55 protein-coding genes, 1 tRNA gene and 3 pseudogenes (2 of these 59 running past the window's edge) are annotated in these 56281 nt (G+C 69.8%); 19 read left to right on the top strand and 40 right to left on the bottom strand.

Annotation, left to right across the window (positions count from 1 at the left end):
* Positions 1–191, top strand: partial view of a DNA repair helicase XPB gene (locus KOI35_RS29365; protein WP_215791870.1) — the 3' portion only. The gene continues 1471 nt to the left of window position 1, outside the view; only the last 191 of its 1662 coding nucleotides appear in the window; the start codon falls outside the window, past its left edge; the stop codon is at positions 189–191.
* Positions 192–249: 58 nt separating this feature from the next.
* Positions 250–870, top strand: coding sequence for a maleylpyruvate isomerase family mycothiol-dependent enzyme (locus KOI35_RS29370; RefSeq protein ID WP_215791871.1), 621 nt, complete (start codon positions 250–252; stop codon positions 868–870).
* On the opposite strand, the gene KOI35_RS29375 is transcribed toward KOI35_RS29370, so the two are convergent.
* From KOI35_RS29375 to ligD (KOI35_RS29390), 4 genes are read right to left on the bottom strand one after another with little or no spacing between them, the layout of a single operon-like run.
* Positions 865–1281 carry an HAAS signaling domain-containing protein gene (locus KOI35_RS29375; RefSeq protein ID WP_215791872.1) on the bottom strand — a complete coding sequence of 139 codons (417 nt, stop codon included), beginning with the start codon at positions 1279–1281 and terminating at the stop codon, positions 865–867. The two genes, KOI35_RS29370 and KOI35_RS29375, sit on opposite strands and share 6 nt — an antisense overlap.
* Entirely contained in the window at positions 1278–1622 is a 345-nt protein-coding gene (locus tag KOI35_RS29380; RefSeq protein WP_215791873.1) for a PadR family transcriptional regulator, read from the bottom strand. Before KOI35_RS29380 ends, KOI35_RS29375 begins: the two co-directional genes overlap by 4 nt.
* Positions 1623–1655: 33 nt before the next feature.
* The gene (gene ligD, locus KOI35_RS29385; protein ID WP_215791874.1) at positions 1656–2564 is read right to left on the bottom strand and encodes a non-homologous end-joining DNA ligase; all 909 of its coding nucleotides are present in this window, start codon (positions 2562–2564) and stop codon (positions 1656–1658) included.
* Complete coding sequence (gene ligD / locus KOI35_RS29390; RefSeq protein WP_215792043.1) at positions 2554–3504, bottom strand: non-homologous end-joining DNA ligase; 951 nt, start codon at positions 3502–3504, stop codon at positions 2554–2556. Before ligD (KOI35_RS29390) ends, ligD (KOI35_RS29385) begins: the two co-directional genes overlap by 11 nt.
* Before the next feature lie 63 nt (positions 3505–3567).
* On the opposite strand from ligD (KOI35_RS29390), the gene ku reads away from it, so the two are divergent.
* From ku to KOI35_RS29405, 3 genes are read left to right on the top strand one after another with little or no spacing between them, the layout of a single operon-like run.
* Positions 3568–4464, top strand: coding sequence for a non-homologous end joining protein Ku (ku, locus tag KOI35_RS29395; RefSeq protein ID WP_215791875.1), 897 nt, complete (start codon positions 3568–3570; stop codon positions 4462–4464).
* A 13-nt stretch (positions 4465–4477) separates the two neighbouring features.
* Complete coding sequence (locus KOI35_RS29400) at positions 4478–4966, top strand: NUDIX domain-containing protein (RefSeq protein ID WP_215791876.1); 489 nt, start codon at positions 4478–4480, stop codon at positions 4964–4966.
* A gap of 9 nt (positions 4967–4975) precedes the next feature.
* The gene (locus tag KOI35_RS29405) at positions 4976–6253 is read left to right on the top strand and encodes an MFS transporter (RefSeq protein ID WP_215791877.1); all 1278 of its coding nucleotides are present in this window, start codon (positions 4976–4978) and stop codon (positions 6251–6253) included.
* Here the strand turns inward: KOI35_RS29405 and KOI35_RS29410 are convergent.
* From KOI35_RS29410 to KOI35_RS29430, 5 genes and pseudogenes are all read right to left on the bottom strand, one after another.
* Positions 6225–6482, bottom strand: coding sequence for a hypothetical protein (locus tag KOI35_RS29410; RefSeq protein ID WP_215791878.1), 258 nt, complete (start codon positions 6480–6482; stop codon positions 6225–6227). The genes KOI35_RS29405 and KOI35_RS29410 overlap by 29 nt on opposite strands.
* Before the next feature lie 154 nt (positions 6483–6636).
* Positions 6637–6744 (bottom strand): annotated as a pseudogene (locus KOI35_RS49360) (transposase); the annotation flags it as partial.
* A gap of 14 nt (positions 6745–6758) precedes the next feature.
* Positions 6759–7160 (bottom strand): annotated as a pseudogene (locus tag KOI35_RS48515) (transposase); the annotation flags it as partial.
* A 21-nt stretch (positions 7161–7181) separates the two neighbouring features.
* A complete protein-coding gene (locus KOI35_RS29425; RefSeq protein WP_215791880.1) occupies positions 7182–8414 on the bottom strand; it encodes an MFS transporter in 1233 nt (410 codons plus the stop codon).
* Positions 8411–8995: a TetR/AcrR family transcriptional regulator gene (locus tag KOI35_RS29430; protein ID WP_215791881.1), complete on the bottom strand. Its 585-nt coding sequence runs from the start codon at positions 8993–8995 to the stop codon at positions 8411–8413. Before KOI35_RS29430 ends, KOI35_RS29425 begins: the two co-directional genes overlap by 4 nt.
* 42 nt (positions 8996–9037) lie before the next feature.
* Here KOI35_RS29430 and KOI35_RS29435 point away from each other — a divergent pair, with 42 nt between their 5' ends.
* Positions 9038–10144: a geranylgeranyl reductase family protein gene (locus KOI35_RS29435; RefSeq protein ID WP_308121206.1), complete on the top strand. Its 1107-nt coding sequence runs from the start codon at positions 9038–9040 to the stop codon at positions 10142–10144.
* On the opposite strand, the gene KOI35_RS29440 is transcribed toward KOI35_RS29435, so the two are convergent.
* The 6 genes from KOI35_RS29440 to KOI35_RS29465 form a co-directional block, all read right to left on the bottom strand.
* Entirely contained in the window at positions 10124–10645 is a 522-nt protein-coding gene (locus KOI35_RS29440; protein WP_215791882.1) for a DUF6226 family protein, read from the bottom strand. The two genes, KOI35_RS29435 and KOI35_RS29440, sit on opposite strands and share 21 nt — an antisense overlap.
* Positions 10646–10705: 60 nt before the next feature.
* Positions 10706–10903 carry a DUF397 domain-containing protein gene (locus KOI35_RS29445; RefSeq protein ID WP_215791883.1) on the bottom strand — a complete coding sequence of 66 codons (198 nt, stop codon included), beginning with the start codon at positions 10901–10903 and terminating at the stop codon, positions 10706–10708.
* A 264-nt stretch (positions 10904–11167) separates the two neighbouring features.
* Positions 11168–11362, bottom strand: coding sequence for a DUF397 domain-containing protein (locus KOI35_RS29450; protein WP_215791884.1), 195 nt, complete (start codon positions 11360–11362; stop codon positions 11168–11170).
* Between the two features lie 57 nt (positions 11363–11419).
* Positions 11420–12334 carry a helix-turn-helix domain-containing protein gene (locus KOI35_RS29455; RefSeq protein WP_215791885.1) on the bottom strand — a complete coding sequence of 305 codons (915 nt, stop codon included), beginning with the start codon at positions 12332–12334 and terminating at the stop codon, positions 11420–11422.
* A 146-nt stretch (positions 12335–12480) separates the two neighbouring features.
* Positions 12481–12933, bottom strand: coding sequence for a DUF6232 family protein (locus tag KOI35_RS29460; protein WP_215791886.1), 453 nt, complete (start codon positions 12931–12933; stop codon positions 12481–12483).
* A 256-nt stretch (positions 12934–13189) separates the two neighbouring features.
* Positions 13190–14062: a helix-turn-helix domain-containing protein gene (locus KOI35_RS29465; protein ID WP_215791887.1), complete on the bottom strand. Its 873-nt coding sequence runs from the start codon at positions 14060–14062 to the stop codon at positions 13190–13192.
* Between the two features lie 627 nt (positions 14063–14689).
* Between KOI35_RS29465 and KOI35_RS29470 the strand changes: the two genes are divergently transcribed.
* Positions 14690–15148, top strand: coding sequence for a DUF2231 domain-containing protein (locus KOI35_RS29470; protein WP_215791888.1), 459 nt, complete (start codon positions 14690–14692; stop codon positions 15146–15148).
* Positions 15149–15209: 61 nt separating this feature from the next.
* Here the strand turns inward: KOI35_RS29470 and KOI35_RS29475 are convergent.
* Positions 15210–15283, bottom strand: a tRNA-Thr gene (locus tag KOI35_RS29475).
* A 162-nt stretch (positions 15284–15445) separates the two neighbouring features.
* Between KOI35_RS29475 and KOI35_RS29480 the strand changes: the two genes are divergently transcribed.
* Both KOI35_RS29480 and KOI35_RS29485 read left to right on the top strand, forming a co-directional pair.
* Entirely contained in the window at positions 15446–17107 is a 1662-nt protein-coding gene (locus tag KOI35_RS29480) for a metallophosphoesterase (protein WP_246614007.1), read from the top strand.
* A gap of 189 nt (positions 17108–17296) precedes the next feature.
* Positions 17297–18835 (top strand): recombinase family protein, encoded by a 1539-nt coding sequence (locus tag KOI35_RS29485; RefSeq protein ID WP_281420304.1) that lies wholly within the window; start codon positions 17297–17299, stop codon positions 18833–18835.
* On the opposite strand, the gene KOI35_RS29490 is transcribed toward KOI35_RS29485, so the two are convergent.
* Positions 18798–19640, bottom strand: coding sequence for a PSP1 domain-containing protein (locus KOI35_RS29490; protein ID WP_215791891.1), 843 nt, complete (start codon positions 19638–19640; stop codon positions 18798–18800). The genes KOI35_RS29485 and KOI35_RS29490 overlap by 38 nt on opposite strands.
* Before the next feature lie 158 nt (positions 19641–19798).
* On the opposite strand from KOI35_RS29490, the gene KOI35_RS29495 reads away from it, so the two are divergent.
* Positions 19799–21352 carry an LPXTG cell wall anchor domain-containing protein gene (locus KOI35_RS29495; protein WP_215791892.1) on the top strand — a complete coding sequence of 518 codons (1554 nt, stop codon included), beginning with the start codon at positions 19799–19801 and terminating at the stop codon, positions 21350–21352.
* A gap of 508 nt (positions 21353–21860) precedes the next feature.
* Here the strand turns inward: KOI35_RS29495 and KOI35_RS29500 are convergent.
* The 3 genes from KOI35_RS29500 to KOI35_RS29510 are packed head-to-tail and all read right to left on the bottom strand — an operon-like array spanning position 21861 to position 23228.
* Complete coding sequence (locus tag KOI35_RS29500) at positions 21861–22472, bottom strand: hypothetical protein (RefSeq protein ID WP_215791893.1); 612 nt, start codon at positions 22470–22472, stop codon at positions 21861–21863.
* Positions 22472–22900, bottom strand: a complete 429-nt coding sequence (locus KOI35_RS29505; protein ID WP_215791894.1) for a hypothetical protein — start codon at positions 22898–22900, stop codon at positions 22472–22474. Before KOI35_RS29505 ends, KOI35_RS29500 begins: the two co-directional genes overlap by 1 nt.
* Position 22901: 1 nt before the next feature.
* The gene (locus tag KOI35_RS29510) at positions 22902–23228 is read right to left on the bottom strand and encodes a YbaB/EbfC family nucleoid-associated protein (RefSeq protein ID WP_215791895.1); all 327 of its coding nucleotides are present in this window, start codon (positions 23226–23228) and stop codon (positions 22902–22904) included.
* 165 nt (positions 23229–23393) lie between these two features.
* On the opposite strand from KOI35_RS29510, the gene KOI35_RS29515 reads away from it, so the two are divergent.
* A complete protein-coding gene (locus tag KOI35_RS29515; protein ID WP_215791896.1) occupies positions 23394–24587 on the top strand; it encodes a DNA polymerase III subunit delta' in 1194 nt (397 codons plus the stop codon).
* A gap of 1175 nt (positions 24588–25762) precedes the next feature.
* On the opposite strand, the gene tmk is transcribed toward KOI35_RS29515, so the two are convergent.
* Positions 25763–28339 (bottom strand): dTMP kinase, encoded by a 2577-nt coding sequence (gene tmk, locus KOI35_RS29520; RefSeq protein ID WP_438870634.1) that lies wholly within the window; start codon positions 28337–28339, stop codon positions 25763–25765.
* A 201-nt stretch (positions 28340–28540) separates the two neighbouring features.
* Between tmk and KOI35_RS29525 the strand changes: the two genes are divergently transcribed.
* On the top strand, positions 28541–29746 hold the full coding sequence (locus KOI35_RS29525) for an amino acid deaminase/aldolase (RefSeq protein ID WP_215791897.1): 1206 nt from the start codon (positions 28541–28543) through the stop codon (positions 29744–29746).
* 16 nt (positions 29747–29762) lie between these two features.
* On the opposite strand, the gene KOI35_RS29530 is transcribed toward KOI35_RS29525, so the two are convergent.
* The gene (locus KOI35_RS29530; protein ID WP_215791898.1) at positions 29763–30392 is read right to left on the bottom strand and encodes a TetR/AcrR family transcriptional regulator; all 630 of its coding nucleotides are present in this window, start codon (positions 30390–30392) and stop codon (positions 29763–29765) included.
* A gap of 114 nt (positions 30393–30506) precedes the next feature.
* Between KOI35_RS29530 and KOI35_RS29535 the strand changes: the two genes are divergently transcribed.
* Positions 30507–31808 (top strand): D-arabinono-1,4-lactone oxidase, encoded by a 1302-nt coding sequence (locus KOI35_RS29535; RefSeq protein WP_215791899.1) that lies wholly within the window; start codon positions 30507–30509, stop codon positions 31806–31808.
* Here KOI35_RS29535 and topA read toward each other — a convergent pair whose 3' ends face one another.
* The 6 genes and pseudogenes from topA to KOI35_RS29565 form a co-directional block, all read right to left on the bottom strand.
* Positions 31809–34673, bottom strand: coding sequence for a type I DNA topoisomerase (gene topA / locus KOI35_RS29540; protein WP_215791900.1), 2865 nt, complete (start codon positions 34671–34673; stop codon positions 31809–31811).
* Between the two features lie 837 nt (positions 34674–35510).
* Positions 35511–35807 (bottom strand): annotated as a pseudogene (locus KOI35_RS47730) (hypothetical protein); the annotation flags it as partial.
* Between the two features lies 1 nt (position 35808).
* On the bottom strand, positions 35809–36339 hold the full coding sequence (locus KOI35_RS29550; RefSeq protein ID WP_215791902.1) for a hypothetical protein: 531 nt from the start codon (positions 36337–36339) through the stop codon (positions 35809–35811).
* A gap of 93 nt (positions 36340–36432) precedes the next feature.
* Positions 36433–38766, bottom strand: coding sequence for a sodium-translocating pyrophosphatase (locus KOI35_RS29555; RefSeq protein WP_215791903.1), 2334 nt, complete (start codon positions 38764–38766; stop codon positions 36433–36435).
* A gap of 275 nt (positions 38767–39041) precedes the next feature.
* Positions 39042–39482, bottom strand: a complete 441-nt coding sequence (locus KOI35_RS29560; protein WP_215791904.1) for an ATP-binding protein — start codon at positions 39480–39482, stop codon at positions 39042–39044.
* Entirely contained in the window at positions 39479–39835 is a 357-nt protein-coding gene (locus KOI35_RS29565) for an STAS domain-containing protein (protein ID WP_215791905.1), read from the bottom strand. The genes KOI35_RS29560 and KOI35_RS29565 overlap by 4 nt, the downstream gene beginning before the upstream one ends.
* A 132-nt stretch (positions 39836–39967) precedes the next feature.
* On the opposite strand from KOI35_RS29565, the gene KOI35_RS29570 reads away from it, so the two are divergent.
* Entirely contained in the window at positions 39968–42298 is a 2331-nt protein-coding gene (locus KOI35_RS29570) for a DEAD/DEAH box helicase (protein ID WP_215791906.1), read from the top strand.
* Here KOI35_RS29570 and KOI35_RS29575 read toward each other — a convergent pair.
* The 8 genes from KOI35_RS29575 to ssd form a co-directional block, all read right to left on the bottom strand.
* Positions 42280–42633: an Rv3654c family TadE-like protein gene (locus KOI35_RS29575; protein ID WP_215791907.1), complete on the bottom strand. Its 354-nt coding sequence runs from the start codon at positions 42631–42633 to the stop codon at positions 42280–42282. The genes KOI35_RS29570 and KOI35_RS29575 overlap by 19 nt on opposite strands.
* 86 nt (positions 42634–42719) lie before the next feature.
* A complete protein-coding gene (locus KOI35_RS29580) occupies positions 42720–43067 on the bottom strand; it encodes a TadE family type IV pilus minor pilin (protein WP_215791908.1) in 348 nt (115 codons plus the stop codon).
* The gene (locus KOI35_RS29585; RefSeq protein WP_246614012.1) at positions 43064–43192 is read right to left on the bottom strand and encodes a DUF4244 domain-containing protein; all 129 of its coding nucleotides are present in this window, start codon (positions 43190–43192) and stop codon (positions 43064–43066) included. Before KOI35_RS29585 ends, KOI35_RS29580 begins: the two co-directional genes overlap by 4 nt.
* Positions 43193–43300: 108 nt before the next feature.
* Positions 43301–43924 (bottom strand): type II secretion system F family protein, encoded by a 624-nt coding sequence (locus KOI35_RS29590; protein ID WP_438870635.1) that lies wholly within the window; start codon positions 43922–43924, stop codon positions 43301–43303.
* 86 nt (positions 43925–44010) lie between these two features.
* The gene (locus KOI35_RS29595; RefSeq protein WP_215791911.1) at positions 44011–44280 is read right to left on the bottom strand and encodes a hypothetical protein; all 270 of its coding nucleotides are present in this window, start codon (positions 44278–44280) and stop codon (positions 44011–44013) included.
* Positions 44277–44453, bottom strand: a complete 177-nt coding sequence (locus KOI35_RS47735) for a hypothetical protein (protein WP_246613922.1) — start codon at positions 44451–44453, stop codon at positions 44277–44279. The genes KOI35_RS29595 and KOI35_RS47735 overlap by 4 nt, the downstream gene beginning before the upstream one ends.
* A 528-nt stretch (positions 44454–44981) precedes the next feature.
* Complete coding sequence (locus KOI35_RS29605; protein ID WP_438870628.1) at positions 44982–46205, bottom strand: TadA family conjugal transfer-associated ATPase; 1224 nt, start codon at positions 46203–46205, stop codon at positions 44982–44984.
* Positions 46202–47269: a septum site-determining protein Ssd gene (ssd, locus tag KOI35_RS29610; RefSeq protein ID WP_215791912.1), complete on the bottom strand. Its 1068-nt coding sequence runs from the start codon at positions 47267–47269 to the stop codon at positions 46202–46204. The genes KOI35_RS29605 and ssd overlap by 4 nt, the downstream gene beginning before the upstream one ends.
* Before the next feature lie 203 nt (positions 47270–47472).
* Between ssd and KOI35_RS29615 the strand changes: the two genes are divergently transcribed.
* Positions 47473–47829, top strand: a complete 357-nt coding sequence (locus tag KOI35_RS29615; RefSeq protein ID WP_215791913.1) for an STAS domain-containing protein — start codon at positions 47473–47475, stop codon at positions 47827–47829.
* 306 nt (positions 47830–48135) lie between these two features.
* The gene (locus KOI35_RS29620) at positions 48136–48936 is read left to right on the top strand and encodes an HAD family hydrolase (protein ID WP_215791914.1); all 801 of its coding nucleotides are present in this window, start codon (positions 48136–48138) and stop codon (positions 48934–48936) included.
* Positions 48937–49806: 870 nt separating this feature from the next.
* On the opposite strand, the gene KOI35_RS49070 is transcribed toward KOI35_RS29620, so the two are convergent.
* Positions 49807–50280, bottom strand: a complete 474-nt coding sequence (locus KOI35_RS49070) for a PH domain-containing protein (protein ID WP_215791915.1) — start codon at positions 50278–50280, stop codon at positions 49807–49809.
* Between the two features lie 68 nt (positions 50281–50348).
* Positions 50349–51080 carry a Fic family protein gene (locus KOI35_RS29630; protein WP_308121207.1) on the bottom strand — a complete coding sequence of 244 codons (732 nt, stop codon included), beginning with the start codon at positions 51078–51080 and terminating at the stop codon, positions 50349–50351.
* A gap of 213 nt (positions 51081–51293) precedes the next feature.
* On the opposite strand from KOI35_RS29630, the gene acs reads away from it, so the two are divergent.
* The 3 genes from acs to KOI35_RS29645 all read left to right on the top strand — a co-directional run bounded on the left by acs (position 51294) and on the right by KOI35_RS29645 (position 54916).
* Entirely contained in the window at positions 51294–53294 is a 2001-nt protein-coding gene (acs, locus tag KOI35_RS29635; protein ID WP_215791917.1) for an acetate--CoA ligase, read from the top strand.
* 110 nt (positions 53295–53404) lie between these two features.
* Positions 53405–53899 carry a hypothetical protein gene (locus KOI35_RS29640; protein ID WP_215791918.1) on the top strand — a complete coding sequence of 165 codons (495 nt, stop codon included), beginning with the start codon at positions 53405–53407 and terminating at the stop codon, positions 53897–53899.
* Positions 53900–53992: 93 nt separating this feature from the next.
* Positions 53993–54916: an alpha/beta fold hydrolase gene (locus KOI35_RS29645; protein ID WP_215791919.1), complete on the top strand. Its 924-nt coding sequence runs from the start codon at positions 53993–53995 to the stop codon at positions 54914–54916.
* 161 nt (positions 54917–55077) lie between these two features.
* Here the strand turns inward: KOI35_RS29645 and KOI35_RS29650 are convergent, their stop codons facing one another.
* Both KOI35_RS29650 and KOI35_RS47745 read right to left on the bottom strand, forming a co-directional pair.
* Positions 55078–55443 (bottom strand): UCP033725 family protein, encoded by a 366-nt coding sequence (locus KOI35_RS29650; RefSeq protein ID WP_215791920.1) that lies wholly within the window; start codon positions 55441–55443, stop codon positions 55078–55080.
* Positions 55440–56281 carry the end of an SseB family protein gene (locus KOI35_RS47745; protein ID WP_308121208.1) on the bottom strand. 2677 nt of this gene lie beyond the right edge of the window, so only the last 842 of its 3519 coding nucleotides appear in the window; the start codon falls outside the window, past its right edge; the stop codon is at positions 55440–55442. The genes KOI35_RS29650 and KOI35_RS47745 overlap by 4 nt, the downstream gene beginning before the upstream one ends.

Raw genomic sequence — 56281 nt, forward strand, 5'->3', positions numbered from 1 at the left:
AGCGCCTCGGCCGGGTGCTGCGGCCCAAGGCCGACGGGCGGCAGGCGCACTTCTACACGGTCGTCTCGCGCGACACGATCGACACCGAATACGCCGCGCACCGCCAGCGTTTCCTCGCCGAGCAGGGCTACGCCTACACGATCGTCGACGCCGACGACATCCTCGGCCCGGCGCTCCCCCAGATCGACTGACGAGCTTCCATACGTACGGCCGTGGTGCTCTTGAACACCGCGGCCGTACGTTCCGGTCGTGTGGGACGTCATCATCGCCGAGCGGACCGCCCTGGCTGACCTGCTCGCATCGCTGAAACCCGAGGAGTGGCAGCACCCTTCGCTGTGCGCCGACTGGACGGTTCACGACGTCGCCGCGCACATGACCCTGCAGCAGGTGAACCTGGCCGGCCTGTTCGGCATCCTGCGGCAGTGGCAGGGCAGCATCGACAGCACCAACCATCACGTGGCCAAGCGTCTCGCCGCGACCACGCCACCCGAGCGGATCGTCGCCGAGATCAGGGACACCGCCCAGCGGCGCCGGAAGTCGACCGGCGTCTCGCAGCTCGAAGCCCTGACCGATCTGCTCGTCCACACTCAGGACATCGCCCGCCCGCTGGGCCGACGGCATCCGATGCCACCGGAGGCGGCCGCGGTGGCCGCCACCCGGGTGCTGACGATGCGCTGGCCACCCCCGTTACCGGCGACCCGCAAGGTCGCGGGGTTCCGGTTGGTGGCCACCGACACCGGCTGGTCGCACGGCACCGGGCCCGAGGTGCGCGGGCCGATGGAGGCGCTGCTGCTGGTGTGCACCGGCCGGACGATCGCCGTCGCCGAGTTGAGCGGCGACGGCGCCCCGGAACTCCGGCGTCGCCTATGACGTGGGCTGGGGTTCGGGCACCGGCGCGGTGACCGCCGGCCCGGGCGCCGGCACCTCCGAGGAGTCGACGCGCGCGAAGAACAGTGCGAACGCGCAGAAAGCGAACACGACCAGCAGCGCGCCGGCCCCGACGAGCCACGGCCAGAGCCGCCGGCGGGGCGGCGCGGGGTGCCGGAACACGGTGCCGGCCTCTTCGTGCGCGGCCGCGGCCACCACCTCGGGGCTGCCGAGACGCTCGAGGATCTCGATCAGCTCGCCCTCACCGGAGACGTGCCGCTCGGCCCGCTCGGCCGCGATGTGCGCCTCGAGGTCGGCCAGCAGTTCCCGGCGCTGCAGCACCGGGATGCCGGCCAACCGCTGGTCGAGCTCGCGCAGGTACTCGGCGACGACGTCGTTCTGTTGGGTCTTCATACGGCCTCACCGGTTCCCACGAGTCGGTCGACGGTGTGTCGGAACGACACCCATTCGGTGCGGAAGTGGTCGAGCGCGGACCGCCCGTCCAGGGTCAGGCCGTAGTAGCGCCGCGGTGGTCCGCTCGGCGACTCGACCCATTTGCTCTCCAGCCAACCCGACCGGCGCAAACGCGAGAGCAGCGGATAGATCGTGCCCTCGCCGGCGGCCAGATTGGGCTCCTCGCCCAGCCGTCGGACGATCTCGTTGCCGTACCTGTCCTCGGTCTCGACCAAGGCCAGGACACAGAACTCCAACGTGCCGCGGCGCAGACTCGTCGACAACTGCGAGACATCTGCCATGCGCGACACAGTACCTTGCGACGCAAGGTAGGTCTAGGCAGGCACCTCGGGCCCTCGCTCGAGAAGGTCTTCCAGCAGGTCACCGTGCTCCTCGACCCGCTCGAGCACGTCGGCCGCGCGATAGTGCCGGGGCGGCTCGGCCCCGGTCGCCACCGCCTCCACCTCGTCCCAGGTCAGGGGCGTCGAGGCGGTCGGCACCTCCTGGGCCCGCAGTGAATACGGGGTCACGGTCGTCTTCGCGGCGGCGTTCTGACTCCAGTCGATGAAGACCTTTCCCGGCCGTACGGCCTTGGCCATCTTCGCGGTGATCGAGCCGGGCACCATCGACGCCAGTTCCTCCGCGACCTTTTTCGCGTACGCGGACACGACCTCGGAATTCTGGGTGCCGGCGATCGGGCAGCACAGTTGCATGCCCTTCTTCCCGGACGTCTTGGGATAGGCGGCCACACCATCCTCGGCCAGCCGATCGCGCATCAGCACGGCCACCGCGCTGCACTCGGTGAGCCCGGCCGGCGCCCCCGGATCGAGGTCGACGACGAGCAGGTCGGGGTCCTCGCCGATCCGCCACTGCGGGGTGTGCAGCTCGAGGGCGGCCAGGTTGGCCAGCCAGACCAGGGTCGGGAGGTCGTCGACGACCACGAAGTCGATCGTCTCGCGGCTCATGGTCGAACCGGGCACCGGCAGCGTCTCCAGCCGCACCCAGGACGGCGTACCCCCGGGCTTGTTCTTCTCGAAGAAGTGCGCCCCGTCGACACCGTTCGGATAGCGGATGCGGGTGACCGCGCGACCGGCCAGATGCGGGAGCATGACCGGCGCGATCCGCGTGTAGTAGTCGATGACCTCGCCCTTGGTGAAACCGGCGGCCGGGTACATCAGTTTGTCGAGGTTGGACAGCTCGAGGTCGCGCCCGTCGATCGAGACCGGGAACCGGTTACCGGCCATCCTCGTCCTCCTCCACGCACTCCGCGGCGCTCTTGTCCTCACGCAACCGCAGGAACCGGGGGAAGCGCAACCGTCCGTCGGGGGTCCGGTTGCCGTAGCGCACCTCGACGACCAGTTCCGGACGTACCCAGTGGGCTCCCCGGGAATCCTCGCGCGGCACCGCCCCGGCCACGAACGGCGAGTCGCGCTGGGCCAGCGGTTCGAGGGCGGCCAGCAGCTCCTTCTCGGCCTGCGCACCGATGCCACCGCCGACCCGGCCCCGGAAGACCAGCCCGTCCGGCGTCGGCATCCCGACCAGCAGACCACCGAGTTTGCGGACACCGGCCCGCCAACCGCCGATCACGTAGTCGCCCGTACGGTCAAACTTGATCTTGATCCAGTCGGGTGAGCGCGATCCGGGCAGATAGACCGAGCTGTCCCGTTTCGCAACAACGCCCTCGAGGCTGTTCTCCCGGGCCGCCTCGGCGGTCGCCGGACCGTCACCGAACGACGGCGGCACCATCCAGCGCGGCCCGGCCAGACCCAGCTCCTCGAGCTTCTCGCGACGGGCCAGATAGGGCAGGCCGGTGAAGTCCTCGCCGTCGTAGAAGAGCAGGTCGAAGATCATGTACGTGACCGGCAGCGTCACCGCCAGCCGGGCCGCCCGTTGCCGCTCGCGCACGTGCATGCGCTCGGCCAGCGCGGTGAACGACGGACGCCCGGCCTCGTTGAGCACCACCATCTCGCCGTCGAGCAGTGTGCCCTCGGGTAACTGCAGGTCAGCGACCTCCGGGTACGCGGCGGTGACGACCGCACCGGAACGCGCGAACAGGTCGGGTGGACCACCGGTGAAGAGCGCGAGAACCCGGACCCCGTCCCACTTGAACTCGTAGCTCCACCCCGGCCCGGCCGGCAGCGCGCCCGAGGTCGCAAGCATGGGAGACAGCGGCGCGCCGGGCACTCGATCACCATAGGCGGGGACGAACACCTTACGCAGGCGTCTCAGTGATGCCATCCTGGGACTATGCGTGCGATCTGGAAGGGCGCGGTCTCGTTCGGCCTGGTGTCGATCGCCGTCAAGCTCTACTCCGCGACCGAGGAGAAAGACATCCGGTTCCATCAGGTGCACCGCACCGACGGCGGCCGGATCAAATATCAGCGCACCTGCTCGGTCGACGGCGAGGTCGTGAGCTACGACGACATCGCCAAGGGCTACGACATCGGCGGCGGCGAGATGGTCATCCTGACCGACGAGGACTTCGCCGACCTGCCGCTCACCACGTCCCGCGCGATCGACGTGCTGGAGTTCGTGCCGGCCGACGACATCGATCCGATCCTGTTCGCCAAGGCCTACTACCTCGAACCTGAGGGTCAGGCGGCCAAGCCGTACGTGCTGCTCCGCGACGCCCTGCAGGACGCCGACCGGGTCGCCATCGTCAAGATCGCGATCCGGCAGCGGGAACAGCTGGCCACCCTGCGCGTGCACGAGGACGTGCTGGTGCTCAACACGATGCTCTGGCCCGACGAGGTGCGGACCCCCGACTTCGGCTTCCTCGACGAAGACATCGAGACCCGGCCGGCCGAGCTCGCGATGGCCAGCTCGCTGATCGACTCGATGGCGGGCAGCTTCAAGGCCGACGAGTTCACCGACAACTATCGGGCCGCGCTGCAGGAGGTCATCGACGCCAAGGTCGAGGGCCGCGAGATCGTGCAGCCGGAGGAGGCCGAGGAGGCTCCCGCAGCGGCGGTCGACCTGATGGCGGCGTTGAAGGCGTCGGTCGAGCGGGCCAAGAAGGCGCGCGGCGAAGAAGCCCCCGCGGCCAAGCCCGCGCCTGCGAAGAAGGCCACCGCCGCGCGGAAGAAAGCCACGCCCGCCAAGAAGGCCGCGCCCGCCAAGAAGGCGGCTAAGAAGTCGGCGTGACTAGAGTTGCCCCGTGGGATTGACGTGGGCTGAGTCTTATCTGGGCAAGGTGCGGGCGAGCGTCGGGGACACCGACACGATCCTGTTCGTCGGGGCGCGGGGCGTGATCCTCGACGATCAGAACCGTCTGCTGCTGATCCAACGCTCCGACAACCATCGCTGGGCCATCCCGGCCGGCGCGATGGAGCTGGGCGAGAGCATGGAAGACTGCGCGATCCGCGAGACGTGGGAAGAGACCGGCCTGCGGGCCACGTCGCTGACGCCGTTCGCGTTCCACACCGCGTACACCTACACGAACGACTACGGCCACTCGTACCAGCAGATCCTGATGTCGTTCCGGATCCACACCTGGGAGGGCGAGCTGCTGCGTGAGACCGACGAGTCGATCGACGCCGGTTTCTTCCCGCTCGACGCCCTACCCGGCCCGAAGTCCTTCGTGATCGACGAGGTCCTGGCCGACCTGGCGCAATTTGAGTCGACCGGACGCCTCGTCATGAAGTAGATCTGTCGCGTGGACCTCACACCCCTGCGGACGTCGCGCGACTACCGACTCGTCTTCGTCGGCGGCTCGATCAGCGGGTTCGGGTCCTTCATCACCTACGTCACCATCCCGTTCCAGGTCGCCGCGATCACCGACGACCCCCTGATGGTGGGCCTGCTCGGCGTCTGCGAGCTGGTCCCGTTGCTGGTCATGGCCTTCGTCGGGGGTGCCCTGGCCGACTACCTCGACCGTCGCCTGCTGGTGCGAGGTGGCGAGTTCGCCCTGGCCGCGCTCACGGGCGTACTGCTGCTCAACGCCCTTTCCGACGAACCGCACCTCTGGCTGCTCTATCTGGTCGCGGCGCTCACCGCGACGATCGACGGGCTGACCCGTCCGGCCCTCGAAGCGATGGTGCCGAGGCTCGTACAGCCGGAGGAACTGCCGGCCACGATGGCCCTGCAGTCGCTCAGCATGCAGGTCGCGCAGCTGGGCGGGCCTGCCCTGGCCGGCCTGCTGATCGCCTCGATCGACCTGGCCTGGGTCTACGCGATCGATCTGCTCACCTTCACCGTCTCGCTGCTCTGCCTGACGCTGGTGCGGGCCGTACCGCCGCCCCCGGACGCCGACCGCCCGTCGATCCGCGCCGTCATCACCGGCGTGCGCTACGCCCGGTCACGCCCCGAGTTGCTCGGCACCTACCTGATCGACATCAACGCGATGTTCTTCGGCATGCCCCAGGCGCTCTACCCGTTCCTCGCGACCCAGCTCGGCGGTCCGCGCGTGCTGGGCCTGCTCTACGCCGCCCCGGCCGTCGGCTCGTTGCTCGCCACCCTGGGCAGCGGCTGGACCGGCAAGGTGCACCGGCACGGCCTGATGGTGGTGATCGCGGCCGGTTTCTGGGGCGTCGGCATCATCGGTGTCGGCCTGTCCCAGACGCTCTGGCTGACGCTGCTCTGCCTGGCCTTCGCGGGCGCCGCCGACATGATCTCGGGCATCTTCCGCATGATTATTTGGAGCCAGACCATCCCCGACCATCTGCGCGGACGGCTGGCCGGCATCGAGATGCTGTCCTACACGACGGGACCCCTGCTCGGGCAACTGCGCTCCGGCCTGATGGCTCGCACCCGTCTGGGCGTGGGCGGCTCGATCTGGCTGGGTGGCGTCCTGTGCGTCGCGGGCACGGTCGCGCTGGCGGCCCTGCTGCCCCGCTTCCTGCGCTACGACGGCAAGGACGGGATGGCCCTCAAGAAGGCCGCCGACGAGGCGTGGGTGGCCGCCGTCAATCGGCGGTCCGCACCTCACGAGTGAAGTCATGCCCGCACGGCAGCACCACGAAGACCACGGAGAGGACTTCCAGCGTGCCGTCGGCCCGCTCGTTGTAGTCGAGCGGCTCAGCGTTGACGTCGATCACGACCTTGCCGCATGTGGGACACCGCCCGTCGGCCGTCACCAACCCGAACGCGGCCGCCGGCATCCGCCCGTCACTGCCCGCGTCGTCCGCCGGCCGCCCGCCCATGCTCATCTGTGGCCTACCCATCGCGTCTCCCCCTACGTGTTCCCGCCCACCATTGGTGGGCCACCGCCATCGGCATTGTGCCCGTTTGCGCCGATCTTGGCCGCGCGCACCGCGCACGCCCGACTCTCCTGAGAGTCACAGTTGTGGAAAACACGTGTGCCTGCAGGACGTGGGGTACAGCCCGGCGGATCCGGGCGTTCACGCTCTCGATCGCATTGGTCGAGCACACGATTTTGCGGATCTCGATGTCCAACGCCATGAACGACACGAACTCCGGCCAGGCCTAGTTTCAGAGCCGACCATGTCCTCGACGCCGGTCAGGCGGCGTTGGCGTTTCTTGACGATCTGCGGTTCGAAGCTGCCCTCGCGATCACACGGAACGCTGAGCCCGACCGGATCGAGTTCGGTCAGCACGGTCTTGGACCGGCGGCCGTTGCGGTCGGCGCAGACGCGGCTTGGTGGGTGGTCCTGGGCTTTGTTGTCTTGTGGGTCGTCGGCGCGGTTGAGGCGGTGACGGTCGGGCGAGTAGTGGCGGGTGGCCACAGAGCAGGGCGAACGCGGCTTCGGAGGGTAGGTTGTCGCCGACGGTGATCGGAGTTGGGCAGCGGTGGCCGAAAGCCGACCCCGGGCTCGTACAGGTTGCAAAGCCCGCGCCGTAGCTGCCGGTGCCCTCGACACCAACGTGCCCGAGCTCCGCATCTCAACGTGGACAACCGCCCGTCAGTGGCCGGCGGGCCTGGGCTCGGGCAACGGCTTCACCGCGTTGGCCAGCGTCAACGACACAATCAGCAAAACCGCGACCGCCACCAGCGCGTTCTTCACCGTCACGTGATCGCCGAGGAAGCCGATCAGCGGCGGGCCGCCCAGGAACGCGCAGTACCCGATCGAGGCCACCACGCTGACCCGGGACGCCGCGTGCGCCGGGTCGTCGGCGGCCGCGCTCATGCCGACCGGGAAGCCCAGCGACGCCCCCAACCCCCACAGCAGCGCGCCCGCGAACGCGACCGGGGTGGCCGGACCGAGGATGTACAGGGCCAGCCCGGCCAGGCTCACCGCGGCCAGGACGCGTACGACGGGAACCCGCCCGTATCGGTCGAGCAGCGCCGGCCCGAACCATCGACCGGCCGTCATCGCGCTCAGGAACAGGGCGAAGGCCAGCGTTCCGACGGCGGCCGAGGTGCCGTAGCTGTCGATCATCGAGACGCTGATCCAGTCGATGCCGGCGCCCTCGGTGAAGGCGAACGCCAGCACGAACACGCCGACCAGCAGGGTGCGGGGTTCACGCCAGGTCGACACCGCGTTCTTGAAACGCTCACCCCGCGTGACGACCGGCGGGTTCGAGGCGACAAGGGTGGGGTCGGACGGGGTCACGGTCGGTGCCGGGCCGGCGTCGTCCGGGACGAAGGCGCGCACCGAGGACGCGACGATGACGGCGATCAGCACGGCGGTGATGGCCAGGTGAATCGTGACCGAGACGCCGATCGCGACGGCACCCGCCCCGACCAGGGCACCCGCGACCGTGCCGACGCTGAAGCCGGCGTGGAAGCGGGGCATGATCGCCTTGCCCAGGCGGCGCTCGACGATCGCGCCCTGCACGTTCATGGCCACGTCCCAGGCGCCGTTCGCGAACCCGAACACGTACAGGCCGAGGACGACCGGGAGCACGCCGAATTCGTACCCGAAAGAAATCGAGAAGAGTGCGACGCCGAGCAGCACACCCATCGAGGCGACCGTACGGCTCGACCCGAACCGCCCCACGATCTGTCCCGCGAGCAGCAGCGACGAGATCGAGCCGGCGGCCAGGGCGAGCAGCACCAGGCCGAGTCCGGACGGGGTGAGGCCCAGCTCGTCGCGCACCTGGGGGATGCGTGAGGCCCAGCTCGCGGCGGCGACCCCGGCCATGATGAACGCGGCGTAGACGGCGCGGGTGGCCGCCCCTACCTCGTTGCTCATTCCCCGACCCCGAGTTCCCCGACCCCGAGGAAGCGGCGCACGATCGAACTGGTGGCGGCCCGGTCGTACCGGGCGGTGGACAGGATCATGTGCATGACCAGCCCTTCGTTGAGCGCGTCGATCCCGCGCGCGGTGGCCGGGTCGACGAACCGCTCGAGCACCGCCCGTGACCGGCGCATCCAGGCCTCGGTCACGCTCCGCAGCGCCGGATCACGCAGGGCGGCGAGATAGAGCTCGTACGCCACCGCCCAGTCACGGGCATCTCCACCGGCGTCGCTGTGGATCAGGTCGGTGACCGCCTCGGCGAACCCGGCCACGTCGGTCACGTTGTCGAAGTGCGCCTCGTAGCGGGGCGACATCCGCTCGGCGTGCCGCCGGAAGGCCAGCTCGAGCAGTTCCTCGATGCTGTCGAAGTGGTAGGTGATCGAGCCGAGGGGCACGTCGGCCGCGGCGGCGATGCGTCGGCTGGTGGTGCCGGCGACTCCGTGATCGGCGATGACCTCGATGGCGGCGTCGATGATCCGGCTCTTGCGGTCGGGGTCGTAGCGCCGTGGCGAGCGAGCGGCCGGTGCGGTGGTCATGTGTACGATCGTACACATAAAAACGCGGTTAAACTCCGCCACGTGATCGCAGAGCCGGCCTGGGACGTCCTCATCGTCGGCGGCGGACCGGCGGGGCTGTCCGCCGCCCGCGCAGCCGCCACGGCCGGCGCCCGCACCATGGTCCTCGAGCGCGCCGAACATCCCCGCTACAAGACCTGCGGCGGCGGCCTTCTCGGTTCCTCCCTCGCCTACGCCACACCCCACATCGACGTACCGGCCCGCGACCGGATCTCCGCGCTCACGTTCACCCGAGACGGCCGGAGATCCTTCACCCGTACGTCCGAGCGGCCGTTCCTCACCCTGGTCCGCCGCGACGACTTCGATCACGCTTGGTATTCGGCGGCCGTAGCTGCGGGGGTTGTCGTCCGGCAGAACACCCAGGTTCGCGCGGTCGACCAAGGCGTCGTCACGCTGGCCGGAGGCGAGCAGATCACCGCCCGGGTGATCATCGGCGCCGACGGTTCGGCCGGCGTCACGTCACGCTACGTGGGGGCGACCTTCGAGCAGCAGGATCTGGGGCTCGAGGTGGAACTGGCCGCGACCTCGGCCGACCGCACAGCCTGGCAGGGGCGCGTCCTGCTCGACTGGGGCGCGTTCCCCGGCTCGTACGGGTGGGTGTTCCCCAAGGACGACGAGCTCACGGTCGGCGTGATCATGGCCAAGGGCAACGGCGGCGCGACCAAGCAGTACCTGAACGACTTCGTGGCCCGGCTCGGCCTGGCCGAACGTCCCGTCATCCGCGATTCCGGGCATTTGACGCGATGCCGCCGACCTGATTCCCCACTGCGCCGCGGTCAGGTGGTCGTCGTCGGCGACGCGGCCGGCCTGCTCGAGCCGTGGACCCGCGAAGGCATCAGCTACGCGCTGCGATCCGGCACGTGGGCGGGCAGCCATTGGCAAAACCTTCCCACGTACGAACAGCAGGTCACCGCCGAACTTCTCCCCGAGATGACCGCGGGGCGCCGGCTCCTGAACGCGTTCGCCCGGTTCCCCGCCGTGGTCCACGCGGCCATGGCCACGCCGTTGGGCTGGCGCGCTTTCGAGGCGTTCTGCCGGGGCGATCTGGCCATGTCCGACGCGATCAGGCGTCCCGGCGTACGGGCGTTGCTAGCTCTGTTCCGGGCTTAGCGGCCAGGGCGCCCACTGGACGGCCGCGGCAAACCCGCTGCGCCTCGCCTCGCGCGCATCTCCCCTGGTCAGCGGCCCTTCGCGGCGGGCGTTGATACCCTCCCCGATCAGCCGGCTCTCGAACCACGAGCCACCGACCCCGCGCCGGACACGTTCCCAGAGCCCACCCTCGACCAGCGCGGACGCCTGGGTCCGCACCACGTCGACGAGCCGCGCCGGGTCCTCGTCACAGACCTCGCAGGCGCACGTAGGCAGCGACTCCACCCACCATCGCCCGAGACGCACGGCGATCCCCGGCGTCTCGGTGAACGCGATGGCCAGCGGCGCCGCCGCCGGAGTGCGTGGCATGAGCCTTTCCATGCGCACCAGCGCGTCGGCCGGCCCCAGGAGCTCCTTGCTCTCCCGGCGATCGACCACGTACCGCCCAGCCAGCTCGTCCAGCAGCGCCTCGGCCGCGTCATGCAGGACGGCGAAGCGGGCAGCGTGCGGGTCAGCCCTCACCAGCGCAGTATGCCGCCCTCGGCCGGCGGCATACCAGCGCTTCGGCCGGCTTCCCCCTCATCAGAAGGAGAAGTCCCCTTCCTTGACGCCCGCGACGAACGAGGCCCACTCCTCAGCGGTGAACTCGAGCACGGCCCCCTCCGGAGCCTTCGAGTCCCGCACCAGATAGCGGTCGTTCACCTTCGCCACCTCGACGCAGGTGCCACCGGTGCAGGCCAACGCTCTTCGCCACTGCTTGACTTCTGCGCTCTTGGACATGACGCACCTCCCGTGCCGGTTCCCAGCTCCACGGTAAGTGACGCCTCGAACACTGGGCAGGAGTGAATGCTTCAAGGTGCCATTCATTGCACGATATGAGCATTTGGCGGTGATTATCTTGCCCGCTAAGAAGGTATTGGTCTGTTTTGCGGCGCACGATCGTTCGTGAACTAAGGATTCTCGTGCCGCCCGGACCGACTCGCCCGGCAAAGAGAAGCCGTCCTGCGCTCAACCCCAGCGCAGGACGGCAACTACCCACCGGGCCTAGAAGACGAACTCGTCGCCCTTGACCCCGGCCACGAACGCAACCCACTCATCCTCGGTGAACGAGTGAGCCGGCAACTGCGGGTTCTTGCTGTCCCTGATCAGGTATGTGCCACCGACCTTGGCCACCTCGATGCAGGTACCGCCGCTGCACCGGCTACTACGGCGCCATTTTGGCGACTCGGTCTCGTTCATCGCGGAATTCGCTCCTCTAATGGAAAGGGTTACATCATGGTGGTGCCGTGGCGGTACTTACTCGTGGCGAGCTGGAAGGTTGGCCTCCAGCGCAGCGATGCGACCCTTGATGAAATCGATCGTGTCATCTTCATCGTCGGCGGCTTGCCAGAGCTGTTCGAATCTTTTTCTATGTCGCGCGTTGTCGGCGCGGTTTTCGACGACCTCGTCCAGGATGCCGTTCTCGCGATACATTATTTCGCGTTCTGCGCGATCGGCACCGACCGTCATGAGGTCAAAGCTACCGTTGTTCGCAATGGCGACGGGAAGGTCGTTCAAGGGAAGCATACGAATCTTGGTCAGCCCACGCTCGGACAAGTTCACGAGGTGGCGTAACTGCTCGACAAAAATCTCGGATCCGCCGACGACCCGACGGAAGATGGATTCATCGGCAACTACCATTATTTTGACCGTACCGAGTCGATCGAGAAGCAACTCGTGGCGGTGCCGGCGGGCGTCGACCAACGCGTCGATCTTCGGCCCGCTCATCTCGTCGCTCCACATCCCGGTGAGCGCCCGACCGTATTCGGGGGTTTGCAGCAGGCCTGGGACGTAGAGGACGGTGAACAGCCGGATCTCCGAGGCCTCGGCCTCGTACTCGATGAAGCGGCGCAGCGGCTCCGACAGATGTTCTCGAAAGCGAGGCTGCCCCCACCAGACCCGCTTCGCGCGCACCCGTAAGCGAGCGGTCCGCGCGTCGGCGAGGAGAGAGCCGACCAAGGCCTTGTCGTTCACGTGGAGCAGGCTCAGCAGGCTGCGGAGATCGTTGATCGAGATGGTGTTCTCGCCGTTCTCGATCCGGATTATCTTGCTGTTGGACCACTCCATCGCCTCGGCGACCTGAGCCTGCGTCAGACCGGCCGCTTCACGTGCCTCGCGGATAGCGATGCGTACACGTAAGCGCGCGATCGTAGGCGAATCGCCCTCGGCCATCGGTCCTTCAACGTTGAAGTAAGTGCGTCACACGGCTGAAACAATCTGACACCTGGCTACCTGCTGTATAGCACTCGGCCAGGTCGCGGCACATACTAGTACGTCTTACCAGAGGAACGAACCCGGGGTCCTGCGAATGCCGAACTTCAGGCGGCGGCCAGGTCAAGCCCTCGCTCGGGTGGGCGGGCATTCTCGATGGCCCTTCGCAAAGCACGCTTGACCTGGTTGAACTGACGCTCGTCGACACTCGAGTAGAGCACCACGTCAGATCCCCGGTAGATCGCGTGCAGTTCCCACCCGCGACCACCGCGGCGCACCATGGACGGCAGAGTGCACGCCATAGGGACCATCACAGCCAGCAGGCCGATGGCATAAGCGGTGGGTGGCTGCAGGAAAATCCAACCCGCGCTGATCGATGCCACGGTGCCCGCGGCCACGGCCAGCACGGTCGTCGGCGAGGCCGGCTCGGCGCTGGAACGAAGCACGCCGACATTGCGGAGATCGCGAATCGCATAGCTTTTCAAGGGCCTGCTGCGCCGGATGAAGAACTCGTCGGTGACCACGACTTCGGGGCTCTTGTAGTGGAGGCGTTTGCTCATGGCGCACCCTCTTCCCGTACTTCTTGCAAGGGGAGGAAGTTCAGGTCAGGATGGCCACACCGATAGTCCCTGCCGGTTCGGTCGGAAGACTTCCTTCGGACAGAGACGAAACGGCACTCGGTTGCCGCCGAGCGCCGCTTGAACCCGCCTCTTCCCCAACCCCGCCCTTGCTGCTCTTTCAGTAGTACAACATGCGTACAAGCTAACCGCCACCCATCACTCTGCTATGTAGCAGATTGCGCACAAGGCCACCGGCTCAGACGCCGACCCTCGCCTCGAGGAGTTCGAGCCGACGCCGGATGAAGTCGATCGTCTCGTCTTCGACGGCAGCGTCGAGCCACAGCTGCTCGAAGAGGTCACGGTGCTGCGAGGTCTCCGCCCGGTCCTCGACGACCTCGTCGGTCGTGCCGTTGTCGCGATAGAGGACCTGGCCGCGGGCACCGACCGTGGCCAGATCGAAGCTCGCGTTGTTGGCGATGCGGCCGGCGTGGTCGAAGCCGAGCATGCGCAACTCGAGCAGTCCGAGTTCCGTGAGCTCGACGAGGTGCCGCAGCTGACCGGCGAGCACGGCGACACCGCCGACCTGGCGGCGGAGCGCCGATTCGTCGACGACCACGAGATACCTCGCCGACCGGGGCCGGCGCCGGAGCGCGTCGGCCCGATGCCGGCGCACCTCGGCCAGCGCATCGGCCTTCTTTGCATCGACGCGGCCCGGGTCGAGCTGCATCATCGTCAACGCGGCGCCGTATTCCGGAGTCTGCACCGCGTCCGGCAAATAGTAAACGGCGAATGACCGGATCTCGGCGGCGTCGGCCTCGTAGTCGATGAAGCGCCGGAGACTGTCCGAAATGGTGTGTCGAAAAGGCGGCTCTTCCCGGTGTGCGGCCCGGACGATTCGCGCGTCGGCGAGCAAGGGTTCGGCGTCGTCGACCTCTAGCAGAGTGAGCAGACTACGAAGATCACTGGGCGAGATTCCGTTCTGGCCGTTCTCGATCCGGATCACCTTGCTGAGCGACCACTCCATTGCTTTGGCCACTTGCGCCTGAGTCAATCCGGCAGCCTGGCGCGCTTCACGCAATGCGGTGCGCAGGCGTAGTCGTGCAACGGTCGGCGAAACACCCTCGGCCATTAGTCCTTCATCATTGAAAGTCGGTGCCGCAGTCGGCTGGACGCCAGGCCGGCTCGATCCGGCGAAGCTGGCGACTCTAATACCGTCCTATCAGACCGACAACCCGAGGGTGGGGTTTTGCCGAACCACGCCGGTTCCGTGTCGGCCGGTGTCCTCGGTAGACAACGCGATCATGATCGGCGACGGGGTGCGAGCTTGGGAACCGGCACGGCCGCCGCCGATCGTACGTAGGTGCGTTCACTCATGGTGCAGTCCCGCGTCGGGGTGCTTGCCAGCACGGCGACGGCGGACCACGATGACGCAAGAGGGAGAAGTGCCTCGCTCACTCGTTCAAGACCACAGTGAACGCCCGCAGAGGCAGAAACGGCACCCGGTTGCCGCCGGGTGCCGTTGCGTACCGTCTCCCCTCCAACTCCGCCCTTGGTGCTCCTCCAGTAGAACATGCCTCCCGGCCGTCCGCTACACATCACTCTGCCACCTTGCAGATTGCGTACAGGCCAAGTCGGACGGGTCGCATGCGTCACTCTGACCACCTTGTGGCGTTTCATTGACGAACCGACCGGGTAGCCCACCGTCGGATGCCAACCTCGAACCTGTGACAGCGCAGGTAGAAGGGCGATAACCCGCATGGAGAGCCGACTCAAGATCGCGGGCCAGGCGGTGCAACCCATCCTGGTGATGTTCCCCCTGGGCCTGTTCACGATGGCCGTCATCTTCGACATGGCCAACCTTCTCGGAGCACCGGCCATCGTTGGATCGCTGGCCTACTGGAACATCGTCGCCGGGCTGATCGGTGGTATAGCCGCTGCCGTGGCCGGCGCGATCGACCTGGCGTTCGTACGCCGCCCCGACGCCAAGCGCATCGGCGTGCTCCGCGTCCTGCTCAACATGGGCGTGCTGATCCTGTTCGCGGTGATCCTCATGGTCCGGGTGGGTGACCCGGACCGGCAGGCCGGCGTCGGCCTCTTCCTGCTCGAGGTGGCGGCCCTGGCCATCTCCGGCTTCGGTGCCTGGTTCAGCGGCGAGCTCGCCAACGGTCGTACGCCCGCATTCGCCCGCGCCGCCGTCGGCAACCGCGGCTACTGATCCGCCCGCGACGCTCGAGAATGGCGAAAGCCCAGGTCATCTGACCTGGGCTTTCGTGTTGAGCCGCCTGACGGAATCGAACCGTCGACCTACGCATTACGAGTGCGTCGCTCTAGCCGACTGAGCTAAGGCGGCAACGAAAAGTCAGTGTACGGTACGCGCCCCGGGCCGCTCGGCGGGGTCCGCCGGAATCGGACAGGGTTTCTGTCGCAGGCCCGGACTAAGGTGCCTGGCGTGACCGACGATCGCCCCCCACCGCCCCCGGCCCGCCAGGTCGTGCCGTCACGGCCCACCAGCATGGACCCGCGCGAGCTCGGGTTCACACCGCAGCGGCCGGTCGGCTGGCTGGCGCCTCTCCTGCTGCTCAGCACTGGTCTGCGCACGCTGCTGGCGATCCTCTTCGGTGCCTATCTCGACAAGCGCGAGCTGCAGAACGCGCTGGACGGGGGCTGGTTCGATCACTCACAGACCGAAGACGGCGAGCTCTGGCTCGATTACGTGGCCGACCTGGGCGACGGCTTCGACGCCACCTATTCCGTGGCCTACCTGCTTGCCCAGCCCGACCTCGACCTCGGCGACGGCCCGCTCCCCCGTGGGCGCCTGCTGCTGATGGGCGGCGATCAGGTCTACCCGCTGGCCAGTGGCGACGGCTACGAGAGCCGGATGAAGGGCCCCTACCGGGCGGCGCTGCCCGAGCCGCCGTCCGGTGCGCCCCGGCCGACCCTGTTCGCGCTGCCCGGCAACCACGACTGGTACGACGGTCTCACCGCGTTCATCCGGCTCTTCGCGCGCCGCAAGGACGGTCACATCGGCGGCTGGAGCACCGAGCAGCGCCGGTCCTATTTCGCCGTGAAGCTGCCTGCGAACTGGTGGTTGTTCGCGATCGACGAGCAGTTCGGCGCCTACATCGACGATCCTCAGCTGCTGTATTTCGAGCAGGCGGCCCAGCAGGTCGGCCCGGACGACCGCGTCATGCTGATGACGCCGTCGCCGAAGTGGGTCAAGTCGGCCGACCGCCCCGAGGACTACGACGCGATCGACTACTTCATCCGCAAGATCATCGATCCGACCGGCGCGACCACCCGCGTGCTCGTCTCCGGCGACCTGCACCACTACGCCCGCTACAGCGACCCCGACCGCGAGCTGATCACGTGCGGCGGCGGTGGCGCCTACCTGCTCGGCACGCAGAATCTGCCGGACGAGCTGATCGTCCCGCAGCCCGAGACGCTCACCCGCAGTCGCAGTGTCAGCCGGCCGTACGCTTTCCGGAAGTCCTATCCCGACGCCGCCCAATCGAGGCGCATGGGGTGGGGCGTGTTCCGCCGGGTGCCGACCCGCAACCCCGGCTTCGTCACGATGCTCGGCATCATCCACGTGCTGACCATGCTGGCGATGGCGGGCGCCTCGGCCGGCAACGCGGGCATCGTGCAGCGCCTCTTCAGCATCCCGCTGGCGGTCATGCTGGTGCTCATCATCAGCGGCGCGGTGGCGTTCGCGCAGCCACCCAAGGCCGACAAGCCGAAACACTCACGCCACTGGATCCTCGGCCTGTTGCACGCTTTCGCCCACATCGGACTGGCCGCCGGCGGCACGTGGCTCTGGCTCACCCTGCCGTTCCACGACTGGACGTGGCCCGGCCCGCTCGTCGTGGCCGTGGTCGTCTACGGCCCGGTGATCGGCTTCGTGGCCACCCAGGTGACGGCGCTCTACCTGCTGATCGCGTCGTACTTCGACGTCAACGTCAACGAACTGTTCGCAGGCCAGGGCATCGAAGACGCGAAGAGCTTCCTGCGCATGCACATCGCCCGCGACGGCAGCCTGACCATCCACCCGATCGGCATCGACAAAATCGGTCGCAAGTGGACAGCCACCCCCGACGACGCCCCCGACACTCCCTGGCTGCACCCCGAGACCCCGCTGACCCCACACCGCATCGAGCCGCCGATCACCGTGCGCTGACCTGCCACCCAAGCCCGGAGAGGCGGCCTGCACCATGCGCGGATCGGACATCGCACCCGTCGATCGACAGTTTGGTGACCAGCACCCGGAACGACCATAACAAGTTATATTTACATACCTACATTACCGCCTTAACCTAGGCTCATGACACCGCCATCACGTGTCAAGAGCGCCGCTCGACGGCGTGCAATGAGGGCCGACCGAGCTGCCACCATCACGCCACGGGCCGTGCTCTACGTACGCATGAGCATGGATCGCACCGGCGAAGGTGCCGGCTTGAAGCGGCAGGAACAAGCATGTCGGGCACTCGCACTAGCACAAGGTTGGGAGGTCGTTGGCGTAGTCGACGACACCATTTCGGCGGCCGACAGTCGTCTCGCGGATCGCAGCGGGTGGCGCCAAGTGGTGCAGTTGGTCGAGTGCGGTCAGGCTGACCTGATCGTCGCGTGGCATCTGGATCGAGTAACCCGCTCGATCAAGGATCTCGAATTCCTGATCGATCTTGCCGTGGAGAGAGACATCGGTCTTGCTACCGCAACCGGCGATATCGACCTGACCACTGACGTCGGACGCATGGTCGCGCGGATTCTGGCTGCCGTCGCCTCAGCCGAGACCGAACGAAAGGCCGAACGACAAATTCTCGCGAACGATCTACGAGTGGCGGCAGGAAGACCCCAGTGGATTCGGCGGCCCTTCGGATATGAGATGGACGGCAGCCTGCGCGAGGAAGAAGCCGCAGCCATCTTCAAGGCCTACCACGACGTGCTCGCGGGCAAGGCACTCAGCACGGTGGCCAGGGAGTGGAACGACGCCGGCTTCCGAACGTCGGCGCCGTCGGCGCGCACTGCTCGCCCGCGGGCTCCGCGCAAGCATCACTACGCCCCCTCCGGCCGCTGGAACAACGTCGCCGTTCGTCTGGTTCTGCGGGCTCCACGCAACATCGCCAAGTCGACGCTGTACGGGGAGATCATGGGCGACGCAGCGTGGGCACCGATCGTGGACGAGCGGACCTGGCTGGCGATGGACCATCTGCTGGCAACTCGTGAGCGCCCTGACAGCAGGCTGGGCAGATTGTCTAAGTTACTGTCCCGGCTCGCCATCTGCTCGGTCTGCGACGGTCCGATGGGCGCAAGCATTCGAGCGGACAAGCCCATCTATATCTGCCAGGGTCGGAACTCGGAGTCAGCGAGCCGTGGGCACTGCCAACTGCCGATCGACTTCGCGGATGGCGTCGTGGTAACTCGCCTGATCGAGCAGATGCGGAACATCGGACGCTCCGCGTTTCGACCCCGACCGCAGTCGCTCGATGTGGACCACCTGGAGGCACGCTCGACGGAAATCGACGTGATCATGGCAGAGCTGGTCGAGGATCGGGCGGCCGGACTGATCGACCGGAAGGCTCTCATCAAGGGCACGGCGACGCTTCGAGAGGAACTCGCCGCGATCCGAGCAGATCTGGCCGCAGCTCGAGGCGATACGCCCGTGGGAGCGTTCGACGCGACGGCAGCGCTTGAAGAGTTCGACCAGCTCGATCTTCAGAAACGACGAAAAATCCTCCGCGAGGCATTCGCGTTCATCCGGGTAATTCCCCGCGGGAAGGGGCGGCCGAAGGCTGGACAGCCGACCTGGCGTGCAGACCTCATAGAAACTGAATTCACGCCCGCCTGGTCGTCGCCGCAAACCACTCGGACTATGGCTGGTCGTAGCGCTCGTCGTGCGCCTTCCTAGGCCCGCACACCGACGCCCGCGAGCAGGAGCATCGGGATCCGTCAGCATCCATGCGAACAATGACGGAGTCTTTGGGAACGCTGTGTCCGACAACCCGGCCGTCGCCGTCCGGCGTCGTCACCCGGCTGCCGACTGCGGGGGCGGATGCGGCGAAAGCCGAGTACAGCGGATGTTCGTATTTGAGGCAGCACATCAGGCGGCCGCACGCGCCGGAGATGCGCAGGGGGTTGAGCGGCAGGTCCTGGTCTTTGGCCATGCGGATGGTGACCGGCTCGAAGTCGGTCAGGAACGTGGCGCAGCACAGGTCGCGGCCGCACGAACCGATGCCGCCCTGCACTCGGGCGGAGTCGCGCGCGGAGAGCTGACGGAGCTCGACCCGGCAGTGCAGGGTCGCTCCGAGGTCGCGTACGAGGGAACGGAAATCGACCCGATGTGGGGCAGTGAAGTAGATCGTCGTGCGGGCGCTGCCGGTGCCCGCCTGGTCGAGCACGTGGTCGACGGCGACCACCTTCATGGGCAGCTCGTGCGCCTTGATCAGCTTTTTGGCGGCGACCTTGGCCTCCGCCTTGCGTTTGCGCAGCAGCTCATCGCGCTTTAGATCGTTCTCTTCGGCGAGGCCGGCGACCTTGGGGAACCCCGAGGTGTCTTCACTCACCCACTGCGCCGCCCAGACGCACTCCGCCACCTCGGGGCCGTCGTCCGTGGGCACGAGCACACGGTCGCCGACCTGGGGCGAGAACTCGCCCGGATCGAGGTAGTAGAGGCGGCCGTACCGGTTGAAGCTGACCGCGCACAGCATGCCCATGGGCACCACCCTACGACGCGCCGCACGCCGCACCAAATGCCTGATTTGGGCTACCCGGCGGGGTTGTCGTATAGACGTATCGCAACCGCCCTAATCGACCCTCGTTGGGCAGACCCGTAGACGTCACCACGTTGTGCCGCAATTCGGGAGGAACTTCCATGACGCCCGCCAGGTCGCTGGCCGCCAGTGTCGTCGCGCTCGGTTTCGCCGGCGCCCTCACCGCGCCGCAACCCGCGCTCGCGGCGCCCGCACCCTGCGAACGCGCCGAGAACTTCGCGGCACAGTCCGGAGCCGAGCTTCTGAGGATCAACAAGCTCGAGGTACGCACGTCGGCCGCCGAACGGCCCCGCGTCAAGGCCGAGGAAGGCGAGTCAGAGGACGCAGCCGACGCGGTCACGCCCGATCCGGAGGACAGCGACACGCTGAGCGAGGGCATCGGCAAGATCGGAGCTGGGGCGCTCGGCTATCTGGGGGCGGCCCCGAAGCAGACGGCCGAGACCGACGGCGACGCCGAGGTCGTCGGGAAGATCGCCGAGCGGCTCACCGACACCTCGGGGGCGGGCGGCGGAGAAGCCATCAAGACCGACCCTTCCCGTACGGACGGAGCCTCGCTCACCGAAGTGGGACTCGGGGAGGCTCGTACGGCGATGATCGCGCCCGCCCGCGTCTCGTCGGCCGCCTACGCCCGCATCCTGGACGGCCGCTCGGGCAACAAGTCGATCGCCAAGCCCCTGCTCCAGCAGGCGCCGCCGACCAACGCCGAGGCCGCCCAGCGCTCGACCCCCGCCACGAAGGCCGGCCCGCTGCGCCTGGGCGACGGCAAGATCCGGACGCACGCCCGGTGGAGCGCGGGCATGGCCTGCGGTCAGGTCACGGGCGAGACGGGTCGCGCCGACACCTCCCTGAGCAGCGTCAACCTGCTGAACAGTGGCACCAAGGCGCTGGTCCAGGTTCCCGGCACGATGACGAGCCGGGGCACCACGGCCATCGAGAACAGCGGTTCCGACGCCCGTACGGTCGCCCGCTCGACGGTCACCGCCGGGCGCATCGAGCTCGCGGGCGGCCGGGTCCGTCTGCGGGTGCTGCGGGCTCCGACGCTCGAGGCCGCGATGTCAGCCACGTCCGGCGGCAAGATCAGCTACCGCTCCGCGATCGTCGAGGTGTCCGGGGACGGCATCGCGACCAAACGTCTGGAAGCCGCGGGCGAGCACGTCGACGTCTCGCTGACCCCCGACCGGCGCACGATGGAGTCGGCTCAGCTGGCCGATCTGGGCGACCTTCGGGAAGCCGCGCCGATGCCGGTCCCGACCGTTCCCGGTCTGCCGTCGGTGACCGCTCCGGAACCGGAGTCGGCGACCGCACCGGCACAGGGCACCCGGCTCCGGGTCGCGCTGGGCGACGTCCGGCACGCGGTCAAGGGGCACGCCATCGCGGCGCGGGCCTCGGCGATCAAGGTGGCGCTGCTGCAGAACTCCGGCTCGGACGGTTACGGCGGTGGCCGCTCCGAGGTGTCGCTGGCCATGTCGCTCGGCGTGCTGGAGGCGGCGGCGGTCTCGCCGGACAGTCCCGAGCTCTCGTCGGCCGGCGCGGGAGGCGGGCTGCCGGTGACCGGCCCGCGCCTCGACCGGATCGCCATCGTCGGCGGCGCGTTGCTGCTGGCCGGCATCGGAGCGGTGCTGTTGGGTCGGCGGCGTCGGCGCCCGACGGTCTGATAGGTGAACCAGGCGCTCGCCTCGTACCGGAACCGGAGTCATCCAAATGGAGAGATGTCGATCTCTTGATGGATGAGGCCGACCCCGACGGTTGTCCCCTCTGTGTCCGCCGAGCGGTTCGAAGGCGGCGCAACCCCGCGACAACCATCGATTCGTAGCGTTGAGTAGTGCTTACACCTGCGGGGGGTGCAGGAGGACGCGGCGTCGCATTCGGGATTCTTTCCGGTTAACCGAATGCGGCGCCGCGCCCATGCGCGCACCACTTCACAGCCGCGATCTGATCGCCCGCCGTCGCTGCGTTCCCATCACCCGACGCAGGCGCCACTACGATCCGCTCACACGTGCAGGCGCAGTCGCGATCCGCTCACTCGCACGCAGGCGCCGCCGCGAACCGCTCACTCGCACGCAGGGCGCCGCCGCGATCCGGCGGCTCAAACGCGGGCGCCGCTGCGATCTGATCACCCGCACGCAGGCGCCGCCGCGATCTGATCACTCGCGTGCGGGCGCTTCAGAGCGGGAGCGGATCGGCCAGCTGCTGCGACCCGAGCAAGAGGTCTTCGGCTTCGGCGTAGTCAGTGGCGACCGTCTGCAGGATGTGCGCCGTCAGCCCAGCGGCCGCCTCGATCTCGGCCGCCCCGGGCGGGAGGCTCGCGGGCGACGCCAGCGTCAGCGCCTCGGCCGAGGTCAGCGCCTCAGCCAGCACGGCCGCCAGATTGTCGCGGGCCCGGGTCATCCAGTCGTGCAGGGCGGCGGCCAGGTCGGCACTCGCCTCGAAACGCTCGTCCAGGCTGTCGTGGTCGCCGGACAGATGCGTCGCGGCCCGTCGGCGCAGATCGTCGTAGGCATCGGCTGCCTCACCCTCCCACTCGTCGGGTGGGGGCAGTGCGGCCGCGATCTCGACACAGACCCGGGCGTCGGCCCGCAGTTCGGGCTCGGCCTCGACCAGAGCCGACGGCCGCAGTTCGGCCACCGCGAGGGCGGCGTCGGCGGGCATCAGCCGTACGCGTCGAAGCTGTGCCCAGACCGGATGACCCGGTGGCGCCCCGGCCGCCTCGAGAACCTCCTCGGCCCGGCGCAGCAGAGGCAGGGCGGAGTCGAGCACCTGGTCGAGCCGGTCCATCACATCTCCCGGGTGAAGCGGCGTTCGACCGCCTCGTCGGTCTCGGCGTAGTTTCGGCGGGCCTGGCGCACCGAGCCGGCCATCTCGCCCAGACGGACGGCGGCCGCCGACGCCTCGTGCGATCGCGCATCGAGCACGGCGATCCAGCGTTCCTGCAGAGCCCGCCCGACCCGCCCGGGCAGACCAGCGCCGTCAGACAGACCGGCCCCGCCGGACTGGCTCGCTCCACCGGACTGGCTCGCTCCGATGGACTGGCTCGCCCCGCCGGACTGGCTCGCTCCGATGGACTGGCTCGCTCCGATGGACTGGCTCGCTCCGATGGCGGTGAACCCGCTGCGACTCGGCGCGGCGGCGAGGGACGCCGCGTCGCGGGAGACGGCGGTCAGGGCGTCGGCGGCGTGGTCGAGGCGCTCGGCCAGCTCGTCCATCTCAGGCCTCCCCCAGTGGACGCAGCTTGCCGAAGATCTCGTCGTGCAGCTTTTCCCGGGCCCAACTGGCGGCCTCGGCGGCGCTGGTCACGGTGGCCTGCAACTCGCGGGCGAACTCGGCCGCCTGGCGATGCTGCAGGCCGCCGTGGATCTGGATGCCGGCTATCCGGCCGGATGCGGTCACCGTGACCTCGATCGAGTCGTCGGGAGAGTGGACCGAGACCTGATGGGCCTCAACCGCTCGTTCGTAGTCGTCGCGCAGCGCCTCAACACGTCGATGCCTTTCAATGGCCTCACCGATCCACGCCTCGTCGATCTCTCGTGCCATACCCGAGGCTCCTCACCGTGCGTCAGCGCGCCGTCGCGTACCGGGATCAGAAAGTACCTGGAAGAGTGACTTCTTCGCTACGCCTGGTTTTCCACTGTGGATAACTCCGGGGGCCTGTGGATGACGGATGAGGTTTTGTCGGGGGTGCGCAATACCATCGGTCCCGTGAATGACGTCTTCACCGATCTCGTCGGCCAGGCCGAGCCGGTCGCCACGCTGCGGTCGGCCGCCGCGGCTGCGGCCCGGGTGGTGGCCGGTGATCAGGTGCCCGCCGGGGCGATGACCCACGCCTGGATCTTCACGGGTCCGCCCGGCAGTGGCCGATCGGTGGCCGCGCGCTCCTTCGCCGCGGCGCTCCAGTGCCAGCGCGACGGGGCCGGCTGCGGTGAGTGCCACGGCTGCCACACCACGTTGGGCAAGACCCATGCCGACGTACGGTTCGTGGTGCCCGAGGGTCTCTCGATCGGCGTCAACGAGATGCGGGCGCTGGTGCTGCGGGCGGCCAGCGCGCCGTCGGGCGGCCGGTGGCAGGTCGTTGTGATCGAGGATGCCGACCGGCTCACCGAGCAGGCGGGCAACGCGCTGCTCAAGGCGATCGAGGAGCCGCCGCCGCGCACGGTCTTCCTGCTCTGCACGCCGTCGACCCACCCCGACGACATCTCGGTGACGATCCGTTCGCGCTGCCGGGTGGTGGCGTTGCGGCAGCCGCCGGCCGACGCCGTGGCCGAGGTTCTGGTGCGCCGTGACGGCATCGCGCCCGACGTCGCTTCGTGGGCGGCGGCCGCGGCGCAGGGGCACGTCGGCCGGGCCAAGCGACTGTCCAACGACGCCGAGGCCCGTGGCCGGCGCGAGGCCGTGCTGTCGGTGCCCCGGCGGCTCACCGGGGTGGGTGCCTGTTTCGAGGCGGCCAGCGCGCTGATCAAGTCGGCCGAGGCCGAGGCGGCGGAGTTGCTGATCGAGACCGACGCCGCCGAGCGGTCGGCCCTCGAGCAGGCCCTTGGCGCCGGCGGCACGGGCCGGGGCGCGGCCGGGGCGATGCGCGGGGCGGCGGGCCAGATCAAAGACCTGGAGAAGCGGCAGAAGTCGCGCGCCACGCGCTCGAAGCGGGACGCGCTCGACCGGGCGCTGGTCGACCTGGCCGGCTTCTACCGCGACGTGCTGGTCACCAACATGCGCGCGCCGGTCGGTGTGGTGCACACCGATGTGGCGTCGCAGTCCGAGGCCGCGGCGGGCAAGTGGTCGCCCGAGAGCGCGCTGCGACGGCTCGAGGCGGTGCTGGCGTGCCGCCAGGCGATCGACGAGAACGTCAAGCCCGAGATCGCCGTCGAGGCCATGATGCTCACCCTCTGGCGCGGCTGAAACCGCGAGCCGACCCAGCGCGGGCGAGTCGGCACGAGGCGGACCGGCGCGAGCCGAACCCCGCGCGAAGCGAGCCGGCGCGAGCCGAACCAGCGCGGGGGCGACCGACGCGAAGCGGACTGGCGCGAGGCTAAGCCGCGCGAAGCGAGCCGAACCCGCGCGGGACGAACCGACGCGAAGCGGACCGGCGCGGAGGCGAACCCGCGCGAAGCGAGCCGGTGCCAGCCGAACCAGCGCAGGGCGACCGACGCGAAGTGAACCGGCGCACGGCGAACTGGCGCAAGCCGAGCCGACGCGAAGTGAAGCGGCGCGAGCCGAACCCCGCGCGAAGCGAGCCGGTGCGAGCCGAACCAGCGCGAAGCGACTAGCGCGAAGCGAGCCGAACCAGCGCGGGACGAACCGACGCGAAGCGGACCGGCGCGGAGCCGAACCCGCGCGAACCGAGCCGTGCCAGCCGAACCAGCGCAGGGCGACCGACGCGAAGCGAAACCCCGCGCGAAGCGAACCGGCGCGAGCCGAACCAGCGCGGGGGCGACCGACGCGAAGCGGACCGGCGCGAGGCGAACCGGCGCGAGGCGAACCGGCGCGGAGCCGAACCCGCGCGAACCGAACCGGTGCCAGCCGAACCAGCGCAGGGCGACCGACGCGAAGCGAAACCCCGCGCGAAGCGAACCGGCGCGAGCCGAACCAGCGCGGGGGCGACCGACGCGAAGCGGACCGGCGCGAGGCGAACCCGCGCGAGGCGAACCCGCGCGAGGCGAACCCGCGCGAGGCGAACCCGCGCGAAGCGAACCCGCGCGAAGCGAACCCGCGCGAAGCGAACCCGCGCGAAGCGAACCCGCGCGAAGCGAACCGGTGCCAGCCGAACCCGCGCGGGCAACCGGCGCGAGGCGAACTGGCGCGAGGCGAACTGGCGCGAGGCGAACTGGCGCGAGCCGAGCCAGACTGGCGCGAAGGCGAGCCGGCGCCGGGCGAGGGCTAATGGTCAAGGGTTGTTGCGCGGGTCGTGCGGGTCGGGCGCAGTTGGTCGGAGCGCCGCTCGATGGATCGGCCGAGAGGAAGCTCCGGAAGCGCAGCGCTCGGCGAGGCCAGCACGGGTCAAACCGGGGCCTGCGGTTAGCGCGGCAAGAATCGGCGCCCGGTCATCTCGCGATGCCTTTGGGAGGGGGATCTGGTCAGTTGCGGCTGTAGCGGGCGGGGCCGTCCGGGGTCTCGTCGTCGTTGATGCCGAGCAGCTCCGCCATCTCTTCGAGCGGCGGCTCCTCATCGCGCCCGTTCTGATGATGGGGCCGGCTCTCTGCGGTTGACGGATGGTCGGTCGACTGCGTTGCGTCGCCCGGACCGATGATCGGCTGCGTCAAACCGTCCGGGGCAGTAACAGGCTGGGTGCGATCGGATGGGTCGATGATCGGCTGCGTGTGGCCGGCCGACTCGGTAACAGGCTGCGTGGGATCATCCGCCGCAGTGAGAGGCCGCCTGCGATCGGCCGACTCGGTAACAGGCTGCGTGGGATCGTTTGCCGCGGTAAGAGGCCGCCTGCGATCGGCCGACTCCGTAAGCGGCTGCGTGGGATCGTCCGCCGCGGTAAGAGGTCGCCTGGGATCGGCTGACTCCGTAAGCGGCTGCGTGGGATCGGCCGCCGCGGGGGACGGGGCGCGGCGGTCGTCGGGGCCTACTCGGCGGTCGGGGGTGGCGGTCAGGTCGGGGGCCTGCAGGTCGGGGCCCGGCGGCAAGTCGGTCGAGGCCGGCTCGGGATGGGTTGGCTCGGTGGCTCCCAGCAGCGGCGACAGGCGCTCGCCGACCGCCGTGGTGATCTCGGCCAGTGGCCGCGCCGCGTCGAGTACCAGGTAACGCTTGGGGTCGGCCGCGGCCAGGTCGAGGAACGCGTAGCGCACCCGCTCGTGGAAGGCCCTCGACTCGCTCTCGAGCCGGTCGGTGCCCTCGCCCCGGGCGTCGACCCGGTTGAGGCCCACGCCGGGGTCGACGTCGAGCAGCACGACCAGGTCGGGCTTGAGGCCGCCGGTGGCCCACGACGACAGCCAGGAGATCTCGGCGACCGGCAGCGTGCGGCCGGCGCCCTGGTAGGCCAGCGACGAGTCGACGTAACGGTCGCTGATCACCACCGCGCCCCGGGCCAGCGCCGGCCGGACCACCGTGGCCACGTGGTGGGCGCGGTCGGCCGCGTAGAGCAGGGCCTCGGCCCGCGCCGACGGCGACTCGCTCTTGTCGAGTACCAGCTGGCGGATGCGGGCGCCGACGTCGGTCGCACCCGGCTCGCGGGTGACCACCACGTCGCGGCCCTGTTCACCCAACAAAGACGCGAGCCGGGTGACCTGGGTCGACTTGCCCGCGCCCTCGCCGCCCTCGAAGACGACGAAGATGCCGCTGCGGGTGAACTGCTCGTCCGGCGAGAGCGGCCGCCCCCGCATCGAACCCCACAGGTCGGCCAGCACCGGCACGCCGCGCTTGTCGTCCATCTGGCGGAACGAGCCGATGCCCACGAACACGCCGATCGCGCCCGCGACCAGCAGCAGCACGCGGGTCGAGGAGACGTCGAAGGCCAGCGGCCCGAGCTCGACCCGGCGGGAGCTGCCCAGACCGACCAGGAAACCGGCCAGCGTGATGGCGAGCAGCAGCACCATCCGCACGCCGATCTGAACAACCGCGAACACCCTTCCCCGTACGGCGTCGTCGACCTCGCCGTAAAGGAGGGTCGTGCCGGCCAGGAACGCCATGCCCGCGCCCGCGCCGACCAGCAGCGCGCCCACGAGGGCCATGGAGAGGTGGAACGCGACGCCCAGGAACATCACCGAGCCGCTGGCCAGCACGATGCTCATGCCGAACCAGCGGCGGCGGGACAGGTCCCGGATGATCATCGGGCCGAGACCGATGCCGACCGCGAGCCCCATGAAGATGGTGCCGAAGAGCAGGTAGAACGCGGCTTCACCGGCGCCCAGCGAGGTGGCGAAGGTCTTGGCGGCACCGATGACCACGCCGCCGGCCGCGAACGCGCCGAAGATGCCGAGCACCAGACCGCGTACGAGCGGAGTGGTCCCGATGTATTTCCAGCCGTCGAGGAACTGACGGGTCATGCTCTGCTGCTGGGCCGCCTGCTGCCGCTGTTCGCTCTTGCCGCCGATCTCCTTGATGCCGAAGAAGACGGTGAGCGCCGTGGCCAGGCGGGAGATCGCGTTCATGTAGAGCGCGAGCTGCACCGGCGCGGCCCAGTCGGGCAGGGTGGCGCCGGACTGTTGCAGACCGGCGGTCAGGGCGGAGAGCACCAGGGCGGCCAGGATCGGCGTGATCCCGTACGTGGTCACGAGCGTGAGTTGGTTGGAAACCTCGATCCGCGACTTGGGGATGAGGTTGGGTACGGCTGCTTCCTTGGCCGGGATCCAGATCAGCGTGATCGTCTCGCCGATGAAGGTGGCGATGGTGGCCCACAGCACGGTGACGCCGGGCGACCCGCCGAACAGCGGGACGAGCGGGATCGAGCCGTAGAACACGAACCGGATCAGGTCGGTGATGACCATCGTGTAGCGCCGGTCGAACCGGTCGGCGAAGACGCCCGCGATCGGGCCGAGCAGCAGGGCGGGCAGCAGGCGGACGGCGATGGTGCCACCGAACGCGGCGCCCTGGCCGACGCTGCTGTCGAACTGGGCCGCGGCGAAGATGCCGGTGGCCAGCAGGCCGATCCAGTCGCCGAACGAGGCGAGGCCGAGGACGAGCCAGAGGCGACGGAACGGCCGGATGCGTAGCACCGATCGCAGCGCCGCCGCGCCCGACAGGTCGACCGGGCCGGTTTCCCGCTTTTCGGTGTCGATGGCCGTACCTCCCGTGATTACTGCAGGGTGCACTCTATCGGGCGGTGCGAAGTCCCCCGGTTACCCACGTTCGGGTATCGAATAAGTGAAGAGGTTTCGCATAACTCACGACGGCGATACGGTGCTGGCGTGAGCGCCGACCGCAGTGCCCTGAAGGAGCGGCTCGACCGGGCCACCGCCCATCTCGAGACCCCGGTCGCGGCCGTCGACCTGGCCGCCTTCGACGACAACGCCGATCAATTGGTGGCGCGTGCCCACGGCAAGCCGTTGCGCGTCGCGAGCAAGTCGGTGCGATGCCGCACGCTGCTGGAACGCGTGCTGGCGCGACCCGGCTGGCACGGCGTGATGGCCTACACGTTGCCCGAGGCGATCTGGCTGGTACGCGCCGGGTTGACCGATGACGTGCTGGTCGCCTACCCCACGGTCGACCGCACCGCGATCCGCGAGCTGACCACCGACGCCAAGCTGGCCGAAGCCATCTCGATCATGGTGGACCATCCGTCCCACCTCGATCTGGTCGACCAGGTCACTCCGCCGGGCGACCGTCCGCCCGTACGGCTGTGTCTGGATCTCGACTCGTCGTGGCGCCCGGCCGGCCCGTTACATGTCGGCGTCCGCCGCTCCCCCGTCCACTCCGCGGGTCAGGCCTCGGCCCTCGCCCGCCGGATCACCGCGCGCCCCGGTTTCCGGCTGGTCGGCATGATGTCGTACGAGGCCCAGATCGCCGGCCTCGGTGACCTGCCACCCGGCCAGGCCCTGCGCGGCCGGGTCATCCGGCTCATGCAGTCGCGCTCGTTCCCCGAGATCGTCGAGCGCCGCGCCGCGGCCGTGGCCGCCGTCCGGGAGCATGCCGACCTCGAGTTCGTCAACGCGGGCGGCACCGGCAGCGTCGAGGCGACCGGCGCCGACCCGGTGGTCACCGAGGTCACCGCCGGTTCCGGGCTGTACGGCCCGACGCTGTTCGACGCCTACTCGGCCTGGCGCCCGACGCCGGCCGCGTTCTTCGCGCTCAGCGTCGTTCGCCGCCCGGCGCCACGGATCGCCACCGTGCTCGGCGGCGGCTGGATCGCCTCGGGACCGGCCGAGACCAGCCGCCAGCCGACCCCGTGGCTGCCCGCGGGCCTGAGCTTCAAGGCGGACGAGGGTCCCGGCGAGGTGCAGACGCCGCTGGTCGGCGCGGTGGCCGACACGCTGCGGCCGGGCGATCGGGTGTGGTTCCGTCACGCCAAGGCCGGCGAGCTGTGCGAGCACGTCAACCAGCTTCAACTGGTCGACGGCGAGTCAGCGACGCCGGCCCCGACGTACCGGGGGGAGGGTCATGCCTTCCTGGGCTGACGCCGGGACAAGCGGGTCAGCTGGTCACGGCGCGGTGCAGGTACTCCCGGATCAGCGTCTTGGCCTCGGTCAGCACGGCCTCGTCGCCGCCCGTGTCGCGCCGGAACGCCAGCTTGATCAGCGCGTCCGCCGCCTCGACCGAAACCTCGAGCGAGAACCGCAGTCGTGCCCTGTCCATCAGCTGGAACTGGTCGACCAGCAGCTCGGCCAGGCGCTCGGCGATGACCGCGTTGTTGTCGCGCTCGACGTCGAGCAGGTGCACGTCGACCACGTCGCCGAAGTGCAGCGTGCGGAAGCCGGGCACCGTGCGGTGCATCTGGATGAAGATGTCGATGGCCGCGTCGACGCCGTCCCACCAGTGGGCGAACGTCTCGCTGCCGAATCGATCGGACAGCCCCTGCAGGTAGGCGTCCATGTTGCGCATGGCCAGCGCCTGGACGATCGCCCGCTTGTCGGGGAAGAACTGGTAGACCGAGCCGATGGCGACCTCGGCGCGCTCAGCCAGAAGCGTGGTGGTCAGGCCCTCATAGCCGACCTCGTCCACGAGCTCGGCGCAGGCGTCGAGCATGCGCTGGACCCGGGCAACGCTTCTGCCCTGCACCGGGACACGCCGCAGCGGCCCGGTGGTGACGGTTGGTGTCGACACGCGTCGCCACTCCCTCTCAGCAGTGATAATCGGAACGTTACTCGGATCAACGAGCGAGGGGCATCGACGGGACGCGCGGTGCGGCTGTCCGCTCGTACGGAGGACAAGGCCTGAATGACTACCCCCCGGAATGCCCGCCGTTGGATCAATTGGGGCGGCAATCAGCAGTCACTCGCCGTAGACGTCCTGACCCCTGGGACTGTCGACGAGGTCGTCGGCCACGTCAAGGAGGCGTCGGAAACCGGACGCCGGGTCAAGGTCGTCGGCAGCGGCCATTCGTTCACCGACATCGCGGTGGCCAATGACCAACGTCTGCTCTTGCACCGGATGACCGATCTGATCGCCGTCGAAGGCCCTCTTGTCACAGTTCAGGCGGGGATGCCGCTGTGGAAGCTGAACGAGATCCTGGCCCGGCACGGATTGGCGATGCCCAATCTCGGTGACATCGACGCGCAGACGGTCGCCGGGGCCATCTCGACCGGCACGCACGGCACCGGCGACACGCACACCACGCTGGCGTCCTGTGTCGAGGCGGTCAAGCTGGTCACCGGCAGCGGTGACGTTCTCACCGTGGGTAAGGATCATGAGGCGTTCCCGGCGGCCCGGCTCGGCCTCGGCGCCCTGGGCATCCTGGTCGAGGTGACGCTGCGCTGCGTGCCGGCGTTCACCCTGCTGGCTGACGAGCGGCCGATGGCCCTGGCCGACGTGCTGGCCGGACTGGACGAGTGGATCCCGGCCAACGAGCACGTCGAGTTCTACTGGTACCCGTACACCGACCGGGCCCAGCTCAAGCGGAACAACAAGGTGGCCGAGAACGATCGGCCGCTGTCGTCGTTCCGGGGCTGGATGGATGACGAGTTCCTGGCCAACACGGTCTGGCAGGGCGTCTGCAAGCTCGGACGGCGGGTGCCGGCGGTGGTGCCCACCGTGCAGTCGATCGCGGCCCGGGCGCTGACGGCACGAACGTACACGGAACGCTCGGATCGGGTTTTCTGCACACCGCGGCGGGTGCACTTCACCGAGATGGAGTACGAGATCCCGCGCGCGGCCCTGCCCGAGGTGCTGGCGGCGCTGCCCCAGATCATCGACGAGTTGCCGTTCAAGATCCAGTTCCCGGTCGAGGTGCGCTTCACCGGGCCCGACGACGTGTGGCTGTCGCACGGCTACGGGCGTGATTCGGCCTACGTGGCCGTGCACCAGTTCACCGGGTCGCCCTACGAGCCCTACTTCCGGGCGTTCGAGGCGGTCTGCCAGCCACTCGGGGGGCGGCCGCACTGGGGCAAGCTTCATTACCGTACGGCGGAAGATCTGCGCCCGGTCTATCCGAAGTTCGATGACTTCGTGGCCGTGCGTGACCGGCTCGACCCGGCCCGGGTGTTCACCAACGAATACCTGGACCGGGTGCTCGGAGCCTGACTACTCGGCGCTGGCCGTGGCCTTGGCGGGGGCGACCTTCTTCGCCGCCGCGGCCGGCGCCGCGTTGGCTGCCTTCTTGGCCGGGGTGGCCTTCTTGGCGACCGCCTTCTTGGCCGGGGTCGCCTTCTTGGCCGCGGCCTTCTTCGCCGGAGCTTTCTTGGCCGGAGCCTTCTTGGCCGCGGTCTCGCCCGCCGCCGCCTTGGCCGGAGCCTTCTTGGCCGCCCGCTTCTTGGGCGCCGGACCCTTGGCCCGCTTCTCGGCCAGCATCTCGGAGGCCTGCTCGATGGTGAGCTCTTCGGGCGTCTGGTCGCGCCGCAGTGAGGCGTTGAACTCGCCGTCGGTCACGTAGGGCCCGAACCGGCCGTCCTTGATGACCATCGGCTTCTCGGTCACCGGGTCGGGACCCATCTCGCGCAGCGGCGGCTTGGCCGCGGCCCGGCCCCGGGTCTTCGGCGCCGCCAGCAGGGCCAGCGCCTCGTCCAGGGTGACCGTGAACAGTTGGTCCTCGCTGGCCAGCGAGCGCGAGTCGGTGTCGCGCTGCACGTACGGGCCGTAGCGACCGTTCTTGGCGATGATCTCTTTGCCCTCGGCGTCCTTACCCACCACCCGGGGCAGGCTGAGCAGCTGGATCGCCTGATCGAGGGTCAGCGTGTCGGGCGTCTGGGTGCGGAACAGCGAGCCCCGCCGTTCGCCGCTCTCGACATAGGGCCCGAACCGGCCCGACTTGAGCAGGACAGGCTGGCCGGTCGCCGGGTCGTCACCGAGGCTGCGCTCGCCGCCGCCACCGAGGAAGAGTTCCTTGACCTTCTCCGGGGTGAGCTCGTCGGGCGCGACACCCTCGGGGATCGACACCCGGTTGGCCGGGTCGTTCGCCTGCTCCTCGGCCGCCTGCGGGTCTTGACGCTGCAGGTAGGGCCCGTAGCGGCCGACCCGCACGACGATGTGCTTCCCGTCCTCGTCGTCGAAGAGGGGAATCGAGTTGATCAGGCGCGCGTCGATGTCACCCAGGTTTTCGGTGACCAGCTTGCGCAGGCCGCCGGCCTTGGCGATCTCGTCGTCGGCGCCCGCGGTCTGGCTGCCGAAATAGAACGCGGTGAGGAAGTCGAGCGAGGCGTGGTCGCCCCCGGCGATGCCGTCGAGGTCGTTCTCCATCGCCGCGGTGAAGCCGTAGTCGACCAGGCGCGGGTAGTGCTTCTCCATCAGGTTGATCACCGCGAACGCGATGAACGTCGGGATCAGCGCCTGTCCGCGCTTCTCGACGTAGCCGCGGTCCTGGATCGTCTGCATGATCGACGCGTAGGTCGACGGGCGGCCGATGCCCAGCTCTTCCATGGCCTTGACCAGCGACGCCTCGGTGTAGCGGGACGGCGGGCTGGTGTGGTGGCCGGCCGGGTTCAGCTCGTCGGCGTCGAGCGGCTGGTCCTTGACCAGGTTGGGCAGGCGGCGCTCGGCGTCCTCGGCCTCGGCATTTTCGTCGTCGGACGACTCGACGTAGGCCTTGAGGAAGCCCGGCTCGGTGATCGTCTTACCGGTGGCGCCGAAGTCGACCTCTTCCTGCGCGGTCGAGACGGCCCGGATGCGCACCGAGATCGAGTTGCCGACCGCGTCGGTCATCTGGGAGGCGACCGTGCGGCGCCAGATCAGCTCGTAGAGCCGGAACGCGTCACCGGAGAGCTCGTTGGCCACCTCGGCCGGGGTGCGGAAGCTGTCACCGGCGGGCCGGATCGCCTCGTGCGCCTCCTGCGCGTTCTTGACCTTGCCCTTGTAGTGGCGGGGCTCCGGCGGCACGCTGCGCTCGCCGTAGAGCTCGGCGATCTGCCGGCGGGCGGCCGCGATGGCCGTCTCCGACAGGTTGACCGAGTCGGTACGCATGTAGGTGATGTAGCCCTCTTCGTAGAGGCGCTGGGCCGTGCGCATCGCCTGGGCCGACGACATGCGCAGCTTGCGGGCGGCCTCCTGCTGCAGCGTCGAGGTGATGAAGGGCGGGTAGGGCCGGCGGCGGTACGGCTTCTCCTCGACCCGGGTGACCGTGAACTCCTGCCCCTCGAGCCGGGCCGCGAGACCGCGGGCGCCGCTCTCGTCGAGCTGGGTCACCGCCGCGCCGGGCTTCAGACGGCCGGTCGTGGGCTCGAAGTCCTTGCCGGTGGCGATCCGGTCACCGTTCAGCGCGATCAGCGTCGCGCCGAACTGGCGCGGGCCCTCGACCTCGCCCTGCACGGCCAGCAGCGCGTTGATGTCCCAGTATTCGGCCGTGCGGAACGCCATGCGCTGGCGCTCCCGCTCGACCACGATGCGGGTCGCCACCGACTGGACGCGGCCGGCCGACAGCTTCGGCATGACCTTCTTCCAGAGCACCGGGCTGACCTCGTAGCCGTAAAGGCGGTCGAGGATGCGGCGGGCCTCCTGCGCGTCGACCAGATTTTGGTCGATGGCGCGCGGGTTGGCCACGGCGGCCTGGATGGCGGGCCGGGTGATCTCGTGGAAGACCATCCGGTGGACCGGGACCTTGGGCTTGATCGTCTCGAGGAGGTGCCACGCGATGGCCTCGCCCTCGCGGTCCTCATCGGTGGCGAGGAAGATCTCGTCGACTTCCTTGGCCAGTTTCTTGAGCCGGGCGATCTGCTGCTTGCGGTCGGCCGAGATCACATAAAGCGGGTGGAAGCCGTTGTCGACGTCGACGCCCAGTCGCGCCCACGACTCGCCCTTGTACTGCTCGGGCACCTCGTCGGCGTTCTTGGGCAGGTCACGGATATGGCCGATGGAGGCCTCGACCAGATAGTCGGGCCCCAGATAACCGGCGATCGTCTTGGCCTTCGACGGGGACTCGACGATGACCAGACGGGTCGTCCTGGTGTCACTCGGCACGGCACTCCCAAACTTCGAACTCAGCGTTCCGCCTGTTCCCGCCATCGGACCGGCGGCTCACAGACTTTCAACGTAACGCGCCGGACGAGTCAGCATTCCCCGGGAACCCCGGAGTCGGATGGTAACGGTCCGGCCACCGTATGCCTCCGACGGCGACACCGTACACCGCGAACATGCTGTCGTGTCGCACACAATCAAGGAAGATCATGCAGCCGCGCCGCCGGGCCACAGCTCGGCGGGGGCCGCGTCGGGCCGGTTCCCGACCAGCTCAGCGAGGCGCGCGACCCGCCTCTTGCCCATGATCAGATAGCGCCGTCCGTCGGCCGACGGCCGGCCGGCGAGACCGGCGCGGACCAGCGCGGCATCGATCACTTCCACATCCTTGGCCGGGTCGAGACCGAGGGCGTAGCCGCCCGGGACCGGTTCGCCGGCGGCGGCCACCCAGAGGCGCAGGCGCGGGCCGCTGAGAAACAGCTGCGCGGCCGCCTCCGGCCAGGCCTGAGCAAGACCATTCAACCTTCGGGAGTACGCCGTGAGGACCTCGAACCTGGGACCGACCGGCTCAGGGTCGGCCCGGTCTTCCTCGGCGGCCGCTTCACCCTCCGCGAGCTGGCTCTCCGCCGGCTCGGACTCGGCGGGCCCGGACTCGGCCGGCTCGCGCTCCGCGGGCTCGGGCTCGGCCATTACCGGCTCGGTCGGGCGGCGCTTCGCGGGGTTTCCGGGTGACATTTCCGAATCGTCAGCGTCCGCCGGATCTTCGGGGATGGGAACCGAGTCGTCCTCCAACGGCGCATAGACCACATCGCGTACGCGGGAAGGCTCTTGATCTTTTTGACGCCAGCTGACCACCAGGCCACGGATGACCAGCTCAGCGACCAGCACGTGAACCCGCCAGGCGGCGTCGACCGGCACCGACACCCGGGCCGTGCCGCCCATCCGCCCCAGCGTGGCCGGCCCGGCGAGCAGCCCGGCCAGATCGGCGGGGGCGGGCTCGGTGGTCTCGGCCCCGAAGAACGGCAGCTGACGACCGGCGTCGGCGGGCGGGTCAGCGCGCGGATGAGCGGGACGTGCGGCAGCCGGAACCGGCGCGGGGAGAGCCTCGCGCGGGATCAGCGGCCACCCCGTCTCGGTCATCTCACCGGCACTCGGGCACTTCGTCGAACGCGGCCTTGAGCTCGGCCGAGCTGAGCTTGCTGGTGTCCAGACCGCTCGCCTGATAGTCGCTCTGCAGTTGCTCGACGACCCGGCCGACCTGCTGGTAGAAGGTCTGGGCGGGAGCGGTCGCGAGCGCCTCGACGCCGCTCTCGGCCTTGGCGTAGGCGTCGCGCGTGGCGGCCAGCGAACCGGTGAAGCCGTCGGCGATCTGTGAGCCGCCGTCGACGTCGGGCACACCGGCCTTGACGACGCCGGCGCGGGCCTTCTCACTCGCGTCGGCCGCGCCGGAGAACAGGCGCATCAGATTTTCCTTGGCCTGACCGGGCGTGGTCGCCGTGTCCATCTGCTGCTGGGTGCGGGTGGTCAGCGAGCCGATCTCGGTGCGCCAGGGCTCGAGAGTGGTGCACACGGAAGCGGCCCAGGCTCGGGGGCTGTGTGAATCGGAGCACGCGGCCAGCGATGCGCAGAGCGCGATCAGAACCAGCAGTGCGAGGGGTCGGGCCGGGCGCATGGGAAGCAGCGTACGGGCAAGGTCCGACATCCTCATCTATGGTGCGGGGCACCCGGCGTCGCCGAGTGCCCCGCAGTACTTCTGGTGGTGCGATCAGGCGGTGACCTTCTCGGTCGGCGCCGAGTTGTTCGACGGCGTGTCGTCGCCCATCGAGATCGGCTTGCGCTTGCTCCACACCACCGCGCCGGCGATGACGAGAGCAGCCACGACGGCGATCGTGATGCGCAGCGGGTTGTTCTGGTCGTTGCCGATGCTCCAGGCCACCACGGCCGGGGCGATCAGCAGCGAGACCAGGTTCATCACCTTGAGCAGCGGGTTGATGGCCGGGCCGGCGGTGTCCTTGAACGGGTCACCGACGGTGTCACCGATGATGGTCGCCTCGTGCGCCTCGGAGCCCTTGCCACCGAAGTTGCCGTCCTCGACCAGCTTCTTGGCGTTGTCCCAGGCCCCACCGGAGTTGGACAGGAACACGGCCATCAGCGTGCCGGCGCCGATCGCACCGGCCAGGTAGGCCGCCAGCGCGCCGGCGCCGAGGCCGAAGCCGACCGCGATCGGGGCCATGATCGCCAGCAGACCGGGGGTGAGCAGCTCGCGCTGCGCGTCCCGGGTGCAGATGTCGACCACGCGGCCGTACTCGGGCCGCTGGGTGCGGTCCATGATGCCGGGGAACTCGCGGAACTGGCGGCGGACCTCCATCACGACCGCGCCCGCCGAGCGGGACACGGCGTTGATGGCCAGGCCGGAGAAGAGGAACACGACCGCCGCGCCGAGGAGCAGACCGACCAGGTTGCGCGGGTTGGCGATGTTCAACAGGCCGAGGATCTCGGTGCCGACCGCCTCGGGAGTGACACCGGCGTCGGCCAGCGAGGTGGCCAGGCTGTTGGTGTACGACCCGAACAGCGCGGTCGCGGCCAGCACGGCCGTCGCGATCGCGATGCCCTTGGTGATCGCCTTGGTGGTGTTGCCGACCGCGTCGAGCTCGGTCAGGATCTGCGCGCCCTTCTCGTCGACGTCACCGGACATCTCGGCGATGCCCTGCGCGTTGTCCGAGATCGGGCCGAAGGTGTCCATGGCGACGATGACGCCGACCGTGGTCAGCAGGCCGGTGCCGGCCAGCGCGACGGCGAACAGCGACAGGGTGAGCGACGAGCCACCCAGCAGGAACGCGCCGTAGACGCCGGCGCCGAGCAGCAGCGCCGAGTAGACCGCCGACTCCAGGCCGACGCTGATGCCGGCCAGCACGACGGTGGCCGCACCGGTCTGCGACGACTTGCCGATGTCCTGCACCGGGCGCCGGTTGGTCTCGGTGAAGTAGCCGGTCAGCGCCTGGATGGCAGCGGCCAGCACGATGCCGATGACGACCGCGCCAACGGCCAGCCAGCGCGGGTCCTTGCCGCTGTTCAGGATCTCGGCCGCGATGCCCTCGTCGTTGAAGCCCTGGAACGTGGACGGCAGGTAGACGAAGCTGACCACCGCGACGGCGACCGCGGCGACCGCCGCGGAGATGTAGAACGCCCGGTTGATGGCGGTCAGGCCGTTACGGTCGCTCGGACGCAGCCGGGTGATGAACACGCCCAGGATGGCGATGACGACGCCGACCGTCGAGATGATCAGCGGGAAGATCAGGCCGTCCTGACCGAACGCGGCCGAACCCAGGATCAGGGCGGCGACCAGGGTCACGGCGTACGACTCGAACAGGTCGGCGGCCATACCGGCACAGTCACCGACGTTGTCGCCCACGTTGTCGGCGATGGTCGCGGCGTTGCGCGGGTCGTCCTCGGGGATGCCCTGCTCGACCTTGCCGACCAGGTCGGCGCCGACGTCGGCGGCCTTGGTGAAGATGCCGCCGCCGACCCGCATGAACATGGCGAGCAGCGCGGCACCGAAGCCGAAGCCCTCGAGCACGGTCGGGGCGTCGCTCCGGAAGATCAGCACGACCAGCGCGCCGCCGAAGAGGCCGAGCCCGACCGTGAGGAAGCCGACCACACCACCGGTGCGGAAGGCGATGCCCATCGCGGTCTCGCGACCGCCCTGCTCGCTCGCGGCCGCGGCCACCCGAAGGTTGGCCCGGGTCGCGAGCGCCATGCCCGCACCGCCGATGAACGAACTGAAGACCGCGCCGACGATGAAGAACAGCGAGCGTCCGATCTTGACCCAGACCTCGTTGTCGGTGTCGTGCACCGGCAGGAGGAAGAGCAGGACGACCGCGATCACCACGAAGATGGCGAGGGTCTTGAACTGGCGGAACAGGTAGGCCGACGCGCCTTCTTGGACGGCTCCGGCGATCTCCTGCATGTTCTTGGTGCCCCGGCCGGCCTTGAGAACCGACTGGACGAACATCGCCGCGAAGCCCAGCGCGATGAGCGCGAAGACCAGGGCGACGATGACAAACGTGACGTTCGAACCACTTAACGAGGTCCCGGACATCAATGTCCTCCTGTACACCGACCGCGCCCGGTAACGGCGGACGTGACCGCGCGGGCGCATCCCCGTCCAAGGGGAGACGACAACTGGGTCCCGCGGCCGCGGGACCAGGAGCAGTAGCTGATAACTCGCGTACTGTATCGGCCCAGCGTGTTTGTGGTCACACCTGGATCGGGCCGTGTCGTCGTGATGTTTGCCGCTGTGTTAGCGGCCGCGTCGGTGGGTATAGATGTCGGTTGATAAGGTGCTTGACCTTGTTTTATCCGACTGGGCCTCGGCTAACGCCGGGGAACCGGCCACACCATGCGGACCTCGGTGCCCGGACCGTCCTCAACCGGGCGGACCTGAAGATCGTCGACAAATCCGGCGAGGAGCGCGAAACCCACCCCGGTAGTCAGGGCCTCGTCGGTCAGCGACTCGTCGGCGAGCTCATCCGGCGGCAGTTTGGCCAGGCCGACACTCGCCTCGATCGGGGCGTGGTCGATGACCCGTACGGAATAAGCGTCCGAATCAGACATTTCGACGGTCACCAGGTCGGGCAGACCGTATTGGTTGTGCAGCGCGACGGCGCGGGTGCACGCCTCGCCGATCGCCAGCCGGACCTCGTCCAGCAGCTCCTCGGCGACCCCGGCACGCCGGGCCACGGCGACACCGACCAACCGTGCAGTGCGGACATGCACGGGAGCCGGGGAGAAGGACAGCCGAACCGTCGCCATCACGAAGTCGCGCTGCCGTCGCTGTCCCGCGTGGCGGCCTCGATCGTGGGGAAGATCGGGAACACCTGGTCGAGCGCCGTGATCCGGAAAATCTTGAGAAGGGCCTCCTTGGAGCAGACCAGGCTGAATCGCCCGTTCGCCACCCGCAGCCGCTTCATCGCTCCGACCAGCACGCCGAGGCCGGTGGAATCGAGGAACTCGACGCCGCCCAGGTCGACGATGACGCTGCGCACCCCCGAGTCGACCAGCTCGACGAGGCGCTCACGCAGCCTCGGAGCCGTGTAGACGTCGACTTCCCCGCCCACCTCGAGCACCGTGTGCTCGGCGACGGTCCGGGTTGCAAGGGACAGCTCCATCGCTCCTCCTCCCTGCCGGGCACGTGCTCTGACGGCCGATCTCCCCAGCGAATCTAACCACCGAGCGGTATCGGCCCGCCGTCCGGCTCCACCGTCGTACCCGTTTGAGGTTCGGCTCATTCGGGTGTCAGAGTGGCCGGCGTGACGTCGACCGCCATCGGCCCCGCCGAGTTGCTGCAGCGGTTGCGGGCGCGCACGGCCGGTTCCCCGGTCACCCACATCGAGCAGATTCCTTCCCGTACGGGCCGGAGCGCACCCTGGCCCACCTGGGCCTCCGCCGACGTCGTGTCGGCCTATCGGGCGCTCGGCATCGCCCAGCCCTGGGAGCATCAGGCCGCCGCGGCGTCGCTGGCCGCCGAGGGTGTGCACGTGGTGGTGGCGACCGGCACCGCCTCGGGCAAGTCGATGGCCTACCAGCTGCCGGTGCTCACCCGTCTTCTCGACGAGCCACGCGCGACGGCGCTCTACATCTCACCGACCAAGGCGTTGGCGGCCGATCAGCTGCGCGCCGTGGCCAAGCTCGGCCTCGACGGGGTGCGGCCGGCCACGTACGACGGTGACACCTCACGCGAGGAGCGGGAGTGGATCCGCCAGCACTCCCGCTTGCTACTGACAAATCCAGATATGTTGCACCACAGCCTGATGCCTGGGCACGCACGCTGGGCGACGTTCCTCCGCCGGCTCTCCTACGTGGTCATCGACGAGTGCCACGCCTATCGCGGGGTGTTCGGCTCCCACGTCTCGCATGTGCTGCGCCGGCTGCGACGGCTCGCCGCCCGCTACGGCGGCTCACCGACCTTCGTGCTGGCCTCGGCCACGTCGGGCGATCCGGCCGAGGCGGCGTCCCGCCTGATCGGACTGCCGGTCACCGCCGTGACCGAAGACACATCACCCCGCGGGGCGACCACCTTCGCCCTGTGGGAGCCGCCGCTGCTGCCCCCGCCCTCGGAAGATCTTGAGGAGGCTCTGGTCCGGCGCTCCGCATTGAGCGAGACGGCCGACCTGCTGACCGACGCCGTGGTGGCGGGCACGCGCACCCTCGCGTTCATCCGCTCGCGCCGCGGGGCCGAAGTGGTCGCCACGATGACCCGGCGCTCGCTCAACGAGGTGGTACCCGGGCTGGGCAAGCGGGTCGCGGCCTACCGCGCCGGATACCTGAAGGAGGACCGGCGCCGCATCGAGCAGGCCCTGCTGACCGGTGACCTGCTCGCGCTCGCCTCGACCAACGCACTCGAACTGGGCGTCGACCTGGTCGGGCTGGACGCGGTGCTGATCTGCGGCTACCCGGGCACGCGGGCGTCGCTCTGGCAGCAGGCGGGCCGGGCCGGGCGCGACGGCGGATCGGCGCTGGCCGTCCTGATCGCCCGGGACGATCCGCTCGACACCTACCTCGTGCACCACCCCGAGGCGCTCTTCGGCCGGCCGGTCGAGATGACCGTGCTCGACCCCGCCAACCCGTACGTGCTGGGCCCCCAACTGTGTTGCGCGGCCTCGGAGGCACCGCTGACCCGCGACGATCTCGAGCTGTTCGGCGGCGACGCGGCGCGGGCGGCCGTCGACGGGCTGACCGCCTCGGGGGCGCTGCGGAAGAGGCCGTCGGGTTGGTACTGGACGCATCCCGGCCGGCCCGACGTCGACCTGCGCGGGGCCGGCGGCGCCCCCATCCAGGTGGTCGAGTCGTCGACCGGGCGCCTGCTGGGCACGGTCGACGAGACGTCGTCGCACGTCATGCTGCACACCGGCGCGGTCTATCTGCACCAGGGCGTGACCTATCTGGTCGACCGGCTCGACCTCGACGACGCGGTGGCGCTGGTGCACCCCGAAGAGCCGGACTGGTCGACGCACGCCCGCGACGTGACCGACGTGTCAGTGCTGGGCATCCGCTCGCACGTGGACGCGGGACCGGTCGGCCTGTTCCTCGGCGACGTCGAGGTGAGCAACCAGGTCGTGTCCTACCAGCGCCGCCGGATAGCGACCGGCGAGGTGATCGACACCCGGCCCCTCGACCTGCCGGTACGCGAACTGCGAACAGTCGCGGTCTGGTTCACCGTGTCGCCGCAGGCCCTGGGCCGGGCCGGGGTCGAACCGCCCGACGTGCCCGGCGCCCTGCACGCGGCCGAGCATGCCGCGATCGGCTTGCTGCCGCTGATGGCGACATGCGACCGCTGGGACATCGGCGGCCTGTCCACGGCAAACCACATGGACACCGAGGCACCCACGGTCTTCGTCTACGACGGCCATCCCGGCGGGGCGGGTTTCGCCGAGCGGGCCTACGAGGTGGCGGCCGCGTGGCTGGCCGCCACGCGCGAGGCGATCGCCGCGTGCGCGTGCGAGGCCGGTTGCCCCTCGTGCGTCCAGTCCCCCAAATGCGGCAACGGCAACAACCCGTTGCACAAGCCCGGCGCCGTCCAGGTCTTGGACACGGTGCTGGCCGCCCTGGCCAGTCACTCGGCGAGGGCGTAGACGGGGCCGGCTCGGGCGGCGGCTGCGGCGCTGGGGGTCAGGCCGAGGATCAGGTGGACCTCGACCTCGGCCGTGACGACGATTTCCAGGCCCTCGACCGCGCACGACGTCATGCGGCCGCCGTTGGCGGTGACCAGTTCGGAGGCGCGGGCGCAGGCGATCCCCGGGCCGAAGATCGCCTGCGCGGCACCGGCCAACGCGCCCAGGTCGGCTGCGGCGCGAGCCTGGTGGCGGCCGACCCGCGCGGCACCCACGGCGGCGCCGGCCACGCCCGCGGCGACCAGCAACAGGCCGATGGCCAGCACGAATATGGTGGCCGCCCCGCGGTCTCTCATCGCACCTGGTCCGGCCCGGCGGTCTTTCATCGCGCCTGGTCCGGCTCGGCGGTCCTTCATCGCACCTGGTCCGGCTCGGCGGTCTTTCATCGCGCCTGCACCGGCTCGCGGGCGGCTGTTGCTGAACCCTCGACGGTGATTGCCGGCATCGCCTTGAGAGGTGTCCGCACGTGGACGGTCACCAGGTCGCCGTCGCCGCTGATGTCGACCGTCGCGCCGGGTGGCGCCATCCGGGCGGCCGCCGTTGCGCCGGAGTCGCCGCGGGACTCGGCCAAGGCTGCCTCGCGGGCCGCATCGAGGCATTGGGCCTTGGTCGCGACTCCCGAGACCGCGGTCAGACCCACGAAGAGCAGCAGCATGAGCGCCGGCAGCCCGGCCGCGAGCTCGGCGGTGAACGCTCCCCGGTCGCGGCCGGGCCACCAGCGCGCGGTCACTTCAGAGCCCGCATGATGATCTTTGTCAGTTCGGCCGCGATGTTGGCGCCGGTGAGGATCTTCAGCAGGACGCCGGCGAAGCCGACCGCCGCGATCGTTCCGACGGCGTATTCGGCCGTGTTCATGCCGGCGTCCGCGGCCTCGGCCCGCAGACGGGCGAAGTTCGCGAGGATTGTGCGCACGTAGTTCTCCTTCGGTTGTGGTGACGACCAGCCCGCGGCCGGTCGGTGGGGTCAAAGAACGTCGCCGAGCACCGCGATCAGCACCGGGACGAGCCCGGCGAGCAGGAACGCGGGCAGGAAGCACAGCCCCAGCGGCAGCACGATCAGGACGCCGGCCCGTTGCGCCGCCGCTTCGACGGCGACCGCCCGGTCGGCGCGCAGGTCGTCGGCGAGCCGGCCGAGCGCCCCGGCCAGTGCACCGCCGCTCGCACTGGTGCGAATGGCCGCCGCGACCAGGCGGTCGGCGCCGGGCACACCGTCGAGGTGACCCCACGCCTCGGCCGGGGTCGCGCCGAGGGCCAGCGAGCGGGCCGTGCGGCGCAGTCGTGTCCCGAGTGGACCGTCGAGGGCGTCGGCCACCGCACCGGCCGCCCCGTCGACCGGGGATCCGGCTCGCAACGCGGCCGCCAGCAGGTCGGCTCCGAGGGGCAGGTCGGCCGCGGCGGCGCGGCGTTCCTCGCGGACGCGGGCCGGCTCCCGCTTCCGCAGATAGCGTTCGACCCCCACCCCGGCGGCGACACCGGCCACGGCGCCCCACCAGGTGCCGAAATAGCCGGCCACCGTGAGCCCCGCGATCACGGACAGGAGGATCCGCGTCCGTCGGGAGTCGGTCGGGGTCGCGGCCGCACTGAGCATGCCCCGCAGCCGGCGCCGCGCCGCCCGTCCCCCGGCCACCGGAACCGCCAGCAACACCAACGCCGCAGCCACGATCAGCAGCGCCGTCACGGCTCCCCCACCGACCGCTCGTCCGGCCGCGCCGGCGGAACCGGCCGCGCCGGCGGAACCCGCTCGAGCGATGCCGCAACGACGGCACACTTGTCGGGCCCGCCCACCAGCGCGGCCACACAACACGGCCGCAGCGGCACCACACTCGGCTGCGGAGCCCGCAGAAACTCGGCGATCGCACATCGAGCCGTCATCTCGGCGTTCGTACGCCGCGGCGACACCGGTCCGCCCGGCCCGGCGTCGGCCTTCGCACCACGCGGCGTCATCGGGTCACCCCGCCGACGAGGCGTTCTGACCAGAGGAGTCCGCCGGCCTGCAACGCCACCGCGACCAGGCCGCAGGCCGCGCCCAACGGCGTGTGCAGCAACACCTGGAACGGATCGGCGCCCATCGTCACGCCCAGACCGAGCCCGGCCACCGGCAGCAGAGCCAGCAGCATCGCCGTCGCCGAGGCACCCGCGGCCTGCGCGGCCGCCGCGGCACCGGCCCGGTCGGCCGCCCGCGCGTCGGCCTCGATGCGCTCGACCAGGTCGGCCGCGGGAGCACCGGTCGTTTCCGCGAGCCTCCATAACCGAAGACGTGAGACGGCGCAGGCGGTCGCCCGAGCCGTCGGGCCGAGCGGCCATCGGAGGCAGCCCGGCCCGCAGATCCGCGGCCAGCGCGGCCAGCGCGTCCAGCGCCGCCGCGCGATCGACGGCCGTCCGCTGCCGGGCCGCGCGCCGGGCCAGCGCCCGGCCGCCCAGTGCCGTGTAGGCCGCCGCGATCACGCCCGCGACCGGGCCACCCGCGATCAGCCCGAGCACTGCCGCGGCCGCGATGCCGACGACGAGGGCCTGCCGTGGAGCCCGGGCGGCGGCCGCGACGACACGACGGGCGAGCGCGACAAGCGACACCCGGGGCGCACGCACCCGCGTGCCGGGCCAGACCACGATCAGCGCGCCGGCCACCAGCAGCAACGGGCCCCAGATCATGGCGCCACCACCGGCGGGGTGAGGACGGCGGGTACGGCCACACCGCGTACGGCCAGCAGGCGCGCCAGCGCCCCCGCACCCGGACCGGCCCCACGCTGCCGTCGCCAGGCCGGAACCACGGTGGCGAGCCGATCCTCCCCGGCCGGCAGCAGCACGCTGACCGACTCGAGCACGCGGCCCCGATCCGTTCGCCGCACCTGCAGCACGACCTGCAACGCCGCCACCACCTGGGCGTGCAGCGCCGCCCGGGGCAGCCCGCCGAGCAGCCCGAGCGCCTCGAGCCGCGCCGGGACGTCACCGGGCGCGTTCGCGTGCAGGGTGCCCGCGCCGCCGTCGTGGCCCGTGTTGAGCGCGCCGAGCAGGTCGACGATCTCGGCGCCCCGGCACTCGCCGACCACCAGCCGGTCGGGTCGCATGCGCAGCGCCTGCCGCACCAGATCGGTCAGCCCGATCGCGCCCGCACCCTCCACATTGGCCGTGCGCGCCTGCAGGGCGACCACGTGCGGGTGCAGCGGACGGAGCTCGGCCGCGTCTTCGACCAGCACGATCCGCTCGGTCGGGGGCACCATGCCGAGCAGCGTGGCCAGCAAGGTTGTCTTGCCGCTGCCGGTGCCGCCGACGACCAGGTAGGCCAGCCGGGCGGCGACGACGGCGGCCAGCACCGGGGCGACCGTAGGGGCCACGGTGCCGTGCTCGATCAGGTCGTCGAGGCGGAACGGCCGTTGCCGGAAGGTCCGCAGCGACAGGTAGGGCCCGTCGGTCGCGACCGGCGGCAGCACGGCGTGCAGGCGGGTGCCGTCGGGCAGCCGGGCGTCGGCGTAGGGCTGGCCGTCGTCGAGCCGCCGTCCGCACGCGGCCGCCAGGCGCTGGGCCAACCGGCGGACGTCGTCCAGGCTGCCCAGCACGATCGGCGCCCGATGCAGGCCGGCACCCCGGTCGACCCACACCGCGAGACCGTTGACCAGCACGTCGGTCACCTGCTGGTCGGCCAGCAACGGGGCCAGCGGCCCGGCGCCGACCAACTGGTCGTGCACCCGGTCGGCCAGCCGCAGGACGGCCGTGTCGCCCAGCGCGGCCGCGTCGGACTCACTCCGCACGGCATGCACCACGGCCGCGGGGGTCGCCTCGCCGCCCTCGACCGCGAACCGATGGCGGACGCGGCCGGCCACCTCGGGCGCGGAGGCGGCCAGTCGGCTGCCCAGACCCGGGTACGCCGTCACGCCGCCACCGCCCCGGCCCGATCGCTCAGCAGGTCGCCGAGCACCCGCCGGCAGAGCTCGGCCAGGGATCCCTTGCCGTCGGCGGCCGGGGGCCGGCCGCGCTCGACCCCCTGGCTGATCGACAGTTCCGGCCGCAGGGTGCCGATCAGCGGCAGCCCGAGAGCGGCCGAGATCTCGCGCGGGCGCAGCTTGCCCGGATTGGGCCCGCGCACCACCAGCGACAGTTCCGTGCGGTGGGCCTGCACCTGCCGGGCCACCCGGGCCGCGGCGGCCGACGCGCGCACCTCGGCCGGCACGATCAGCACCGCCTGGTCGGCGCACTCCAGCGCGAGCACCGATGCGTCGTCGAGCCGGCGCGGCAGGTCGACCACGACCACGTCGCGGGCCCGGCGGCCGGCGTCGATGGTTGCCGCCATCGCCTCGGGCGGCAGGTCGGACATGAGCTCGCGGTCGAAGGACAGCAGCACGAGGTCGCCGTGATGCGGCAACGCCTCGAGCAGGGTGGGCGGATCGACCCGGCCGCCCGCCTCGGCCAGGGCCGACCAGCGCAGACCGTCGCGGCGCTCCCACCCGAACATCAGGTCGAGCCCGCCGCCCAGCGGGTCGGCGTCGATCAGCAGTGTGCGCCGCTGGTCACCGATCGCGGTCATGGCGAACCCGGCGGCCAGCGTGCTCGCCCCGGCCCCGCCGCGCCCGCCGATCACCGCCAGCACCCGGCCGGTGGGCTGGTCGAGCTGCTCGGCGAACCGGTCGACGACCCACGACTCGGCCGTCGGCAGCTCGGCGATGTGTTCGACGCCGTGCTGGTTGGCCGCCGCCCACATCGGCTCGGTCACCTCGCCGCGGCCGACCACGGCGACCCGCGAGCGGCGGGGCAGCCGGGCCCGCAGGCAGGCGTCGAGCTGGTCGGCGCCGATCATGACGAGCGGTGCCGTGCCGTATCGCGAGCGGGCGGCGACGGGGTCGGCGGCCACGTCGACGGTGGTCCCGCCGGCGGCGGCGAGGCGTAACAACTCGTCGAGCAGGTCGGGGTCGGAGGTGACGACGAGGGGCAGGGAGGGCATCGGCGGTCTCCAGGCAGGCGGCGGTTGTGGCGCCCACCTTCGCGGCCCGCGTACAGCCGGACCAGGAGTACAGCCCCGGCCTGTGGACAACCGGGCGGGCTGTGGATATCCCGGTCCGGTCTCGTTGATCTGCTAAAGAGACCCCGAATACGACCTGCACCCGTTGGGTATGTTGGTTGACGACACGGACCAATGGGGTTGGCATGGAAAGCGGGATCCACCGATCACTCGACACCGACGGCGCCGCCGTGGTGACCGTCGAGGGCGAGATCGATTTCTCGAACGCGGATGAACTGGCCGGCTGCGTCCGTGACGCCGTGGCCGAGTGGTCCCCGCCGATCGTGCGGGTCGACCTGCGCTCCGCGACCTTCATCGACTCCACCGGGCTGGGCGCCCTGATCGAGGGCTACCGCGCCACCACCGACATCGAGTCCCGGTTCTGCGTGGTCAACCCGAGTCCGGCTTTTCGCCGGGTGCTCGACGTGACCGGCCTGTGCGACTTCTTCGGACTGGGCGAGACGGTCGAGCCGGCCGGGCAGACGCAGGCCACCGGGGCTTGAAGAAGGGAACGACCCCCGTCGGGGGAGACGGGGGCCGTCCGAGGATTCGGCTCCGGGGGGGTCGAGCCGAATCAACTCGGTGATCACGGGGGGCGTAATCACCGAGGGTTCATGAAAGGTGAGGCGCGAGCGGTCACAACGTGAATCCCGATCGCAACAGGACAAGCATGCCTCACAGAAGCAGCGCAGTCGAGTACCGATTGTTGCTCAGTGCGATGCTGGTTCCCGTCTGACCGAATTCACGGGCTGTCACCGTGCGCGTCGGGGACGGCGGCGGCGGGTGGCTTACGACTACACTTGCGGCCCGTGGGCCTGAGTGCCGCGTTTTTCGACCTCGACAAGACGGTCATCGCCAAGTCCAGCGCGCTGGCCTTCGGTCGGCCGTTCTATCGTGACGGCCTGATCAGTCGCCGTGACATGGTCAAATCCGCTTACGCACAGCTGATGTTCCGGCTCGGCGGCGGCTCGGACGAGCAGGCGATGGCCCGCACCCGCGACTATCTGGCTGCTCTCTGTAAGGGCTGGCGGGTCGAGCAGGTGCAGCAGATCGTCGCCGAGACCCTCGACGAGCTGATCAACCCGTACGTCTACGCCGAGGCCGCGACGCTGATCGCCGAGCACCAGGCCGCCGGGCGCGACGTCGTGCTGGTCTCTGCCTCGGGCGACGAGATGGTCCGTCCGATCGGCGCGCTGCTCGGCATCACCGACATCATCGCCACCCGGATGAGCATCGTGGACGGACGCTACAGCGGCGAGGTCGAGTTCTACGCGGCCGGCCCGAGCAAGGTCGTCGGGGTGCGCGAGCTGGCCGACGCGCGCGGTTACGACCTGCGCGACTGTTACGCGTATTCCGATTCGAGCAGCGATCTGCCCCTGCTCGAGGCGGTCGGGCATCCCAGCGCGGTCAATCCCGACCGGTCCCTGCGGCGCGCGGCGGTCGAAAATCAGTGGCCCGTCCTCGAGTTCCGGCACCCCATTCCGCTGGGTCAGCGCCTGCGTGATCGGCCGGCCGTTCCGGTCGCCGCCGCGGCGCTGGGCGTCGGCGTCGGTGCCGCCATCGGTCTGGCCATCTACGCGCGCCACCGCCGCACCAAGGCGCCCGCCTAAGATCAAGATCAAATTCCCGATTTCGTACGGACCTGAATTGTTCGCGCGATTGGGGACGGCCTGGTCGCCTGCCTACGCTCCTCAGCCACTGCCGGGTGGGCCCGGCCCAAGACGTGGGCGCCTTCCCGATGGGAACGATGCGTGTCTCTGCTCATTGCTCAGGGTCATCGCGCCCGTATGCGCAAGGCCAATGAGCTGCACGAATGGCTTTGGTCTGACTAATGCGGTAAGCCCATTTTGCCAGGCTGAAGCTCTGGCGATCATGCCTCCGCCGGGGTAGAAAGAACTGGCGAGGATCTAAGCCGACGGCCGGGTTTCCGGCCCGAAAGTGACGGGCCTCGTGCACGGCCACCGGGAACCCACGCGCGATCAGCCACGGCAGGCACGTTGCGACGGGACCGCGGCCCCCTGGGCTCTCATTGAAGGAGCCGCGAGGCCTGTGGACTGTCGACAACGACCCAGGTGCACGCTTGATAACCCGGTCCGGACGCGCAGCAGCCGGCGCCCCTTCGTGGGACGCCGGCTCTAATCTTTCCGACGACCGTTCAACCCCGACGCCATACGGGACAACGGTGCCGACTCCGCACGAGCGAGCGGCAACACAAGCCCGTACGGGAACGCTGTACGAGCGGCGACAGCTCGAGCCCGTACGGGAAACGTTTGGCGCTGCAGGAGTGGCGACGGCTCACGGCCGTACGGGAAACGGGTTGGCGTTGCAGGAGCGGCGACGACTCACGGCCGTACGGGAAACGGGTTGGCGTTGCAGGAGCGGCGACGACTCACGGCCGTACGGGAAACGGGTTGGCGTTGCAGGAGCGGCGACGACTCACGGCCGTACGGGAAACCGGTCTTGACTTTGATCTGAGGTAGTCAGCTGTTCTGCGCGGCCAGGTGGCGCGTGCGCAGCTCGTGGTAGACGGCGCGGAAGAGCTTGGGGCGGGCGTGGAAGTCGACGCCCTGGGCCCAGAGTTCGGTGTTGACGGTCGAGCCGTCGCGGCGCTCGATCAGCACGGTCAGGCCGCTCGGGATCTTGTAGGGGCCCAGCTTGTGGGCGGCCTCGTGCAGGTGGACGTGGGCGATGTCGTCCCAGGGGATCGTGCGCGAGCGCAACAGACCGTGGATGCGCAGGCCGTCGGCCCCGACGTAGGCGCCCATCTGGAGGATCCGGTAGGCGCCGAGCACCCAGATCACGGCCATCGCGCAGGTCAGCAACCGGACGCCGTGCCAGCCCAGCTCGAACGTCTCGATCGAGCTCCAGGCCAGCAGAGCCAAGGCGAAGGCTTCCCACCCGATCACGAGCCAGCGGCCGGCACCGGGCGTGTAGGGGCGCTCCCAGGTCTCCACGCCTTCGAGTCTAGAAGCCGCTGGTCATCGCCTCGGCTGTTCGCACAGACGCACAGTTCAATGATTGGTCATACGGTCGCCAGCACATTGTCACCGATGGCGGTGATCTCGTCGGCGGCGATGATCACGGCCGAAGCGTAGTGCCGCAGCCAGGAGCGCAGGCCATCGGGTGTGCCGGTGGCATAGGCGCCCGCCGAGCCGACGTACTCGGGCTCGCGGCTCTGATGCCCGACCTCGACCGCCACCAAACCCCGGGGATCGAATCCGCGGCTGATCAACGTCAGCCGGGCGGCGGCGCGGGCCACCACTCCGGCCGGGCCGGCGAACGGGCGCAGGGTGATCAACTCGGCGTGCACGACCGCGGCGAGCAGGAGCGGAGGCGTACGGTCGTTGCCCGCGACCAGGCCCGCGAGCAGATCCACGCGTTCCGCCGAGCCGGTGAGCCGGCCCAGGTCGGCCGGCGGCACGACTCCGCGGGCGGCGAGCACGTGGAGCTTGGCCAGCACCTGACGCGGCGCCCGGGGCCAGAGGTCGACCAGTCCGCCGATTCCCTCGGCCACCCGCAGGGCGCCCTGGACGACCGGATCGGTGACGGTTCCACCGCGTACGTCATCAAGGTCGTAGACGCTGCCCTCGAGCGCGGCACTGGACACGGCCGCGCGCAGGCTGGCCTCGGCCGCCACCTGACCGCCGTGCCGGCGCAGCGCGCGGTGCCGCATCGCCGCGTCGACGCGTTCGCGGGCCTCGGCCAGGGCAGGAGCTACATCGGCAAGATCGAGAAGTGGGGCTAGTGGATCCACCGGAACACCGTAGCCGGTAAACCCATCGAAACATGGGCTGCACAAACGGGCTCAGAACTGGCAAGATTCGCGCAGTATCGAGCAGCGAATGGTCATCCGGCGCGCGAGCCAGGCGTTCTGGCGCACTGAGCCGCACAACCCTCGCCGCTATCCACAAGCGCAACTAGTGTGCAACGAAGAAGCCCGGGTCAGCAGTGAAGAGGAGCCGCTCTCATGAGTGAGACTTTGGAGAATCTGTCCTCCGAGACGCGGCAGTTCCCGCCGCCCGAGGCCTTGGCCGCGGACGCCAATGTGAAGGCGGACGCGTACGAGGCGGCCAACGCCGATCGGCTCGCCTTCTGGGCCGAGCAGGCCGACCGCCTCACCTGGGCCAAGAAGTGGGACCAGGTGCTCGACTGGTCCAACCCGCCGTTCGCCAAGTGGTTCATCGGCGGCGAACTGAACATCGCCTACAACTGCGTCGACCGCCACGTCGAGGCCGGTCAGGGTGAAAAGGTCGCCATCCACTGGGAGGGCGAGCCCGGCGACACCCGCACGATCACCTACGCCGAACTGCTCACGCTGGTCAGCCAGGCCGCCAACACGCTCACCGACCTCGGCATCACGGCCGGCGACCGGGTCGCGATCTACATGCCGATGATCCCCGAGGCCGCGGTGGCCATGCTGGCGTGCGCCCGGGTCGGCGCCACCCACAGCGTCGTCTTCGGTGGCTTCTCGGTCGACGCGTTGTCGACCCGCATCAAGGACGCCGACGCCAAGCTCGTGATCACGGCCGACGGCGGGTACCGGCGCGGCAAGCCGTCGGCGCTCAAGCCCACCGTCGACGAGGCCGTCGCCCAGTGCCCGAGCATCGAGAACGTGCTTGTCGTACGGCGTACCGGCCAAGACGTGGCGTGGACGGACAAAGACAAGTGGTGGCACGAGACGGTCGAGCAGGCGAGCCCGGAACACAAGGCGCAGCCGTTCGACTCCGAGCACCCGCTGTTCATCCTGTACACCTCGGGCACGACCGGTAAGCCGAAGGGCATTCTGCACACCACCGGCGGCTACCTGACCCAGGCGTCGTACACGCAGTGGGCCGTCTTCGACCTCAAGCCCGAGACCGACGTCTACTGGTGCACGGCCGACATCGGCTGGGTCACCGGTCACTCCTACATCGTCTACGGCCCGCTCTCCAACGGCGCGACCCAGGTGATGTACGAGGGCACGCCGGACACCCCCGGCCGCGACCGGTTCTGGCAGATCGTCGACAAGTACAAGGTGTCGATCCTCTACACCGCGCCCACGCTCATCCGCACGATGATGAAGTGGGGCGACGACATCCCGGCCGGCTACGACCTGTCGTCGCTGCGCATCCTGGGCAGCGTCGGTGAGCCGATCAACCCCGAGGCCTGGATGTGGTACCGGGAGAACATCGGCCGCGAGCGGACCCCGATCGTCGACACCTGGTGGCAGACCGAGACCGGCTCGATGATGATCAGCCCGCTGCCGGGCGTCACGGCGACCAAGCCGGGCTCCGCGATGACGCCGCTGCCGGGCATCTCGGCCGACGTGGTCGACGACACGGCCCAGTCGGTGCCCAACGGTGGTGGCGGCTTCCTGGTGCTGCGCGACCCGTGGCCGTCGATGCTCCGCACGATCTGGGGCGACGACAAGCGGTTCATCGACACGTACTGGTCCCGCTTCGGGGCGGGGGCCGAATCCTCGTCGGCCGGCGCCTCGTCCGACTGGATCTACTTCGCGGGTGACGGCGCCAAGAAGGACGAGGACGGCGCGCTCTGGCTGCTCGGCCGGGTCGACGACGTCATGCTGATCTCGGGTCACAACATCTCGACCACCGAGGTCGAGTCGGCTCTGGTCTCGCACCCGTCGGTGGCCGAGTCGGCGGTGGTCGGCGCGACCGACCCGACGACCGGTCAGGCGATCGTGGCGTTCGTGATCCCGCGCGGCAACGTGGACACCGAGGGCGAGGCGGGCGAGAAGCTCAACGTCGACCTGCGCAACCACGTGGCCAAGACGCTCGGCCCGATCGCCAAGCCCCGCCAGATCATGCTCGTGCCCGAGCTGCCCAAGACCCGGTCCGGCAAGATCATGCGGCGTCTGCTCAAGGATGTGGCCGAGAACCGGTCGCTCGGTGACGTCACGACGCTGCAGGACTCCGCGGTGATGGACCTGATCTCGAAGGGGATGGGCGGCAGCAAGTCCGAAGACTGACCTTCCTACCCCTGCGGCGTCCGGCATCCGCCGGACGCCGCACCCCCGTGCGGGACGTGAAACAGCTACGCTTTGCGCCGCGGTCCGCACGTCGCTCACGGGGGTAAGTCATGCTCAGGTCTACGGCCGGCGCCTTGATGGTGGCGTTGCTGCTGGTCGGTGGCTGTTCGCGGTCATCGGACGAGACTCCGGCCGCGGCTCCGGTGGCGGCCGCTCCGGTGGCCTCGGGTGCCGTGCCCTCGGCGCCGGGTGCCGTCGCCCCGACCGACCTTCCTGCGCCCGACTGGACTGTTCCGCCGGGGCAGCCGGTCGACAGCGACAGCTCTCCCCTGCCACCGCCGACCCGCGCGCCGGGCGTCAAGGCACCCAACCCGGCGGATCTGCGCGTCGGCTGGCTCACCGCGACCGTCACCAAGGGCGGCTCCGGCCCCTGCTACGGCGTCACGGCCGAAGACGGCGTGGCCTGGTCGCTCTACTCCAAGAAGTCGGTGCCCCTGGCCAAGGGCGACCACGTGAAGGCGCGGATCACGCCGGGCAAGACGCCGGTCGACTGCGGTTCGGGCAAGCCCGCCACGCTCGTACGGGTATTGATCGGCAAGGACTGAATTTCGTCCCGGTTACCTCCGTCACGCGTCCGTCGTCCGTTGGTTGCGGCGGCCACGCGCTCACGTTCGACCACAGCGCCTACGCTTGAGCCCATGGGTGGTCGGGTGGACGAGTCGTGCGTGCTGGTGGACGGACCCTGGACCCATCGTTTCGTCGGCGCCAACGGCAGCCGGTTCCACGTCGTCGAGGCCGGCGCCGGCCCACTGGTGCTGTTCCTGCACGGCTTCCCGGAACACTGGTGGGCCTGGCACGACATCCTCCCCCGCATCGCCGACTCGGGCTTCCGGGCCGTGGCGGTCGACCTGCGGGGCTACGGCGCGAGCGACAAGCCCCCGCGCGGCTACGACGGCTACACGATGGCGGCCGACATCACCGGTCTCATCCGGGCGCTCGGCGAACGGAACGCCACGATCGTCGGGGCGGGCGCCGGCGGCATGATCGGCTGGGCCGCTGCCGCCTTCCATCCCAAGCTGGTCAACCGGCTCGTCGTGCTCGGCGCGGCCCACCCGCTGCGTTTGCGGGCGGCGCTGTTCGCAGACCCGCGCGGCCAGTTCACCGCGTCCTCGTCCGCGTTGCGCTTCCAGGTGCCGCGCTACGAGCACGTGCTCACCCGTGACGACGCGGCGATGGTAGGCGAGCTGATGACCCGCTGGTCCGGTCCTCAATGGAAAGAAACCCCGGAGTTCGCGGCGTACGTCGCCAAATGCCGTGAGGCCATGCAGATCCCGCAGGCGGCGTTCTGCGCGCTCGAGGCGTACCGCTGGGTGTTCCGCAGTGCCCTCCGGCTGCAGGGTTACCGCTTCGTCAAGCTGATGCAGAAACCACTCATCACCCCGACACTGCAACTGCACGGCGGGCTCGACACGGCGACCCTGCCGCGCACGGCCCAAGGCTCAGGGCGTTACGTCCTTGCGCCGTACGAATGGCGGCTGCTCCCCGGGGCCGGGCACTTCCTGCATCAGGAGGCCGGCGACGTGGTCACCGGTGAAGTGTTGCGCTGGCTGAAGTCGAACTAAGGCCTGTTTCATAACTGGGGTGGGAGTGAGGCGGGGTCCAAATTTCGTCTGGTGGTGGCCCGTGGAAGTCCGGCTCCCGGTGTTGGAACCGGGCTTTCGCGGGACGCCGCCAGGCGGGATCTGGGCCCCTCCGCAGCCCCGCCTCAGTTATGAAACAGGCCTTAAATCCGCTGCTCATTGAGGTCGCTGACCTCGTGCAGCGGGGCCCAGCCCTGGTAGACGCCGAAGTCGAACTCCTCGAGCCCCAGCTGACGGGCGATCGGGGCGCGGCCGCCGGTGTACTCCACCCGCAGCCATGCGTCGGCCTCGGCCAGCACGATGAACGTGGCGCCACGCCAGGTGCAGGTCGTGCGGACATAGACCAGTTCGTCGTACTCCTCAGGGGTCAGCACCCGCACGAACCGGCCCGGACGCACCTCGTCGAAGCCGTCGGCCGCGTCGCCGCGATAGATCCGCACGTTGTCACCGTCGGGGGCAGCGTCATACTCCTGGCCCTGCCACGCGACCACGTAGCCGTCCCGCATCACTGCTCACCCACCCGGCGCCACAGCGGACCGTCGTTGTCGAAGATCGCCACCATGCGCTCGCTGCCGTCAGCGTCGATACGCCACAGCTGCGCGCCGTGCGGCAGCCGCACACTGTCCACCTTGAACTCGGCGATGACGTCACGACCCTCACCGGGCGCGAAACCGTTGCCCCGGAACGGCGACCGCTCGATCACCCAGCCGTCCATCGCCTTCAACGCCTGCTCGTTCTGACCGCCGTACGGGATCCGGTAAAGGCTCGGACGGTAGGCCGGCCAGCGCAGCACGTACGCCTCCTTGGCGTCCGTCTGGTGCGGCGAGCTGTCATAGGTCAGGCCCAGCGCACCGAGCAGCTCGGCGGGCGTCCGCAGATGCTCGACCTCGGTGGCCCGGTGCACGAACCCGGCGACCCGGTCGTACCCGCGCTCGAGGTAGTAGTCGACCTGATCGGGCGGCAGCGTCTTCTGCATGACCGTGGCGTGTTGCTTGTCGTCGCTGGCCGGCTCGGGCGCGGGCACTGGCTCGACGTCCTCGAGCGGGCCGTCCTGGTCGTTACCCAGGCCCGACTCGGCGGCCCAGCTGGCCAGCGCGATGACCTGCGGGCCGGGGTACTTGGCGCCGATCGGGCCGTCCGGGTTGACCGCGAACGACCAGGCCGGATCCGGCCAGTTACGGATGAGCTCGACGAACCGGACGCCGACCGTACGGGTCGGCTCGTCGAAGTGCTCGGCCAGCCTGTCCTTGCTCGTGAAGACGACCAGATAGGTCTCGCCGTCGGTCTGCTCGGTGCGGAACGCGAAGCCGGACTCACCGGGAGCGCTGCCCGGCCGGGAGTGGTTCG

It is taken from the genome of Paractinoplanes bogorensis, from assembly GCF_018829635.1.
GTDB classification, from domain to species: Bacteria; Actinomycetota; Actinomycetes; order Mycobacteriales; family Micromonosporaceae; genus Actinoplanes; species Actinoplanes bogorensis.

What these genes read in the sequence shown, in the direction of transcription:
- KOI35_RS29375 (WP_215791872.1), bottom strand. Translation starts at nt 1,281, where the DNA reads ATGAAGACCCAACAGAACGACGTCGTCGCCGAGTACCTGCGCGAGCTC.
- KOI35_RS29380 (WP_215791873.1), bottom strand. Translation starts at nt 1,622, where the DNA reads ATGGCAGATGTCTCGCAGTTGTCGACGAGTCTGCGCCGCGGCACGTTG.
- ligD (WP_215791874.1), bottom strand. Translation starts at nt 2,564, where the DNA reads ATGGCCGGTAACCGGTTCCCGGTCTCGATCGACGGGCGCGACCTCGAG.
- ku (WP_215791875.1), top strand. Translation starts at nt 3,568, where the DNA reads ATGCGTGCGATCTGGAAGGGCGCGGTCTCGTTCGGCCTGGTGTCGATC.
- KOI35_RS29410 (WP_215791878.1), bottom strand. Translation starts at nt 6,482, where the DNA reads ATGGGTAGGCCACAGATGAGCATGGGCGGGCGGCCGGCGGACGACGCG.
- KOI35_RS29425 (WP_215791880.1), bottom strand. Translation starts at nt 8,414, where the DNA reads ATGAGCAACGAGGTAGGGGCGGCCACCCGCGCCGTCTACGCCGCGTTC.
- KOI35_RS29430 (WP_215791881.1), bottom strand. Translation starts at nt 8,995, where the DNA reads ATGACCACCGCACCGGCCGCTCGCTCGCCACGGCGCTACGACCCCGAC.
- KOI35_RS29445 (WP_215791883.1), bottom strand. Translation starts at nt 10,903, where the DNA reads ATGTCCAAGAGCGCAGAAGTCAAGCAGTGGCGAAGAGCGTTGGCCTGC.
- KOI35_RS29450 (WP_215791884.1), bottom strand. Translation starts at nt 11,362, where the DNA reads ATGAACGAGACCGAGTCGCCAAAATGGCGCCGTAGTAGCCGGTGCAGC.
- KOI35_RS29455 (WP_215791885.1), bottom strand. Translation starts at nt 12,334, where the DNA reads ATGGCCGAGGGCGATTCGCCTACGATCGCGCGCTTACGTGTACGCATC.
- KOI35_RS29460 (WP_215791886.1), bottom strand. Translation starts at nt 12,933, where the DNA reads ATGAGCAAACGCCTCCACTACAAGAGCCCCGAAGTCGTGGTCACCGAC.
- KOI35_RS29465 (WP_215791887.1), bottom strand. Translation starts at nt 14,062, where the DNA reads ATGGCCGAGGGTGTTTCGCCGACCGTTGCACGACTACGCCTGCGCACC.
- KOI35_RS29470 (WP_215791888.1), top strand. Translation starts at nt 14,690, where the DNA reads ATGGAGAGCCGACTCAAGATCGCGGGCCAGGCGGTGCAACCCATCCTG.
- KOI35_RS29480 (WP_246614007.1), top strand. Translation starts at nt 15,446, where the DNA reads ATGGACCCGCGCGAGCTCGGGTTCACACCGCAGCGGCCGGTCGGCTGG.
- KOI35_RS29485 (WP_281420304.1), top strand. Translation starts at nt 17,297, where the DNA reads ATGAGGGCCGACCGAGCTGCCACCATCACGCCACGGGCCGTGCTCTAC.
- KOI35_RS29490 (WP_215791891.1), bottom strand. Translation starts at nt 19,640, where the DNA reads ATGGGCATGCTGTGCGCGGTCAGCTTCAACCGGTACGGCCGCCTCTAC.
- KOI35_RS29495 (WP_215791892.1), top strand. Translation starts at nt 19,799, where the DNA reads ATGACGCCCGCCAGGTCGCTGGCCGCCAGTGTCGTCGCGCTCGGTTTC.
- KOI35_RS29500 (WP_215791893.1), bottom strand. Translation starts at nt 22,472, where the DNA reads ATGGACCGGCTCGACCAGGTGCTCGACTCCGCCCTGCCTCTGCTGCGC.
- KOI35_RS29505 (WP_215791894.1), bottom strand. Translation starts at nt 22,900, where the DNA reads ATGGACGAGCTGGCCGAGCGCCTCGACCACGCCGCCGACGCCCTGACC.
- KOI35_RS29510 (WP_215791895.1), bottom strand. Translation starts at nt 23,228, where the DNA reads ATGGCACGAGAGATCGACGAGGCGTGGATCGGTGAGGCCATTGAAAGG.
- KOI35_RS29535 (WP_215791899.1), top strand. Translation starts at nt 30,507, where the DNA reads ATGACTACCCCCCGGAATGCCCGCCGTTGGATCAATTGGGGCGGCAAT.
- KOI35_RS29550 (WP_215791902.1), bottom strand. Translation starts at nt 36,339, where the DNA reads ATGCGCCCGGCCCGACCCCTCGCACTGCTGGTTCTGATCGCGCTCTGC.
- KOI35_RS29555 (WP_215791903.1), bottom strand. Translation starts at nt 38,766, where the DNA reads ATGTCCGGGACCTCGTTAAGTGGTTCGAACGTCACGTTTGTCATCGTC.
- KOI35_RS29565 (WP_215791905.1), bottom strand. Translation starts at nt 39,835, where the DNA reads ATGGAGCTGTCCCTTGCAACCCGGACCGTCGCCGAGCACACGGTGCTC.
- KOI35_RS29575 (WP_215791907.1), bottom strand. Translation starts at nt 42,633, where the DNA reads ATGAGAGACCGCGGGGCGGCCACCATATTCGTGCTGGCCATCGGCCTG.
- KOI35_RS29585 (WP_246614012.1), bottom strand. Translation starts at nt 43,192, where the DNA reads ATGAACACGGCCGAATACGCCGTCGGAACGATCGCGGCGGTCGGCTTC.
- KOI35_RS29590 (WP_438870635.1), bottom strand. Translation starts at nt 43,924, where the DNA reads ATGCTCAGTGCGGCCGCGACCCCGACCGACTCCCGACGGACGCGGATC.
- KOI35_RS29595 (WP_215791911.1), bottom strand. Translation starts at nt 44,280, where the DNA reads ATGACGCCGCGTGGTGCGAAGGCCGACGCCGGGCCGGGCGGACCGGTG.
- KOI35_RS47735 (WP_246613922.1), bottom strand. Translation starts at nt 44,453, where the DNA reads ATGCTGCTGGCTCTGCTGCCGGTGGCCGGGCTCGGTCTGGGCGTGACG.
- ssd (WP_215791912.1), bottom strand. Translation starts at nt 47,269, where the DNA reads ATGCCCTCCCTGCCCCTCGTCGTCACCTCCGACCCCGACCTGCTCGAC.
- KOI35_RS29615 (WP_215791913.1), top strand. Translation starts at nt 47,473, where the DNA reads ATGGAAAGCGGGATCCACCGATCACTCGACACCGACGGCGCCGCCGTG.
- acs (WP_215791917.1), top strand. Translation starts at nt 51,294, where the DNA reads ATGAGTGAGACTTTGGAGAATCTGTCCTCCGAGACGCGGCAGTTCCCG.
- KOI35_RS29640 (WP_215791918.1), top strand. Translation starts at nt 53,405, where the DNA reads ATGCTCAGGTCTACGGCCGGCGCCTTGATGGTGGCGTTGCTGCTGGTC.
- KOI35_RS29645 (WP_215791919.1), top strand. Translation starts at nt 53,993, where the DNA reads ATGGGTGGTCGGGTGGACGAGTCGTGCGTGCTGGTGGACGGACCCTGG.